This is a genomic window from Heyndrickxia shackletonii, assembly GCF_001420715.1.
Lineage (GTDB): Bacteria > Bacillota > Bacilli > Bacillales > Bacillaceae_C > Margalitia > Margalitia shackletonii.
In genome coordinates this window covers 1-47,500 of sequence record NZ_LJJC01000006.1, presented here as the reverse complement: position 1 = coordinate 47,500, position 47,500 = coordinate 1, and the positions used below count along the sequence as shown (strand labels likewise).

Genomic DNA, 47,500 nt, shown 5'->3' with positions numbered 1-47,500 from the left:
GATTTTATGGCAATGGAGGAATAAACTTATGCTTCATATAAGGGATGCCGCTGTAACAGATTTAGCAGCAATGCTAGAAATTTACAATGAAGCAATACGAAATCTTTCTGCAACGTTTGACCTAGTTGAACAAACAATAGAACAACGGATGGTTTGGTATAAGGAGCATAGCGGAAAATACCCGTTCATTGTTGCTGAAATGGATGGGAAAGTTGTAGGCTATAGTTGTTTAAGTAAATTTAGGGATAAAGAAGCGTACTCCCAAACAACAGAACTATCCATATACCTTTCATCTGATTGCAGAGGAAAAGGTGTCGGAAGCGTGTTAATGCAAGAAATTCTGATTCGGGCCGCAAAAGATGGATATCATACTATCATTAGCGGGATTACTGGCGGTAATGAGGCAAGTGTAAAGCTCCATGAAAAGTTTGGATTTGAATTTGTGGGCTGTTTTAAAGAAGTGGGATATAAATTTAATGAATGGCAGGATGTTCATTTTTATCAACTTATTCTTTAAGATATGTGTACGACTGTTGGGACCCCAGCAGTTTTTCTTTTGAATTATGGTTAAAAGTTAAAAAGACTTGTACGCTTTGCTCATTTATTGGTATTGAGGTAAACTAGCAGTATAATGATTTCCTTAGGACGTATAATCCTAAGGCTTTTTAATAAGTCTTTTATTATTTTATATAAATTTTTTAGCTAAAACGCTACTTTTTAGAGGAGATCGGTATGCAGGTTTATGAATGGATTTCAAATGGACCAGAAGAAACGTTTGTATTTGCTAAGAAATTAGCATCAATGCTTCAAGAAAATGATTTGATATTATTAGAAGGTGACTTAGGGGCAGGAAAAACGACTTTTACCAAAGGAATTGCTGCTGGTTTGGGAATACGCAGAACTGTAAATAGTCCTACCTTTACCATCATAAAGGAATATCACGGCAGACTTCCTCTGTTTCATATGGATGTATATCGTATACAGGATTCCTATGAGGATCTGGGGTTTGATGAATATTTTGAAGGTGGAGGAGTGACCATAGTTGAATGGTCCAAGATGATTCAGGAGCAACTGCCGCCTGATTATTTGGAAGTCACCATCACACATCAAGGTGATCAAATAAGAAAATTGGAATTTAATCCAAAGGGACAGCGATATGAGTCTTTGTGTAAGGAGTTATTTAAATGAAGGTACTAGCAATTGATACATCGAACCAAGTACTGGGGATTGCCCTTCTAGAGGAAGGAAAGGTTATTGGTGAGTATATAACAAATTTGAAAAAAAATCATAGTATTAGAGTAATGCCGGCTATTCAACATTTGCTTCAGGATTGTGATACATTGCCGAAGGAGTTGGAGAAAATTGTTGTGGCAAAAGGACCGGGTTCCTATACGGGGGTAAGGATTGGTGTAACGATTGCGAAATCATTGGCATGGAGCTTAAAGATACCGCTTGTAGGCGTGTCTAGCTTAGCATTAATGACCGGTGTCGGTCGTTATTTCGATGGATATTTATCGCCGTTGTTTGATGCAAGAAGGGGACAGCTATACACAGGCTTGTATAGATATCATGAAAATAAACTGGAAACAGTGAAGAATGATTGCAATATATTAGCGGTTAATTGGGCGGAAGAACTAAAGAGATTAAACAAAAAAATATTATTTATTGGTCAGGATGCTGCACTTCATCAATCAGTGTTAAGAGATGTACTAGGAAACTATGCGGTATTTGCGGAAATAACAGAAAACAATCCTCGTCCTAGCGAATTAGGTCTTTTAGGGATGGATATGCCAGGTGAAGATATCCATACCTTTGTACCAAATTATATAAGGTTAGTGGAAGCTGAGGCAAAGTGGTTAGAGGCACATAAAAATGATGATGTTGGGTCAGGGGATTAACATGTCACATATTACATTTCGCAAAGCAACTCTGGATGATTTAGATGGAATTATCAAGGTGGAGTTGGAATCATTCACCCTTCCATGGTCCCGGGAAGCTTTTTACAATGAGTTCGTGAATAACCAATTTGCACATTATTTTATCTTAGAACATAATGGCAACATAATTGGCTATTGTGGGGTATGGATTGTCGTGGATGAGGCACATATCACAAATATCGCTATATCGCCGGAATATCGCGGTTTAAAATTGGGTAAAAGTTTGATGAAAAAAATGATGGAATTTGCAAGACTTCATCGTGCCCACTCTATGACCTTAGAGGTTCGGGTTACCAATCATATAGCACAATCATTATACCGAAAGCTTGGCTTCCAGGATGGAGGCATTCGAAAAGGCTATTATACGGATAATCATGAAGATGCTTTAGTAATGTGGGTGAAATTATAATGGAAAAAGATCTTATCGTACTAGGGATAGAAACAAGCTGTGATGAAACGGCAGCATCCGTTATCAAAAATGGGACGATTATTTTATCAAATGTTGTTGCTTCTCAAATTGAAAGCCACAAACGGTTTGGCGGTGTTGTGCCGGAACTGGCATCCAGGCATCATGTTGAACAAATAACAATTGTGATAGAAGAGGCATTAAAGGAAGCTGGGATTACACTAGCAGAATTAGATGCAATTGCTGTAACGGAGGGGCCAGGATTAGTTGGAGCATTATTAGTTGGGGTCAATGCTGCAAAGGCAATAGCTTTCGCTAACAATATCCCATTGGTAAGTGTTCACCATATAGCTGGTCATATTTATGCAAATAGACTAATAAAGGAAATGACTTTTCCATTATTGTCACTTGTTGTTTCGGGAGGTCATACCGAAATAGTCTATATGGAGGAGCATGGAGAGTTTAAGGTAATAGGGGAAACAAGGGACGATGCTGCTGGGGAAGCCTATGACAAAGTAGCCAGAACATTGAACTTGCCATATCCAGGTGGTCCGCATATTGACCGCCTTGCTCATGAGGGGACACCAACTATTGATTTGCCGCGTGCATGGTTGGAAGAAGACTCCTATGATTTTAGTTTTAGCGGCTTAAAATCTGCGGTTATAAACACTTTGCACAATGCCGCCCAAAAAGGGATATCGATTGATTCAAAGGATTTGGCAGCAAGCTTTCAAGATAGCGTTATTGATGTACTTGTTACAAAAACTGTACGTGCTGCAAAAGAATATAACGTAAAGCAAGTTCTATTATCAGGTGGTGTCGCCGCGAATAAGGGCCTGCGAAAAGCTTTGGAAGAGGCATTTAAGCAATTGCCATCTATAGAACTAGTAATCCCGCCATTAAACTTATGCACAGATAATGCTGCCATGATTGCTGCTGCTGGAAGTGTGTTATTTGAAAAAGGGAAAAGAAGCAGCCTTGCTTTAAATGCGAATCCGGGATTAGATATTGAGAGTTTTTAATCAACAAAAAAAGCATTCAGTGATAACTGAATGCTTTTTTTGTGAAGAGATAACGGAGAATTTTATACAAAAATCGTCCTTATTATAACTTATTCATAAGTCTGTGGATAACATATTTAATGAAAAAATCCACAAACTTATGTCAGATAAGAAATGGTTAAAAAGGGACGAACAGATGTTGTTGTGCACAGGTTGTGGATAAGTTGTTAATAACTTTAAGATGATGTGTATAAACAGTAACTATTACTCTCTGCTTTCTGTGTATAAAGTGGATAACTTTGTTGATAAATGTGTATAATGTGGAAAACTTGAAAATAACTTAAAAGATCAGGCATTGTATTGTGAATAAAATTGTGGGAAAGTGAAAAGCGAAATCGCCTTGCTTATTGGCGTACGAATTTCGTAGTCTTCGATGCAAAATATAGAGAACACGGCACAGGGATTAGTAGATTCCTTACCCTCTTGGAGATGATGTAGAAATAGCTAGACAAGGACCAAACTCGTGGAATAAAATCTGCGATACAAAACTTATAATGGTTATATAATAAAAAAATAGCTGGGGTCATTCCCCAGCTATTAAAGGAGTTCGGCAATTTCCGACCATTCTTCCATTAAATCATTAATAAAAGATTTTTTCTTCTCAATCTCCTCATGTAAATTGGCAAGACGGACATGATCTTGATAAATTTCCGGATCACTTAATAAAGCTTCTTTTTCTTGAACCTCTGACTCTAATGCTTCTACGGTTTCTTCTATCTCTTGAATCCGTCTTTTTCGCTGTCGTTCCACTTTCTTTGCTTCTTTATCCATTTGATAAGCTTGCTTGGAAGTGGTTTCAGGTATTGCCTTTGTTATTTTAGTTTGTTCTTCAAGTTTTTGAAGCTCTTCTAATTCTTGCTTTTTTTCCACATAATAATCATAATCACCAAGAAATTCCTTTGTTCCTCGTTTCGAAAGCTCTATGACCTTCGTTGCAATCCTGTTGATAAAATAGCGGTCATGGGAAACAAACAGAATGGTACCTGGATAATCAATTAATGCATTTTCTAAAACTTCCTTACTATCAATATCTAGATGGTTTGTTGGCTCATCTAAAATGAGAAAGTTCGCATTTTGAAGCATGAGCTTTGAAAGGGCAAGCCTTGCCTTTTCTCCACCGCTTAAGGTAGAAACAATTTTAGATACATCATCGCCGGAAAAGAGGAAGTTGCCTAGTACAGTCCGAATTTCCTTCTCGCTTTTTAAAGGATAGTCATCCCATAATTCTTGGAGTACCGTTTTATTGGATGATAATTCGGCTTGTTCCTGATCATAATAACCTATCATTACATTCGAACCATATTCTATCGTCCCGTTAAATAATGAAAGCTTTTTAATAATTGTTTTTAAGAGGGTAGATTTTCCTATACCATTCGGGCCGACTAAAGCAATGCTGTCTCCCTTTTTGATGGAAATATCAATGTTTTCGGCAATAACTTGGTTGTTATAGCCAATAGCAGCATTACGTATATTCATAACATCATTTCCGCTTTGACGTTCAATGTCAAAGGAGAAATTAGCGGATTTCTCATCTCCATTAGGCCGGTCCATTAATGTCATTTTTTCCAGTTTTTTTCGACGACTTTGTGCTCTTTTCGTTGTCGATGCCCTTGCAAGATTACGCTGAATAAAGTCTTGAAGCTTTGCTACTTCCTCTTGTTGCTTTTCATATAGCTTCATATCTTGCTCATACTGTTCGGCCTTTTTTACTAAATAGTCACTATAATTCCCTATATATTTTTGAATCATATGACGGGAAATTTCATACACTTGGTTAACCACTTTATCGAGAAAATATCGATCATGAGAAACAATAAGAATAGCACCTTCATATCCTTGTAAATATTGTTCTAACCAGGATAATGTATCAATGTCCAAGTGGTTAGTAGGCTCATCCAAAATTAAAATATCAGGTTTTGTGAGCAAAAGCTTAGCCAGAGCAAGTCTTGTTTTTTGTCCTCCGCTTAATGTTTTAATCAGTGTATTATAATCATAATCACCAAACCGTAAGCCGTGAAGAACGGAGCGAATATCGGCTTCGTATTGATAACCTCCGGAATCTTTGAACCGTATTTGCAGTTCATCGTACTCTTTTAGGAGTCTCTCATATTGATCGGCTTTATCATAAATAGATGGGTCTGACATTTGATGTTCGAGTGAACGAAGTTTCTTTTCCATTTCCTTTAAATCATGGAACACTGTAAGCATTTCATCCCAAATGGATAATTCTGATTCTAATCCGGTATTTTGAGCTAAATATCCAATAGACACATCTTTTGGTTTGATGATTTCACCAGTATCGTGAGACATCTGCCCAGATATGATTTTTAACAAAGTAGATTTCCCGGCACCGTTTCGGCCAACTAGAGCAATTCTATTTTTTGTTTGGATTTCTAATTTTATATTCGATAAAATAAGTTCAGCACCAAAATATTTTGATAGTTGTTGAACTTGCAATAATATCATTTTTATCACCTCAGATTATTAATGTTAGTGTAACGTATATCGGCATAGTTCGGCAATAATCCTGAATAGGATAGAATAAATGATAGGGATATAAATTTTTCCCATTTCATTGAGGCGATGACATTGACAATGAAAAGGTGTATGATGGAAAAAAGAGGTGAATGCAGGTTGTCGGATTTCACTCATTTTAATGAACAAGGACGGGCAAAAATGGTAGATGTAAGCGCTAAACCGGAAACTATTCGTACCGCAATAGCTGAATCTAGCATCGAACTTAATGCCCAGGTGTATGAACATATTAGTGAGAATAAAATCAAAAAAGGCGATGTATTGGCAGTCGCTCAAATCGCCGGGATAATGGCAGCCAAAAAAACATGGGATATTATTCCGATGTGCCACCCGATTCCTTTAAACGGTATTAATATCGAATTCACTTGGAAAAAGAATGAAGATCAATTTGTGCTTTGTATACGGACAACAGTTAAAACAAAAGGAAGCACCGGTGTGGAAATGGAAGCATTGACTGCCAGCTCTATAGCAGCGCTAACGGTGTATGATATGTGCAAAGCTGTTGATAAAGGAATGGTGATCGGTCCTACTTACTTAGTAGAAAAGACCGGCGGAGTATCTAGTAAGGATTTTAAAAGGGAAGCATAGTATATTTGGGGGAAAGCAAATGAATGAAGACACGCTAAAAATACCTCAGGCAACAGCAAAAAGATTGCCTCTTTACTATCGTTTTTTGCAAAACTTGCATAATGCAGGCAAGCAGAGAGTATCATCAGCGGAACTTAGTGAAGCGGTAAAAGTAGATTCTGCAACAATCAGAAGAGATTTTTCCTATTTTGGAGCCCTAGGTAAAAAAGGGTATGGATATAATGTTAACTATCTTTTAAGCTTTTTTCGAAAAACACTGGACCAGGACGAAGTAACAAAAGTAGCATTAATCGGTGTTGGAAATTTAGGTACCGCCTTTTTAAATTATAATTTTTTAAAAAACAATAATACTAAGATTGAAATTGCTTTTGATATAGATAAAAATAAAATTGGGAAAAAAATCGGACAAGTACATGTCTATGAATTTTCAGAACTGCAAAGCCGTTTAGTAGAAGAAAATATTTCTATTGCTATTTTAACTGTTCCTGCTGAAGTGGCTCAATCTATTACAGATAGCATCTTAGAGACGAATGTTAAAGGTATATTAAATTTTACACCGGCTAGACTAAATGTACCGAGTTCTATTAGAGTGCATCATATCGATTTAGCTGTTGAGCTGCAAGCACTTGTGTATTTTTTGAAGCATTATCCAAATGACACGGAAAATTCACAAGAGGAAACAAATTCATAATAAAAGAATAGTTGATTTCTGCTATCATATCATTATAAGGAGGTGGGCACTGATGAGACCAGGTATTGGAAGTCTTATTATTATTGTAATTGTAGCTTTATTAGTGTTTGGTCCGAAAAAGTTGCCTCAATTAGGGAAAGCTGCTGGTAGTACATTACGTGAATTCAAGAATGCTACAAAAGGTTTGGCAGACGATGATGACGATGAACAAGCGAAAAACACAAAAGTTGATATAACAAAAGACGAAACAGCAAAGGATACAAAAGTTAACATAACAAAAGAGGACGTTAAATAAGGCTTTTTTATCATGCTATGCTGCTTTGAAATGAAATTATTTATTTTGAAGAAGAATATTTCTAATAAAAATACCCGGACTAATTGTTTTGGAGTTTTCATACAGTACGAATAGTGAAATTTACAGTAAAACAGTATACATGTAAATGATAGGATGAAAATAAATGAGTCAAAAAGATATGACGATATTTGAACATTTATCCGAGCTAAGAAAACGACTGTTCGTAATAGTCGTTTTCTTTATCTTGGCTTGTATTGTAAGTATGTTTATTTCCCAGCCGATCATTCGGTATTTGCAAAATGCGGAGATAGCGAAAGATTTGACGATGAATGCTTTTCGTTTGACCGATCCTTTCAAAGTGTATTGGGAGGTTACCGTATATTTAGCCTTAATCATGATACTGCCAGTTATTTTATATCAATTATGGGCATTTATAAGCCCTGGTTTATATGAAAAAGAGCGCAGAGTCACATTAAGCTACATTCCGGTTACACTACTATTATTTATCGGTGGACTTGCCTTTTCTTACTTCATCCTGTTCCCGATAATTATAAACTTCATGCTGAAGTTATCGAATCAACTGGATATTCATGCGGTAATTGGGATAAATGAATACTTCCAATTCTTATTTCAAATTACGCTTCCATTTGGCTTCTTGTTTGAATTGCCGGTAGTGGTATTATTCTTAACGAGATTGGGAATCATTACTCCAATGTTTTTAGGGAAAATCCGTAAATATGCTTACTTTGTCATAACAGTTGTTTCGGCTTTTATTACCCCGCCGGATGTTATGTCACAAATTGCGGTAGGAATTCCACTTATCATTTTATATGAGGTCAGTATTTGGATTTCCAAAATTGGCTATCGAAAAGTAAAAGCTGCGGAAGCGCAGCTCGAATTGGAAAGCCAAAATCAAATGGAATAAGAAAAGCGGAAGCCTTTCTCATCCGCTAGCCGATAGGCGCAATTGAAATTGAAGTGCAAATTTCACCTGTAGCTAGACAAAGTCTAACAGAAAAAAACCTTCCTCAATAAAGGAAGGTTTATTTATTATTACGGCTTGATATTTTAAAATACAGTAAAATCAATCGAATACCTGCACCAAAATCTAATGTGGCTAAAAGAATGAGTACGTATGTAAAAGCTCCCCATCCGCTAATAGCCACTCTTTGTATAGCCATATATGTAAACATTACTCCTAAAAGGCAATAAACAATGCCAGAAAAAATAGCTCTCATCCAAAAAATCCTCCAATAAAGCTATGTACTTTGTCATAATTTTCTATGATCTTTTGTATATTTTCGCGATTTAAGATCTGTACGGTGACAACAATTGTATTCATCATTACATGAGCAATAATGGAGACCATAATTCTTTTTGTTTTATAATAAAGAAACGCGAAGGTAAACCCCATAGCAGAATACAAAATAAGATGGACGGGCTCAAGATGAGCTAATCCAAAAATAATTGAACTAATAACAGCTGAAAAAAAGAAAGAAAAACGCTTATTCAGTGTTCCAAAGATGATTTTCCGAAATACAATTTCCTCTAAAATTGGTCCGACAATGGAACTCACAATTACTACTAACGGGAAGTTTTCGATCAAATCAATGATTCTTTGCGTATTCTCAGAACCCGCTTTAACCCCAAGTAAATGTTCAATAATTGCTGCAATATATTGTGCAAAAAAAGCGAGGAAAATTCCTCCAATAGCCCATCCTATCGATTTTCCTAATGGAAGCGGGATTGTCCGGTCGTCCCGTCGATTATATTCTGCCTTTTTCAAAATCAATAGCACGATGATAAGGGCAGCAATGAAGCTTATGATAATCCAGTACGGAGAGGCAAGCAATTTCATTTGATTATATGGGATATGAAACGCCTTGATTCCTAACATAAGGACAAGTGGAACACCAATTATTCCAGAAAGCTGCATTACAATATAGGTAATTAATATATAGCCATATTCTTTTTTCAATGTAATAAATTCCTTCCTCACCTATAATAGCATATGTTCATTCTACTATTGATAATGGTGGTATTCAACAGAGAACCCTTTCTTATAACGGTAAAATCCTTATACTCCAAAATTTATATTGGAAAATTGCCGAAAACTTTGGCGTATCCTCTACAATTATTTTATGTATGAAAGATAGATAATTATGAATACAATGAACAGGATTGGAAATGATTATTACAGTGTGTATTTTTCCCTTTTTAAAAAAATAATGTACAATACTTGCAAAATTGAAATGAATTATTTATTATAATAATTGTGTTAGCACTCGAGAGTGATGAGTGCTAATAATAAAAAATTTACATATTCAATTTCAAGGAGGTCGTTTCACTTGTTAAAACCACTAGGTGATCGAGTCGTAATTGAGCTAGTAGAAACTGAAGAAAAAACTGCGAGCGGTATCGTGTTACCTGACTCTGCTAAAGAAAAGCCACAAGAAGGCAAGGTTGTCGCTGTAGGTACTGGACGTGTTTTAGATAGCGGTGAGCGTGTTGCACTTGAGGTATCTGAGGGCGATCGTATCATCTTTTCAAAATATGCTGGTACAGAAGTGAAATACCAAGGTAATGAATATTTAATTCTTCGTGAGAGTGACATCTTAGCTGTTATCGGTTAATGATTAACAAAGTATGATAGATTTAGTGAAATTTTGAAGAATGACGAGGAGGTCGTAAAGGAATGGCAAAAGAAATTAAATTCAGTGAAGAAGCACGTCGTGCAATGCTTCGCGGTGTTGATAAATTAGCAGATGCTGTAAAAGTTACATTAGGACCAAAAGGCCGTAACGTAGTTCTTGAGAAAAAATTCGGTTCTCCACTTATCACAAATGATGGTGTAACAATTGCTAAGGAAATCGAATTAGAAGATGCTTTCGAAAACATGGGTGCAAAACTAGTATCTGAAGTTGCAAGCAAAACAAACGATGTTGCTGGTGACGGTACTACTACTGCAACAGTACTTGCTCAAGCAATGATTCGTGAAGGTTTGAAAAACGTAACAGCTGGTGCTAACCCTGTAGGTATCCGTAAAGGTATGGAAAAAGCTGTTCAAGTTGCTATTGAAGAACTTCATGCTATTTCTAAGCCAATCGAAGGAAAAGAATCTATCGCACAAGTTGCTGCTATTTCTTCTGCTGATGAAGAAGTTGGCCGTTTGATTGCAGAAGCAATGGAACGTGTTGGTAACGATGGCGTTATTACAATCGAAGAATCTAAAGGATTCTCTACTGAATTAGATGTAGTAGAAGGTATGCAATTTGATCGTGGATATGCTTCTCCTTATATGGTAACAGACTCTGATAAAATGGAAGCTGTCCTTGAAAATCCATATATCTTAATTACAGATAAGAAAGTTTCTAGCATTCAAGAAATCTTACCTGTTCTTGAACAAGTGGTACAACAAGGCAAGCCATTATTATTAATTTCTGAAGATGTTGAAGGTGAAGTTCTTCCAACATTAGTATTAAATAAACTTCGTGGAACATTCAATGCAGTAGCAGTTAAAGCTCCTGGCTTCGGTGACCGCCGTAAAGCAATGTTAGAAGATATCGCTGCACTAACTGGCGGCCAAGTAATCACGGAAGATCTTGGTCTTGAATTGAAATCTGCTACAATTGAACATTTAGGCCGTGCTGCAAAAGTTGTTGTAACAAAAGAAAATACAACAATTGTAGAGGGTGCTGGAGAACCAGCTACTATCTCAGCTCGTGTAAATCAAATCCGCGTTCAATTAGAAGAAACAACTTCTGAATTTGACCGTGAAAAATTACAAGAACGCCTTGCTAAGCTTGCAGGTGGAGTTGCCGTTATCAAAGTTGGTGCTGCAACAGAAACAGAATTGAAAGAACGCAAACTTCGCATTGAAGATGCTTTGAACTCAACTCGTGCAGCAGTTGAAGAAGGTCTTGTATCCGGTGGTGGTACAGCACTTGTAAATGTATATAATAAAGTAGCGGAAATTTCAGCTGAAGGTGATGTTGCAACTGGTATTAACATCGTACTTCGTGCATTAGAAGAGCCAGTTCGTCAAATTGCTCACAATGCAGGCCTTGAAGGATCTGTTGTTGTAGATCGCTTGAAAAAAGAACAAATTGGCGTTGGCTTCAATGCAGCTACAGGTGAATGGGTAAATATGTTTGATGCAGGTATCGTGGATCCAACTAAAGTTACACGCTCTGCTCTTCAAAATGCAGCATCTGTTGCAGCTATGTTATTAACTACTGAAGCAGTAGTTGCAGATAAGCCAGAACCAGCTGGTGCAGCTGGTGCCGGAATGCCAGATATGGGTGGCATGGGCGGCATGGGAATGATGTAATCCCAAGCAACTAATGCTTGAAAATCCCCTTGGACTATTAGTCTGAGGGGATTTTTTTTGAATTAGTAACGGTCCCTTGTCCCGAAGGTGTTCTCAAGTAATGCTAAAAAACACCTATAAATGAAATATCGATCCACAAAACAGTGCTAATTAGTATTGAAAATTTCCCCTTTTGTCGAAAAGCTAGTTCTATTGTTTACGTAACTAGGACTTTTAAAAAAGGTTAAAAAGTCCTATTAATTGTAATATTTGAAATATAATAATGATTATTTTACAAATAACGACAAAATTCCCCATCTCTTTACTAATAAAAATTTCCCACAGAAAGACTATTTACCTAGAAAATTATTTTGGTTTCAAAATAAATGCAGGAAAAAGGTACCATACATAATTCGACAATTTTTACACATTGTTGACCAAATTGTTAACGGATGGTATTTATCAATATAGGGATATTTTTGTATAAATTATGCTATTAATCTCATAAATTGGTATTTAAAGTATAAAAGTTAAATGCGAGAAATATATTGTACTTATCCAACCAGTTGTACTTTAGTCACGGAAATGAGGTAGTAGAATGTTAGAGTCGAAGAGACGAGCAATGATATTTTTGCTCTTGGCATTTATATTGGCAGCTATTGCTGGGTATTTGGTGTTTGATAAGGTTAAAACACTAAATTCGCAATTAGGGGGGATGACAAAAATATATGTGGCTGCGGGTGATATTCCCTCCCGCACACTGATTACAGAAAACCAGATTAAAACGATAGAGATGCCTAATCGATATGTATCCAAGTCATATGTTACGAATAAAAATAAGCTTGTTAATCAGGTGGTTGTTGTCCCTTTAAATAAAGACGATATTATCACAAACAATATGCTTAAGCCTGCAACAGAACTTAGGAAAGCAAACGACCGGTTAGTTGCGATGTATCGTTCTGACAAAATTCAATTTGACCAGGTGGTAGCCACAAATGATCGGGTAGATATTATCGTTTCAACCGAGGAAAATGGCCAAAAGAAAACAGAGATCTTTATGAGAGATGTTCCTGTTGCATGGGCCCAAGGTGAAGGCAGTAAATTTGTCGGTGCCGCATTAGAAGTAAGCCTGGAGAATGCCCCGAAATTGATTAATATGGAGAATTATGCAGATCATATCAGGGTGTTGAAAGCAAATGTAGGTAAGGAAGAGGATAATCCAGCAAAAGAGACACAAGTAGTAACAGAGCAGCAAACAAATCAAAATGCGGCTAATACCTCTGATAATAAAAATCAAGCTACGGATACAAATAATAAGGAAAACAATAAGCAAAAATCGGAAGGAAAAAGCGAACAAAAAAAAGGTAATACATCAAATAAAAAGTAAGCTTTTTAAGGTGGAGAGGAATGTAACGTGGAAACGAATTTAAAGCTCTTATTAGTAAGTGATGATGAAGTACTACATAATCAATTACTGAATGTCATTGAAGATAATATCCATGTCCAAGTTGTAAATCCAATGGATGTGGTGCGTGAAATTAATCGGGATGTACCGGACATCGTCTTATACATTCAGCCAGCAAGTGATATAGCGGTTGAGAATATCCAATACATAAAGTCAGCTAACCCTGCTACGCTTGTAATCTTTATAGCAAAAAGCTCCGACTTTACCTTATTGAGGAATATTACGAAAGCAGGGGCAACAGAATTCTTTGTATTTCCAGAGGAGCAAGGAACATTTGCCGCCAGACTTCCTACAATTATTAAAAACTATGAACTAAATAAAGAAACTAATAATACTTCGTTTTCTACTTTTGTAAGGGGGAGAGGGCAAATCGTTTCCTTCTTTAGCGGCAGCGGTGGATCAGGTAAAACGATTTTAGCTTCTACCTTTGCACAAACATTGAAATTGGAATCAACCGCTGAGGTGATTCTAATTGATCTGAATTTACAATTCGGAGGAATAGAAACCATTGTCTCTATTAACTCTAATCGCTCTATTGCAGACCTTACACCAGTTATAAGGGAATTAAATGAAAGTCATATTCGAAATGTTTCACAAACTGAAAACTATTCAAAAATGGATGTTTTAATCAGTCCTTGTGATGCAGAAGTAGCAGAGACATTGTCAGAGGAGTTCATTGCAAAGCTACTTAGGACCTGTAGACGGAGCTTTGATTTTGTGATTATTGATCTTCCTTCTTTTATCAACAACCAAGTAGTGACAGCTTTAGAGGAATCTGACCAAATATACTATGTATTATCTCCTGATACACCATCGTTAAAGGTTTTAAAGCAATTCGAAGAACTATCCGCAAGGCTCGGCATTGAATTGAAGTCTAGAATGAAGATCATTTTAAATCATGTGGGAAAAGAAAATGAAGTGCAGGAAAAGGATTTGAAGGACATTGTTCGTTTCCCTATTGAGGCAAGAATTCGTAGAGATTTAAAAGGGTTGCAGCCTTTTATTAATAAGGGTGAACCGGTACGTAAAACATTGAAAGAGAGAAGACTTATTCCTTTTGCAAAGGATGTTAGAAAATGGGCGCATTCGGTATTGAAATAGGGGGTTAAAGGAATGTCATCTTTATTTGAAAAGCGTAAGCAGAAGCTGAATGCCAAACCCAGTATCGGGTCGTACCAATATGAAAATCGTTTCGTGGATGAACTAGTTGAACATTATAAGGCAAGACTACTAAGGGACACGAATCTTGAATCACTTACCCAGCTTTCACAAGGCGAGATGCGACTCCGAATTGAACAAATCGTCAGCCAGTTCATGTCGGAAGAGAAAGTCATCATTTCAAGACAGGATAAAGAAATACTGATCACTCGGATTTTAGACGAATCAGTTGGATTTGGCCCATTAGAGCCTCTAATAAATGATTCGACTATAACGGAAATACTTATCAACGGTTTTAATGAAGTGTATGTAGAACGCTTAGGAAAGCTTGAACAGACAGAAGTGAAGTTTCGAAATGACGAACATGTCCGTCATATTGTCGATAGAATTGTCTCCCCTTTAGGAAGAAGGATTGATGAGAGCTCACCAATGGTTGATGCGCGTTTACCAGATGGAAGCCGCGTGAATGCAGTTATATCACCAATTAGTTTAAACGGCACATTAGTTTCAATTCGAAAGTTTAGAAAAGAACCGTTTAAAATGGATGATCTATTAAACTTCCATACTCTTAATTCAGCAATGGCGCAATTTTTAGATGGAGTCGTCAGGGCAAAGATGAATACTCTTATATCTGGAGGGACGGGTAGTGGAAAGACAACACTATTAAATGTTATTGCTGATTCTATCCCGCACGGAGAAAGGGTCATTACAATTGAAGACTCCGCTGAGCTTAGGTTAGACCGTCCAAATGTAGTCGGTATGGAAGCGCGTCCTGCCAATGTGGAGGGCCGCGGGGAGATTACCATTAGGCAACTTGTAAAAAACGCACTAAGGATGCGCCCCGACCGCATTATCGTCGGTGAGGTTCGAAGTGGCGAAGCATTTGATATGCTTCAGGCAATGAACACAGGTCATGAAGGGTCTATCACAACGGTCCACGCCAATTCCCCTGATGATGCATTGCGAAGGGTGGAAGCAATGGTGGTAATGGCAGGAATGGAGCTTCCAAGCCACATTATTAGGGAGTATATTGTAGGTGCTCTCGATATTATTATCCAAGCATCCAGATTAACAGACGGAACAAGGAAAATTGTCTCCATTTCCGAAGTAATGAAGAAAGCGGATGGGTCTCATTCTGTAAAGGAAATTTATCATTTTAAAAGAATCGGAATGCGCCGGGATGGAAGTATTGAAGGCTATTTTACACCAACAGGATATGTTCCCCAGTGTTTAGAACGACTTAAAGTCTTCGGTATAGACATTCCAAAGGCAGCATTCACACCAATCGAAAGGGAGGTGTTAACTTGAATTACGGTCTCGTCACTACACTAGCAGTATTTGTATTCATCATTGCCTTTTACTTTTATTTGGATTATCGAAAAGAGAAAAGAGAATGGAAGAAAAATGTAGATCACTTTTATAATGACGGGGTTAAAAGAAAAAGCTTTATTGTGTTATTGGGAGATCGTTTTGATAAAACGGAAACAGCAAAACCAATACGCGAAAGATTGGAAGCATCCAATATTCCATTTACGCCATCGGAATATATTGGTGCATTAATAGTAGCATATTTGGGTATTAATATTTTTCTTCATAATATTTTTAGTATTAAATTTCCGATGGCCTTGTTCATATCAGCTCTAGTTCTTGAGGGGTCAAGAAGATTAATCTTTTTAATGAGGAAAGGGAAGCTTAAGCAAAAAATAGTTCAGCAGCTACCGGAAATATGCAGAACATTAGCTAATGCAACCCGCTCAGGAATGACTCTCAATCAAGGGATCCAGCTTGTAGCACAAGAAATTAGTATGCCTGCTAAAGCAGAGTTTAAGAGATTAGCATACGAATTATCGCTTGGAGTTGATTTTAATGCTGCATTAAGACAAATGGAAAAAAGACTTGATATACGGGAGTTTCAACTTTTTGTTGCTACCCTGCTTATTCAAAAAAGAGCAGGTGGAAATTTATATGCGGTATTAGATGAAATGAGTCAAACGTTGGAAGAAAGAAATCTTCTCCAACAGGAAATTAAAACGATGACCGCAGAACAGCGATATGTTGCATACATTGTTCCTATCATTCCTATTTTTCTCGTTCTGATGATGAACAATGTTGTAGATGGATTTTTAGACCCATTATTCTCAGGGATTGGTGTAATCTTACTTGTTTTGTTTTTAGCAGGAACCATTGGGACCTTTCTTCTCGTTAGAAAGATTACCAATATAAAGGTGTGAAAATATGGATGGATTAATTGTTATTTTTATCATTATGGCATTAGGATTTTTCGCCCTTTGTTTAAGAAGCTTTTATATATATTTAGTAGAAAAGCAGAAGCTAAAAGAGGAAATAAAGGAAAAAACCTTTATCCAGCATTCATATGAAAGAAAGCTAACTAGAAAAGAAAAAGTAATCTCAAGAATGTTTAAGTTTGCGGATGACTTTTCAGACCTAGGTCAAAGAATTAATTTTTTCAGTGAGAATGAGGATGTAAAAAAGCTATTAACACAAGCGGGTTTCCCTTATCAATTGACCATTGAGAGATTTCAAGGATTGAAAATATTTCTGCTAATAATAGGGTTTTTCATTGGCGCAATCTTACTTTTGTTAAGATTTCCTTTTTCACAGTTTATGGTTATCCTACTACCTGTTATCGGATATATGGGAACAATTTTATGGTTGAAAAGTAAGGCAAAGAGCAGACAAGAAGAACTATCCTACCAGCTACCCGATTTTTTAGACACAATGAGCGTTACATTACAAGCGGGTGTTGGCTTAGATCACGCTTTAAGAGAAATTGTACCCTACTTCGAAGGTCCGATAAAAGAGGAATTTGGGAGATTTATACAAGAAATTGACGTTGGTGTTCCAAGGCCAGAAGCATACAAGTCGTTGCTAGAACGAAACGAAAGCAAGGATTTTCAACTGCTTATTCGATCCTTAATTCAAGGAGAGAAGCTAGGGGTGCCAATCTCGAACACCTTTAAGCAAATATCAGAGGAAATGCGAAAAATTAAAAAAGAAAAAATCAAAGAAAAAGCTGCAAAAGCGTCACCGAAGATTACTCTAGTTACAACATTTTTGGTTATGCCATCAGCCCTCATTCTTATCGGAGGATTGATGATTATGAATATGTTTTCACAAAACAAAAATTTATTTATGTTTTTCAAGTAAAAAAAATAAGGAGAGATGCAAAAATGAAGAAAAAATTATTGGGATTGTATGTAAGATTTATGAATCCGGTGAAAAACGAAAGAGGAGCTCAGTCTTTGGAATGGTTGGGATTGGCTGCATTGTTGATTTTGATCATTGCGATTATATCTAAGGCGCTTGATACACAAAAAGAGTCAATAGGAGGCATTATATCAAAAATTATTGATAAGATTTCTAAAATGGTAGGGGATTGAACGTTTGGCTTTCTAGGATAGAATATATGTATGAATAAAGGATGGAAAAAAATTGAAGTTAATATTAAAGAATGTATTCTTTATATCTATGATATTTTTATTATTATGCTCTTGTAGTAGCAATAATAAAAATGAAGGTGTCGTAAAAGAGAATAATACTGCGAATAAACAAGTAAAACATAATGATCATAAAGCGTCTAGCCAAAACAATAATAACAATAACAATGATGACTTTAATCTAGATCCATTACCCACTACTTATGAAGAATTGGCAAAGTTACCAATGGGCAAACATGATGATATAGATATTTTAGGAAGTGAAGCTGATAAAGAGATTTTGAGGATTTTTGGAAGTTTGCCTCATATTTCTGACAATCCAAGTAAGAAAGAGTTGGATTTATATTATAGTGATTTGTTAAAAAATTTACAACAAAATTATGAAGGTCCAGAGAATATTATTAGAAGGCTCAAATTTAGCTTATTAGGAAGTCCTCTATCCGATAATGATCGATATCAGTTTAAGGAGCATTTAAATGTTGAATTTATAATAGATGCATCGGGAAGTATGGCACAATTGATAGATGGTAAGTCGAAAATGCAAGCTGCTAAAGAATCTATCATAAAGTTTGTAAGTAAGCTCCCAAAAGATGCAAAAGTAGGTATAAGGATATATGGACATAAAGGAAGTGGCTCCGATTCTGATAAAATTCTTTCCTGCAAAAGTAGTGAAATTGTCTATTCTATTTCAAATTACGATGAGGGAAAGTTTAAATCAGCTTTAAATAAATTTTCCCCAAAAGGTTGGACACCTATTGGATTAGCACTCGCTGAGGCAAAGAAAGATTTATCTATTTATGATGGAAAAAACAATACGAATATTGTTTATTTAGTAAGCGATGGTGTAGACACTTGTAACGATGATCCTATTAATAAAGCAAAGGAACTATACTCATCTAATATTTCACCTATTATTAATGTAATTGGTTTTGATGTTGACAATGAGGGACAAAATCAATTAAAAGAAATTGCTGATGCGACCAAAGGGATATATGAAAATGTTAATGATGAAGGGGAATTACAAAGTGAGTTAGATAAAATCAATGATTTAGCAAATCAGTGGAAAACATGGAAAGAGAATGGTATGAAACAACTTGAAATAAATAAAATCAATAACAACCTAGACATATTTTCTTATATTGCAAGGGAAGAATCAAAAGCGGTTAAAGAAAGAACGAAAATTGAACATATATTGTATGTATTGTACCAGGCGAAAATGTTTGATAAGGATTCTTTTGACTATTTGGATAAGAAGGATTCAGAATATCATAAGTGGATTCAGGAAGAAATAAATAAATTTAACCAAGAATTAAAAGCATTAAATGAGAATAACTACCAAGAAGCTATTAAACAATTAGAAGAAAAATATAATGAAAATACCCAATAGATTGGGGTGATTTTATTTGAGGGGAAGGAAAAATCAAAGATTTATAAGTTTCTTGCTAGTTACCATCCTTACCTTCTGGATGGTTTTCCCGGTTGTTGGTTATGCAGCGTTTATTACACCGGGGACACCGATTACACCGGGAAAAGCTATTACTCCTGGTACTCCTATTAAGGGAGGGAGCTTTATAATACCCGGAAAAGTCTATGATCCTGGTAATCCTATTAAGGGTGGTAGTGTAAGCGGTACTGGAAGCTTGATTTCTGGTCAGCCGATTATCTCAGGGAATGGCTTAACGTTAGGAGCCTTCATTATTCCAAACGCTCCTCCAGTAATAGGAAATCCGCTAAATGGAATTGGCAATTTAAATGGAGGAACAGCAATCCAAGGAGGTCAAGGCCCGAATGGCGGAAACGCAGCCCAAGGAGGTCAAGGCCCGAATGGCGGAACTGCAGCCCAAGGAGGTCAAGGTCCGAATGGAGGAACAGCAGTTCAAGGAGGTCAAGGCCCGAATGGAGGAACAGCAGTTCAAGGAGGTCAAGGCCCGAATGGTGGAACTGCAGCCCAAGGAGGCCAAGGTCCGAATGGTGGAACTGCAGCCCAAGGAGGCCAAGGTCCGAATGGTGGAACTACAGCCCAAGGAGGCCAAGGTCCGAATGGTGGAACTACAGCTCAAGGTGGCCATGGCCCAAATGGATGGAATGTATCACAAGGCAGCGGTGGACAGTCTGGCTCAGGGGTATCCAGTGGTGATAGCGAAAATCCATCCTTTGTTAACCTGTTATTCAAATCAACAGATACTAAGAGAGGGATTTTTGGACAAATAATTGGAGCGGTAAGAGATTACAAGACATATATATTAGGATTTGCAGATAAAGTTGCCCAAGCAGGAGCAGCTGGATATGCTGGCTTTGGTTTCAATGATAAAGGGAATTCCAAATATGGAGTTACAGGGAAAAATAAATTAGATAATAAAGTAGCCAACTGGTTTTATGAAAGATACAAGGGTTATAAGCATAATGGTGAAGAAACCAATTTTGGCCCCAAGTCAAGACATATAGGACAGCAAAGGGTAGACTCATTTTTTAAATCCAAAAAAATCGGAAATGTATGGTCAAGTATAAAGGGTTCTGTTAAGGAATCATGGAATATATTTTCCAAAGATGCTTATAAGATGAAGAATTTAGTTAAGTTAAATGGACCAGTGAATGTCCTATTGTCTTCTGCAAATAATTTAATCGATTATTCGAAGTGGGGAAGCAAAAGTAAACTAGGGTATGCTTCAACAGACTTTGCCGCGGATATGACGGTTGACACAGCTATTGGTGTTGGATCAACAGCTCTTGGAAGTTTAGCATCAAGTGCACTTGCAGGCGCAGTAGCGGGTTCTACTGTTCCGGTTGTTGGAACAATTGTTGGGGCTGCAGCAGGATTAGCAACAGGAATTGTAGTGACTTATTTGATTAACGGTACTGCTACAGGAAGAAAAATAAAAGGCGCAATTAGAGATGGTGTGAAGTTTGCTTACGATGGTATAGCTACTGGTTTGAAGAAGGGCTATGAAAAAGCAAAACAAATTGGTAATAAAATAAGCAAAGGTTTTTCCTCAACATTTAAAAAGTTAGGTGGTCTATTTGGCGGCTAATCAACAAATTGTCAGTTTCAAAAAGAGCAGAATCATCCAATCTTATATTTTACTAGCATTCTTTGGGTTTATAATAAGTTTCGTTCCTTTTGAATTTTGGTCTTTAGCGTTATTTAATGAAATTCTTGCTTTATTGGCAGTGCCATTGTTTTTCCTCTTTTTGAGGAAAAATAGGCACACCAGTAAGCGTTATTTTTCATTATTATCTTTTGTCTTAATGATGGAGATGGCAATTTTTTTTGTGGAACCTATTCTAAGGATATTCTATGGAAGCATCCTCTTTTGGTTTGAGCTATTGGTTCTAATCTTCTTAGGAATATTATCTTACCGTATTGCTGAAAACACTGCTCAAGGTTTTTTAAAGCCTGGTTCCAAATTTGGACTTATTATATACGCAGTATGTGGCGTCATTATCGGTTTAGGAACAATTGTTTATCGAGTTACATTGGCAGCCGAAATTCCGGATGCATTTCCAATAGCGATTATTTTGTATATATTTTCACTAATGTTTTTATTTATATGCCCAATTATGTTAATTCGACCAGAAAGAGTGGAAGATCTGAAAAAAGGTAGATATACGGCTTCCCGAAAATAATGGAGGAACTGATACATGTTTAGCTTAAAAGGGTTATTAAGCACGCTAGGAATCGCACTAATATGTACTGTAGTAGTGTCCTTTTTGATAGGATTACTCAATATAAAATATGAATTTTTAGGTGTTTCTATTATCTTCCTTATTTCGTATGTTGTAACAGGAATAACCGCACCGCTATGGAATCCTAAGACACCTTACTTTTCCAGTTATTTATCCAGCCTGTTTTTAACTATTTTAAACTTTTTTGCAGCTCTTTATGTTTTAGATGTAAATGTGCTCTTTAATCCTGATGGTGTTAATAATAGTTTAGTTTTGAGCTCGATGACATCATTAATTACAACCTTTATAGTTGTGCAGATTATGAAACGAAAACAGGTGAACAAATATGATTAGGGATACCATTGATATTTATAATCGAAACATTATAAATATCTTAATCGCTTCGATACTTCTTGTCATACCCGTAACGTTTTTTTTATTACTTGCTAGTGAGTATGTATATCAACTCGATATTGATCATCCGAACATTCCGATATTTTTCTTTGTTATTTTGAATTTTACCGTTCTTTTTCCACCCTTTTTTATCGTTGCCTGGAAAGACCAAAACGATCAAGCATACAGATGGGTTGATATGCTAAAGGCTTTCTTAAAACAATTCGGATATGTCCTAGTATTTACTTTAATATTTTATATCATCGCCGTTTATGGCGCTGTTCTACTATTGATTCCTACGTTTATCGGTCTTTCTATGATACTGTTATTGCCTTTATTTGTTAATAAAGCAACTATTCGGGATTCCTTATCTTCTGCATGGAATATCTTAAAAGAAGAAAACATATTTATTTTGATTGATTTGTTAATTATTATCTCACTAAACCTATTCGTTTGGTCTGGAGCGCTCTACATTGTAAAAGGGTTTGAAAATAATATGTTTTTCTTCATTATTTTACGATGCATTATCAATGCATTAGTATTTCCAGTTATCTATATCTACTTAACAATTAAATATCAACGCAATGATACAAATGCATTGAAGGGGCAGTGATATGGGGCTTAAATCTGCAAATTCAGAGGATAAAGTGTTTAAAAAGGTAAATATTATTTTAGTCATTTTCCTATCCATCATAACTGTTGGGATATATATTGGCTACTGGTTCTTAAACAGAAAAAAAGATATTAAACAGTTGCGTGAACAAAATTATATCCCTTTTAAATGGTGGTACGTATTCACAATCTTTCTTAGTGTCTCCTTACTTTATCAAATTTTTGGAGGGGTATTTTTAACAGAATTAGGTTTGAGTTTTTTCGATTCACTGGATGTTATCTTTTCATTCTTCTTTTTAGCTATACTCTATTATTCTGTTTTTAGATTGAGAGATTTGCTGGAAGATGAATTTGATGAAGAAAACTTCAATTTTATTTTGTTAGTACTGTTTCATATTTGGTATATGCAATATAAAATCAATCGTTTAGATAAAGCTGGGAGAGCTTTGTTATGAAAATGAAAAAACTATTGAAAAATGAAGATGGTGCTTTAAGTTTTGAATTTTTAGGGATTCTTCCGTTTTATTTTATACTGTTTTTGTTACTTTGGCAGGTTGTTGCTTCTGGGTATGCATTAATGACAGCAAAGGCCGCAGCAAATGAAGCGGCAAAGGTATATGCATTAGAGGAAGATTCCGTTAAAGCGAAAGATAAGGCATTGGAAGTGATCGGGAAAAGCTCAATACTATCTTTGGCAGATTTCCAAGTGGTTTCAGTCGACAGCAGTGGTGTTGAAAATCCTTCCATGCCGATTAATACAGATTTTGAAGTAAAGCTGGATTTAAAGCATCAACTCGTTTTTGTCCCTGATAAATGGAAAAAGGCAACATCCATCGATTTTAATGAAAAAACGAGCAGCCGGGTGATGAGATGAAAAAATATTTAGACCAGACTGGAAATGCTACATTCTATTTGATTTGGATTATTTTTATCATGGGACTCATGATGGTTCTTATTTTAAATATCAGTGGAGTTTTTGCTGCAAAACAACAGGCTTCAAATGCGGCTGACCAGGCAAGTATTGCGGCAACAGATGTGTTATATGATGGCATTAGAGGTGCTGTAAGTGATTATGACCAGTATCAAATCAAGAAATTTGAAGGGGAAACATTCCTTGAAAAGGATATGCTTTCTTTTAGGATTTCTGAGGAAGAAAAAAAATTATTGGCACGGGGCTATTCACGTAACGAGGCAAAGATTCAAGCTATTGATAATATAGTAGAATCCACATTACCAGGAACAGATGAAAAGTTGGAAAAATTCGTATCTGATGCAATAGGTGCAAAATTGGTGGAAATGAAAAAGGCAGCTACAGATGTCATCCAAAGAAATGAAGGGGACCCAAGTAAATCGGTAATGACTGTTTTTAAAAATGAACGTGTTCAAGTAAAAGCGGTAGTGCATTTTAAGGGCCAAGAACGAGAGAAGTTCTTGGAGAAAATAGAGAAAGATATTCCTCAAAAGGGAAGCGGACCAAAGATAGACTTTATTCATCGATTAGGTTGGGGAGAAGAGACATATTCATTGGAGTAAGTAAGGAGGGGAAATATGAGGAAATACTTTAGAAAAGCATTAATTATTTTTGTTATTTTCTATGCATTGTTTTTTTCGATGTCCTATTATGTATTGGCAATTACACCAGGAAAAGCAATGACCCCAGGAACTCCTCTTACACCAGGCACCCCTATTAATCCAGGAACTCCAATCGTTCCAGGAAGTCCCATGTATCCTGGTGATTCAATAACATCAGGAGATCAAAGTGGTGGTGGAAACAAAAATGGTGTTCAAACAAATGGACCTGCCAATCCTACACAGATGCCTGACGGTACCGTTATTATTCCCAATGGAGATGGAACATTTACCATATATAAGCCCAATAAAGACGGAACCTACACATCCATCCAACCCAACTCACAACAATATGAATCCATCATAGATACATATAAAAATAGTCAAAACTCATCCCATTCAGACGGAAAAGCGCCTAACCAAATTTCTGGTGATAACGGGGCAAACAAAAATAATCAGAGTGGGAATGATAAGAACAATGCCAATAAAGATAATGAAGCAAAAATTGATCCGTGGGAACTAGGTAAATTTGCAATAAAAGATGTTGGAGTTAATACAGCGAAATACGTGAATAATTTAATTAAATTAGAGCAAACAAACGAATCAATATCAACAAGAGATTTTTTGAAGGAAAATGGAAAGTATAAGTGGAATTTAACTTCCGCCACCTATAAACTAGCAACTAAGGGAACCTTCTTTGAGGATATTAATAAAGAATATGACAAATATAAAGGCATCTATGATAATGGTAAATTAGGTGTTGATACAACTAAGAAATCTTTCAAGCTATTAAATTATTACAAAATCTCCAAAAACGCAAGCTTGCAAGGCGGGATTGTAGACGCTCGATCAGTACTTAATCTTGGCCCTGTCTCAAAGTTTAATGCGGGTGTAGCTGCGGTAGGAGTTGTAACATCTGGTATTGATATGGGAATTAATATCAATAAAGCCATTCATGCTAAACCTGGTGAAGAAAGGAAAAATGCTATTGCCGATAGTGTAGGCAGTCTTGGAGATATGCTTATGAGCGGTGGAACCATAGTTACTGCATCTGGAGCTGGAGCGGCTGTTGGGATCGGTATGATTGTGATTGGAGGAGCATTAAAATTAGGAAGTGTAGTATACAAAAACAGGAAAAAGATTGCAGAGTTTTTCAAAAATCCAAAGAAAACTATCAGTAATGCAGTAAAAACAACAGTTGATAAAGTAAAGACATTTGGCAGTAAGCTTAAAAAATTCTTTTCGTGGGGATAAAAAATGCAAACAATACTATCTCAAAAAGTAGAACAACAAATAAAAAAACACAAAAAAATGTTTGAGAAATATCAGTGTTTTAACTATATTTTTCGTTATAGAAATAACGATTATCACTATGTGGCATATTATACCTCGCAAAATAGTGTAAAGGGTATTCTAATCGTCACAAAGGATGGAATAATTGTTGAGCGGAATGAAGCAATCAAAATATGTAGAAAGATTAATAATTACAATAATGTAATTGTATCTGCATCACGTAAAATAAAGGATGAAATAAATCGGCCAACCGAAGTTATGCATCATATTAAAGGATGGTTAGATCTTTATTTAAAAGAAGTCCGATTCGATATTGATCCTATAAAGCAAGATATTGAAAAAATATATTCTATGGCAGATACGTTTATAGAAGGTCAAAAGGAATTGATAGATATTGAAGATTTTTTAATTAAATCTGATACAGATGTCCGACTAACCAATCATATTTTAACGGAAGAACATGCGAAGGAAGCTGAACAGATACTTTCAAAATATTCATTAGTTATTCACAAACAGGGGATAACACAATGGGAAACGTTCGACTCCATTCAAAAGGTACTTCAATATTTGGAGGAGCATGAAAATAACCCAAAGAAAAAAGAGTACCAGAGTTTAAGAAAACAATTATCCAATTATACGAATCCAAGAAATGTAAAAAGATTGCAAAAGTCTCTAGATAATTATATCGATAAAAGGGTTGGAAGTGTTTTTGATCTACCGAAAGGAGAAGCAGGGATTGAAGCTTTCAAAGAATTGGATCAAAAGGAAACGGAATACTGTTTCCAACACGATATATTACCGCTTTTAAGAAACTAATTTTTATTGGAGTGAATGATGAAAACTATTATTGAAGGATTTTCAATATACAATAGAAATTTTTACTCTATCCTCATACTGTCCTTAACCATAACACTACCTTTTCTAGTTATTCACAATATTATTTCGGGAGCTGTGTATCAAATCGCTTCGATTACTGGCGCTGATTTTGTAGCAGACTTTACGAATCTATTTTTTATGTTATTTTTACTAATTATTGTTCAAGTGCCATTTATTCAATTAGTCAAAAGTGATATAGAGGGAGAGGAAAAGCCGTTAAGTAAGGCATATGTATCATTTCTAAAATATGGATCAGCTGTTTTTCTTTTTAGTATTATTTTTTCGATAGCTGTTGTGTTTGGCCTTTTATTGTTAATCATTCCTGGAATTTTGTTGATGGTTTGGTTCTACTTAACACCACAAATCATGATATTTGAGGAAAAAACAATGTCAAGAAGCTTAAAAAAAGCGGGGAAAATAGGGAAAAAGTACTTTTTCCCCTTAATAGCTATCATTATTTTTGCAAGTTTCATTGATGCATGCGCCGGATACTTAGGATTATTCGCAATATCTGCCGTAACAAATAGTTATTTCCCCATTGTCTTATTCCAGATGCTAATAAATATGATTGTTTTCCCGTTTAATGTAATACTTGTAAGTTTATTTACATCCAAATGGAATCAGGAATTAGAAACAGATCCGTCGGCCGTTACATGCAAAAAATATTTAGCGTAAATGATCCTATTTTGTTTTTTCTTTAGGTTAAAAATTAACCAAAGTAAATGAGTAATAAGAGAGTGCCAATGTTGAAAAGAGAGAAAAGATGGAGAAAATTTTACCTCATTTTGTTCCAGTTTCAGTGTTGGAGCGGCTTATTGTAGACGGGAAATTTCCTCTTACCGCTATTGTGGTTTGTCTCTGGTGTACCTTATTATTTTTTTGTTTTTTTAAAAGATCAAAGATGCATACTTGGGAATATTGGGATTAATCTACGAGATTTAGATTTTCCAAGAAGGATGTGAAGGGATTGAAGGTCAGAACATTTTTGATTCTAGTAATTATTGCAGTAGTTTTAATAGGTTGTGAGAATACAAAGAGTAAAGTGGAGGTTCAAGATTCCCACGAAAATACAACAACCGAAACAAATGCTAGTAAAGAAGTATCTTCAAGCAATCCGGAGAATGAGGAACATAGTAAAATCGGGGTTCCCCCTCTGCCATCCACCTATCAAGAATTATCCAATCTGCCAGCAGGGGAATTGGCAGGATTTAAACATGAATTAGATAATGATGAAGAGCTTTTAAATCAGTTGAAAGATTTGCCGAATATTTCTTCGAAACCAACACATGATGAATTGGATCTATTTTATACCAAATTACTGGAAAAAGTACAGCAAGGATTTCAAGGACCTGAAGAAGCTATCAATCAATTAAAGTTTCAATCTATAGGTGACCCGAATATAAAAGACCCAAGGTATCAATTTAAAGACAACCTAAATGTTGAAATTTTATTGGATGCTTCCGGCAGCATGGCAGAAATTATTGATGGGAAATCAAAAATGGATATCGCTAAAGAGTCGATTCTTTCTTTTGTCAGTGAACTCCCTAAGCAAGCTAGAGTTGGGCTGAGAGTTTATGGCCATAAAGGCAGCGGTGCGGACTCGGATAAAAGTCTGTCCTGTGGCAGCAGTGAGATTGTCTATTCAATGTCTAATTATAGTGATCAACCTTTTAAACAGGCTTTAAATAAATTTTCACCAAAGGGTTGGACACCAACAGGTTTAGCGTTAAATGAGGCCAAAAAGGACTTAGAAAAATTCAATGGGGAAAATAATACGAATATTGTCTATTTGGTGAGTGACGGAATATCAACCTGTAATGATGACCCAATTGGGGCGGCAAAGGATTTATATGATTCAAATGTGTCCCCTATTATCAATGTGATTGGTTTTGATGTTGATAGTAAAGGACAAAACGAATTAAAGCAAATTGCAAATGCCACAAAAGGAATTTATGAAACGGTGAAAAATCAGGGTGAACTTCAAAAGCAGCTAGATAATATTAAAAATGTAGCAGAACAGTGGAAGGAATGGAAAGCGCACGGAGAACAAGAACTTAGAATAAAAAAGGTGAAAAATGAGTTATCCATTTTCGGATATGTTACGGAAGAAGAAAGAAAAGAAGTAGACGAAAAAACGGATATTAGCTTCCTATTAAGTAAGTTTTATCAAAACAAGCTAATGGATAATGAAGCATTCGATTATTTAAATAACAAAAATAATGAGTATCATCAATGGATTAAAACGGAAATTGATCAGTTTAATCAGGAGTTAAAGGCATTAAATGAGAAGAGCTATGGAGAGGCATTAAAAGTACTAGAAGACAAATACAATGTGAATACCCAATAGATTGGGGTGATTTTATTTGAGGGGAAGGAAAATTGAAAGATTTATAGGTTTACTGCTAGTTTTTGTCCTTACATTTTGGATAGTCTCCCCTGCTGTCAGTTTTGCAGCATTTATTTCACCGGGAACGCCGATTACACCCGGAAAGGCTATCAATCCAGGTGCTCCAATTAAAGGAGGAAACTAGCTCAAAGAGGTCAAAGTCCGAATGGTGGCAATGCCGCGCAAGGGAGCCAAGGTCAGACAGGCACGGGTTCATCTGGTGAAGGAAATGAAAATCCATCTTTCCTTAATCTATTATTTAAGTCATCGGATCCAAGCATGGGATGCTTGGGCACATAATCGGAGGTATTCGGGATTATAAAACATATAAATTAGGATTTGCAGATAAAGTAGCACAAGCGGGAGCTGCAGGATATGCCGGCTTCGGGTTTAATTATAAAGGTAATTCCAGATATGGAGTTACAGGGAAAAATAGTAACCTATTTAATAAGTGGTACCGCTACAGGAAGAAAAATAAAAGGAGCGGTCAGAGACGGAGTAAAATATGGATATGATGGGATTGCCTCTGGTGCGAAGAAAGGCTATGAAAAGGCAAAACAAATTGGCAGTAAAATAAGCAAAGGATTTTCATCAACATTTAAAAAGTTAGGTGGTCTATTTGGCGGCTTATCAACAAATTGTTAATTTCAAAAAGAGCAGGGTTATCCAAACTTATATATTGTTGGCCTTTCTTGGGTTTATAACAAGCTTTGTTCCAAAAGAGTCATGCCCATTAGCGATAGTGAATGAAATCCTTGCATTGCTGGCAGTGCCTATGTTTCTCGTCTTTTTAGGGAGACATAAGCACGCTAGCAAGCGTTACTTTTCTTTATTATCATTTGTCATGATGATAGAGATGGCGATCTTTTTTGTAGAACCCATTCTAAGGATATTTTATGGAAGCATCTTCTTTTGGATAGAGATAGTGGTTCTAATCTTTTTAGGAATAGTATCTTATCGTATTGCTGAAAATGTTGCGCTAGGTTTTATAAAGCCTGGATCAAAATTTGGACTGATTATATATGCAGTATGCGGCGCCATTATTGGTTTAGGGGCTATTGTATATCGCATTACATTAGGAGCCGAAGTACCGGATGCATTTCCGATTGCGATTATTTTGTATCTATTTTCATTAATGTTTTTATTTATATGCCCGATCATGTTAATCCGCCCGGCAAGAGTCGAGGAATTGAGTCAAGGAGATAATAAACATAAGGGAGTTAATTGAATTTAGATTGGTGAAGGTATTAAAATTTAAACTGATTCTTGTAATATACGCTTATATTTTAATACTTTTATTCTGTTCAAAATGGGAACCTCCATACTTTGCTCTTTTTTCGAAGAATTTAAAGATAATCCCGCCAATTTCCTCAACAATCCCGCGAAAATTTGAATTAATTCGGCCAAATTCTCGGTTAATCCCGCGAGAATCCTTAATAATCCCGCCAATTTAAAAATAATGAAAAAACCGGCACACGGCCGGCACAATAAAGGAGGTACTAGACATCTTTTTTGGGGGGAAGAGTCTAGTTAGTATTTTGCTGCTGCTTGTCTGTAAGACTAAATACATCATAATACGTGAATCCTAAAGTTTCATGAAAGGAAAATGATAATTTAATGAGAAACAAAATGTTCACAAATACAAAAAGCGAAAGCACCTGTCCATCGACGTACAAACTGTAGGGCTTCGACTGAGATAAAGGAAACACAGCGAGGTAGTTCAGGAGCTGATGTTAACTTATCGTAGGGATGAGACCGGAAGTTTGCTAGTCGATAGGCGCTGTAGCTAGACAATACGAAAAGCGAAAAATGCCTTGATCACATAAAAAAGAAGAGCAAGCCCATGCTCTTCTCTAATAACTACTTGTTTATCTCAAATTCACATTTCTCCAAAGGAACGACCTTTGTTTTCTTTATAAATTTATAGCCGAACCACATTACTAAAAATAATGGAATACCAAGATAAGCTGCAACGGCACCCATCCAATCGATTTTATTACCTAAAAATGCTTGGTAGTCTTGGGCTAGAACGACAATTAAACACACAATAAAAGCAAAAATTGGTCCGAATGGGTAGAGCTTCGCACGATATGGCAGCTCATCTAATGAATGGCCTTGTGCTACGAAAGCCTTCCTAAATCGATAATGACTGACGGCAATTCCTAGCCAGAAAATAAATCCTGTTACACCTGCTGCATTCAGGAGCCACATATAAATGGCGCCGTCACCATAAATCGAAGCAAGAAAAGCGAGCATTCCCACGATTGTTGTAATGATAAGTGCCGGAACGGGAATTCCTCGTTTATTTAACTTACCTAAGAAGCGAGGGGCTTGACCTTCGCGAGCCATTGCATACAAAATTCGGGTAGATGCATAAAGGCTGGAGTTTCCAGCTGATAAAACGGCTGTTAAAATGACCGCATTCATAACAGAGGCTGCAAATGCTAGGCCTGCTTTTTTAAATACTAAAGTAAATGGACTTACCATGATATTATCACTTTGCAAACTTGCTGTAGTGTAAGGAATAATAAGCCCGATAACAAATATAGCTAGTACATAAAATAATAGAATGCGCCAGAAAATACTGCGCGTAGCCTTTGGAACACTTACGCTAGGATTTTCACTTTCCCCAGCCGCAACTCCAATGATTTCCGTACCTTGGAAGGAGAATCCTGCTGTTAGGAAAACTCCCAGTACTGCTAAAAATCCACCATGGAATGGTGCGTCCTTTACTGTAAAGTTCTTAAATCCAATAGCATGTCCACCATTCATAATGCCGAAAATCATCAAAAGACCTACAACAATAAAGATAATTATCGTTGCTACTTTAATAAAAGAGAACCAGTATTCTCCTTCTCCATAACCTTTTACGGATAAAATATTTAACCCAAAAATGATAATAATGAAAATTCCGCTCCATAACCATGAGGGGCTATTTGGAAACCAGAATTTCATTACAAGTGTGGAAGCCGATAATTCAGCAGCAAGAGTAATTGCCCAGCTATACCAGTAATTCCATCCTAATGCAAATCCTAATGCTGGATCGATAAATTTGGTAGCGTAAGTGCTGAATGCTCCGCTTGTCGGCATGAATGCTGCAAGTTCTGCGAGACCAGTCATAATAAAATAAACCATGACACCGATAATAATATATGCTAACAATGCGCCACCGGGTCCAGCGGAGTAAATGGCGGATCCACTTCCTAAAAATAATCCTGTCCCGATGGAACCACCAAGAGAAATCATCGTTAAATGCCTTGTTTTTAGGCCACGTTTTAATTCATTTTGTTTAGCACCAGATTTTTGATTGGTGGGTTGATAACTCAACATCCACACCCCCTGAGATGATTAAATAATATAAGTGCTGAATATTTATGCAAACAATCATTTTCTATCATAAACCCAAATGTAACTATTGAAAAGGGGAAATTCCTTACAGTTAAGAGAAAGTATTAAGTTTTTGCCATATACATTATTTAACAAGATTTAACACTGTCTAGCTCCAGCGCCTATCGGCTAGCGGATTTCTCCGTCTCCTCCCTACGATAAGTCAACATCAGTTCGTGAACTACCTCACTGTGTTTCCTTTATCTCAGTCGAAGACTACGAAATCCGTACGCCGATGAGCAAGGCACTTCCGCTTTTCTTATGTTGTCAGTAATTTCGGATATTATTAACATTTTTATAGGCTTGGTTAATGACTCTTTCCTAAAGTTTATTAGGTTATAAAGCTTCGCTGTGGGCAGCTTTGAAAAACTTCTAGCTCCAGCGCCTCAAATGCCTCACTGTGTCTCCTCAATCTAGCCTGTAACTACAAAATCTGTAAGCAGTTGGACAAAGCACTTTCACATTTGTTCTTTTCATCATATAGTGTAAAATGGTAGTGCAAGTTCTTATTAATCCGTTTGGGGGTCGGGAGAATATGTTCAAAAGGGCGCTTATCAATATTGACTATACATATGATTTTGTTGCAGATGCAGGGAAACTTACATGCGGAAAACCAGGACAGGATATAGAAAAAGAAATTGTGAAATTGACGCAGGAGTTTCTTGAGCAGAATGAATATGTTGTGTTTGCTGTTGATTGCCATAAGGAAGGGGATACCCTTCACCCGGAGACAAAACTTTTTCCACCGCATAATATAGAGGGAACAAGTGGCCGTGATTTTTATGGGTCCTTACAAACTATATACAATCAACATAAAAATAATGAGAATGTGCACTATATGGATAAAACGAGATATAGTGCTTTTGCTGGAACGGATTTAGAAATAAAATTACGAGAACGTGGCATAGAAGAACTGCATTTATGCGGGGTATGTACGGATATTTGTATCCTTCACACAGCTGTAGATGCTTACAATAAAGGCTTCCGGCTAGTAATCCATTCAGGTGCTGTAGCAAGCTTTAACGCAATCGGCCATGAATGGGCACTTGAACATTTTAAAAACACATTAGGAGCTAAAGTCCTTTAAATAAATAAGAAAAGTGCATTCGCTAGACAAAGATTAATCTTATGAAATAATTTATATGATAAAAAACATAGATTTTCTTATTATATTCAAAAGGCGCCTTAGCAAAATAAGGAGTGGGGTTTGATGGTTCGGCTCTATAATGATGATAGCTTAAACCTTCATACAGATTTATATCAAATTAATATGGCCAAAACCTATTGGCAGGATGGAATACATGAAAGAAAGGCAGTTTTCGAAGTATTTTTTCGAAAGCTTCCATTTGATAATGGGTATGCCATTTTTGCAGGGCTGGAAAGAATTACGGAATATTTAAGAGATTTTCGATTTTCCAAAGAAGATATTCAATATTTGCGCAATGAGTTAGGGTACGAAGAGGAATTTTTACAATACTTAAGCGATCTTCGTTTTACGGGGACCGTGCGTGCTATGCATGAAGGTGAGATAGTATTTGGAAATGAGCCGATGATTCAGGTGGAAGCACCCCTTGCTCAGGCGCAGATTGTGGAAACTGCTTTGCTTAACATTGTGAATTTCCAAACATTAATTGCCACGAAAGCATCCAGAATTAAGCATGTCGTTGGTGATGAAACAGTCATGGAATTCGGTTCAAGACGTGCACACGAACTGGATGCTGCTATTTGGGGGACAAGGGCAGCATTTATTGGAGGCTTTGATGCTACCAGTAATGTGAGGGCAGGAAAGCGGTTTGGAATTCCTGTCTCGGGGACACATGCACATGCCATGGTCCAAGCATACCGTGACGATTATACGGCTTTTAAAAAATACGCAGAAAGTCACCGTGACTGTGTATTTCTTGTGGATACGTATGATACGTTGAAATCTGGTGTTCCTAGTGCCATTAAAGTGGCAAAGGAATTCGGAAATAAAATTAATTTCATTGGTATTCGTTTAGACAGTGGAGATATGGCATTTTTATCAAAGGCAGCTAGAAAAATGCTGGATAAAGCTGGCTTCCCAAATGCAAAAATTGTGGCTTCTAGTGACCTGGACGAATATACAATTTTACATTTAAAATCACAAGGGGCAAAAATAGATGTTTGGGGAGTTGGAACCAAACTAATTACTGCCTATGACCAGCCGGCATTAGGGGCTGTCTATAAAATGGTCTCAATTGAAGACGAAAATGGGAATATGCAGGATACCATTAAGATTTCGAGTAACGCCCATAAGGTAACCACTCCTGGGTTAAAAAACGTGTACAGGATTATTAATATGGAAACTAATAAGTCTGAAGGCGATTATATTGCGATGCGGGACGAGGATGTTCAGTCACAAAAAGAATTAAAAATGTTTCATCCTGTTCATACGTATATCAGCAAAGTAGTTACACATTTTGAGGCTAGGAATTTACTTCATGACATATTTGTTAATGGAGAATTCGTGTATAAATTGCCATCCCTTCACGAAATCCAAGGGTATTCACGAGAAAGCTTGGCATTTCTTTGGGAAGAATATAAACGATCTTTAAATCCTCATGAATATCCGGTGGACTTGAGTCAGAAATGCTGGGATAATAAAATTAAAAATATTGAAGAAGTTAAGCAGCATGTAAAAAGCTTATCGGAATAAATTCGAAGCACCGGGAGGTTTTTTTTAATGAAAGATCTGCGAAACCAAATCTTAGAGGAAATGAAAGTAAAGCCAACTATTAATCCACAAGAGGAAATACGCATCAGCGTCGACTTTTTGAAAGATTATTTAAAAAAATATCCGTTTATTAAGGGCTTTGTACTTGGCCAGTCGGGTGGGCAAGACTCAACATTGACAGGAAAACTTGCCCAGCTTGCAATTAACGAGCTGAAAGAAGAGACAGGCAATCAAGAGTATAAATTTATTGCTGTACGTCTTCCTTACGGGGTACAAAAAGATGCAAGTGATGTAGAAGATGCCATTCAATTTATTCAGCCGGACAAGGATGTTACGGTGAATATTAAACCAGCAGTGGATGCCATGGCAGCATCGTTAAAAGAAGCAGGAATCGTGCTTTCGGATTTTGAAAAAGGAAATGTAAAAGCTCGCGAGCGGATGGTCGTGCAGTACGGCATTGCTGCGATGGAAAACTGCGTGGTGCTTGGAACCGATCATTCAGCAGAATCGATTACTGGTTTTTATACAAAATACGGTGATGGCGGAGCAGATCTTATACCGATCTTCCGTCTAAATAAGCGCCAGGGAAAAATGTTATTAAAAGAATTAGGCTGTCCGGAGCATTTATACTTAAAAACTCCGACTGCAGACCTTGAAGATGAACGCCCGCAATTACCGGATGAAAGTGCACTCGGTGTTTCCTATGATGATATTGATGATTATTTAGAAGGAAAAGAGGTTTCCAAACAAACACAGGAAACGATTGAAGCTCTTTATAAAAAATCGGAGCATAAACGCCATTTACCGATAACGGTATATGATGACTTTTGGAGGTAAGATGACGGAGGGAGTTCTCATGAACTCTCTCTTTTGTTTTACTAGGGTAGTCTCTGTCTAGCTCCAAGTGAAATTTGAAGTGCAATTTCAATAGCTCGTGAACTACCTCTCTGTGTTTCCTATATCTCAGTCGAAGACTACGAAACCCGTACGCCGATGAGCAAGGCGCTTCCACTTTTCTTAATAGAATTCCATTTTACCGCTTTTTCTCCTAGGCATTTCATAGTATGCTATAAGTAGAACGTAAATATTAGGAATTTTCCAAAGTATTTCACATTTCTCACAGACCCAGGAGGTAAAAAATGACTGCAAATCATATACATCCTAAGCTTAAACAAGTGTTGAGCAATATTGAAAAAGTAATGATAGGAAAAACAAATGTTGCAGAGCTCAGCCTAGTTGCTTTGCTGGCAGAAGGGCATGTTCTTCTGGAAGATGTTCCGGGAGTCGGAAAAACAATGATGGTTCGTGCCTTAGCAAAATCAGTAAATGCGTCCTTTAAGAGAATTCAATTTACACCAGATTTATTACCGTCCGATGTAATCGGTGTTTCCATATTTAATCCGAAAGATTTAGAGTTTCAATTTAGACCGGGACCAATTATGGGAAATATTATTCTGGCAGATGAGATTAATCGTACATCTCCTAAGACACAATCTGCTCTTTTAGAGGGGATGGAAGAAAGCAGTGTTACTGTGGATGGTGTTACACGCTATCTGGATAAGCCGTTTTTTGTTATGGCTACACAAAATCCTATTGAATATGAGGGTACTTACCCCTTGCCTGAAGCACAGCTGGATCGCTTTTTATTAAAAATGAAAATGGGTTATCCGGAAGTAGCTGAAGAGGTTGAGATATTAAGTAGAGCGGAAAAACAAGCACCAATTGAAAGCCTGGAATCGGTTATTACCCTTCATGAATTACGAGAATTGCAAAATGAAGTAAAGGAAGTTTATGTAGATCATAGTTTAAAACAATATATTGTTAGTATTGCACATCAAACCAGGATTCATGGAAATGTGTATCTAGGGGTAAGCCCGCGTGGTTCGATTGCATTAATGAAAGCGGCACAGGCCTATGCCTTTTTACATGGAAGGGATTTTGTCATACCTGATGATGTTCAATATTTAGCGCCGTATGTATTTTCGCACCGCATTATATTGAAATCTGAAGTGAAATATGGAGGTCAGTCACCAGAGGATATTGTGCATGAAGTAATCCGATATATCCGTGTACCCGTGCAAAAGGTAGTGAAGTAAATGAAAAAGAAATGGAAAATGAAAACATGGATGAAAATAGTACTCCTTTTTTTAACGCTGGGAATTGTCTTTTCTTATGCAATGTTCCAGGGGGGCTTTGTAAGCTGGTTTTTATTCTATAGCTTTACACCGTTTGCTTTATACGCATTGCTCGTAGCATTTTATCCATTGAGTGACTTTAAGGTAGAAAGAACCTTTAATGGCGATAGTTATAGTGTTGGTGATGAGTTAAAAATTACGATTTCGCTTGAAAGAAAGTTTCCGTTTCCACTATTCTTTCTTATTATTCGAAATGATACTAGTTTCGCAGATAAAGGAGAGGAATTAATCCTTTATCCATGGTTTAAGAGAAGAATTAGTGTGGTTTATACGGTTGCTAACTTGCAAAGAGGTGAACACTTTTTTAGGGATATTACGTTAAAAAGCGGGGATTTTCTAGGACTTTTCTTGAAAGACCAAGTTATATCCGATTCCAAAACTATTCTTGTTTATCCATCTTACATAGATATGATTTATAGATCTATTGAAAGTCGCTATGAACAAGGTGCTTCTGCATCTCAGATTAGACTTCAAAATGATTCAACAATGGTAACAGGTGTGAGAGAATATCAGCCCGGTGATCGCTTTACTTGGATTGACTGGAAATCCACTGCCAAAAAGAATGAAATGCAAACGAAGGAATTTGAGGAACGCCAGTCCCATGACATTTCCGTTATTTTAGATCGGATACCGTCAAAGGGCTTCGAATCAATGGTTAAGTTTTCGGCTTCTCTTATTAGGACCATCATTAGGCATGGAGGACAAATCGGCCTTTATTCTGTCGGTAAGGACCATTCCATTTTTCCTATTCGGGGTGGGGAGGAACATCAGCACCAGCTTTTTTACCATTTAGCAAAGGTACAGCCTGATAGTGGAGTACCTGTTCATGCTATTCTTTCCGGTGATAAGGTATTCTATCAACAAGCAGCATCCATCATGATTGTTACTTCCGCGCTTTCCCAGCCATTAGTTGATAGTGCACACATGTTTACAAGAAACACAGGTGCAGTTGTTATTTTTGTTATTAAAGAGACGGGAGACAGAATTACAAATGAAGAAAATGCATTAAATGAGCAGGCCTTAAGAAACGGGACATATGTTCGTTTTCTATATGAAGAAGGTTTTCGCTCTGCCTTATTGGGGGTGAAGCAAAGATGAGACAAACGAAACGAGATAATAAAAGTTTTATCATCATTTTATACATCTTTAGTTTCTTTCTCTTATGGGAGTGGATCAGACCTTTAGAGAGCATAACGGATACCGGTAATTCCTATTTATTCGTTCTGTTTATTCTAATGTCCTTTGCATTGTATATTATTAATATAAGAAAAGGCATTGATATTGTTCTTAAGGTTATCTTTATCTTATTTTCTCTTCACCATTTGTTTTATCACCAGCATTTGCTTGAATTAACCTGGATATTCGATTTCTTTGGAAACCTATTTCATAATCTTAAAAGATTATTTGCCGGCCATTGGGATCTTTTATCAGGAGAGTTCCGCAGTCTTTTATTTTTTATTTTGCTTTGGCTTATTACCTACCTTTTAAAATATTGGCTTACGGTTAGAAGAAATGTCTTTATTTTCTTTTTAATGACCGTTATGTATATCACCGTATTAGATACATTTACACCTTACCACGGAGAGTGGCCAATCGTACGTACGATATTTATTGGCTTTGCTTTACTCGGGGTTCTTTCCTTTAAAAGGCTAGCCGAGCAAAACCGACTGGCAATTTCAAAAAACAATTGGATAAGGTGGACAGTACCACTGGCCATCATCATTTGCGGATGTACTCTTTTTGCGTTGGTAGCTCCGAAAGCAAATGCTATTTGGCCGGACCCGGTGCCTTATATTAAGGCGCATGTAGGAAAGGATAAACAAAATGGCAGAGGTTCTGGTGGAAGGGGGACGGTAGGATATCGTTCGGATGATTCCCATTTAGGCGGACCATTTAAGGGGGATAACACGGTTGTTTTTAGAGTAAAGGCTCCATCAAGACAATATTGGCGAGTGGAGACAAGGGATACGTATACAGGAAAGGGATGGATTAATACTGAGAATGTTTCTACCAATGTTTTTTCTTCGGGATCCCTTGCAAGTACTTCTGTCACTAACAACATGGTAGAAGGTGTAAAAGAGGAAAAGGCTGTTATCCATTTTAATAGGAATAATTATACTGTAGTATATCCATACGGACTTTTAAAGATAGTTGGGAAGAGTGGACTGGAGAAATTTATCGCTAATATTGCAACTGATAAGGTGGAGGTTTTTAGTGAGAGTCCTAATAAGGAGCTAAATGATTATACAACTGTATATATTGCCCCACAGTATAGCGTTAAAGAATTAAAAAAACCGCCGCAACATGGATTTGCGTACCCAAGTGATTCTTTACAGCTGCCAGATACATTACCGCAGCGAGTACGAGATTTGGCAGAAAAAATTACAGCGGGTAAAACGAATGAATATGATAAGGCAAAGGCAATTGAACAATATTTCCAAATGAATGGCTTCGTCTACGACCAAAAAAATGTTGCTGTTCCAAAGAAGAACCAGGATTACGTAGACCAATTTTTATTTGAAACCAAAAGAGGTTATTGCGATAATTTTTCTACTTCGATGGTTGCCTTATTAAGGTCGGTAGGGATTCCTTCACGATGGGTAAAAGGATATTCTGGCGGAAACTATGTGGATACAGTAGATGATACGTATAAATTGTACGATATCACGAATAATAATGCGCATTCATGGGTAGAGGTTCTGTTTCCAAATGTGGGTTGGGTACCTTTTGAACCAACAATTGGCTTCTCCAATAATGCTATTTTCAAGGATGATGAAAGTAACAAAGCTGTAAATTCTACATCTCCTGATGATGAAATGAAAAAGAACCAGCCGCAGAAGAAACCAACTGAGCAAGCTACACAGCAAAATACATCGACAACGGAAAAGTTTTCACTTAAAGCGGAGTGGAACAAAGTTTGGAATTATATGAAGCTGCATTGGTTGCGATTTGTAATCATTCTATTGGTAATTCTTTTAGCGGTTTGGTATATCTATTGGAAACGGGGGAAATGGATGCCATTTTATTTGGTGTATCATTATCGTAGAAAGACCGATCCGGATACTTTTTCTAAGGCATACCTATCGCTATTGAAACAATTAGAACGATACGGAATTCGAAAACAAAACGGTCAAACATTAAGGGAGTTTGCCAAGTACGTAGATACTTTCTTTGAAACAAATGCAATGAAACAACTAACGGAGCATTATGAAAGAATTATTTATAGAGGACGAAAGACAGGTGTCAAGTGGGAAGAGACGCGCGAATTATGGGAAAATTTAATTAAAAAAACAAGCGGTTGACCCAAACCACAATCAAGTATACAATGGTACAAAATATAGGTTGCACTTCATATAATTTTGAAAATATGGTTCAAAAGTCTCTACAAATCACCGTAAATGATTTACTATGAAGGCAGTTTTATTCTACCGTTTTTGTGTTAAGGGAGTTGCAATTTGCATACAGCCTTAGTGTTTTTTTGCTATTTTACAAAAACTAGAATTCTGCCTTCTATTGTTGTTTAAGGCGGGAATTCTAGTTTTTTTTATTTTCTAATAATGGAGGATGTCCAATGACAGAAAATGTAAGCATGCAAAATCAAGAAATGATCGTTGTATTAGATTTTGGTAGTCAATACAATCAATTAATCACAAGAAGAATTCGTGAGTTCGGTGTATATAGTGAGCTTCATCCTCATACATTAACTGCAGAGCAAATTAAAGCAATGAATCCAAAAGGGATTATTTTTTCTGGTGGTCCTAACAGTGTTTATGATGAAAATGCATTCCACTGTGATGATGCTATTTTCGATTTAGGCATTCCGGTTTTAGGTATTTGTTACGGGATGCAATTGATGACCCAACATTTTGGTGGAAAAGTAGAGCCTGCGCAGCACCGTGAATACGGAAAAGCTAAAATTGAGGTCAAATCACCATCGAAGCTTTTTGAAAATCTGCCAGATGAGCAAGTAGTATGGATGAGCCATGGTGATTTAGTAACAGCAACACCTGAAGGGTTTGCTATAAATGCAACTAGTTCTTCATGTCCCATTGCATCGATGAGTGATCCATCCAGAAACCTATATGCGGTTCAATTCCATCCAGAAGTGCAGCATTCTGTTTATGGAAACGACATGCTAAAGAATTTCGTATTCCATGTGTGTGAATGCGAAGCAAATTGGTCTATGGAGAATTTCATAGAGCTAGAAATGCAAAAAATCCGTGAAACGGTAGGGAACAAAAAAGTTCTTTGTGCTTTAAGCGGCGGTGTTGATTCCTCTGTTGTAGCTGTGTTAATTCACAAAGCAATTGGGGATCAATTAACATGTATCTTTGTTGATCACGGATTGCTTCGTAAAGGAGAAGCAGAAAGTGTCATGAAGACATTTGCGGAAGGTTTCCATATGAATGTCATCAAAGTAGATGCGAAAGATCGGTTCTTAAACAAGCTTGAGGGAGTTTCAGATCCTGAGAAAAAACGTAAAATTATCGGAAATGAATTCATCTATGTATTTGATGACGAGGCTACAAAGCTTGAAGGCATTGATTTTCTAGCTCAGGGTACTCTTTATACAGACATTATTGAAAGCGGTACTGCAACTGCACAAACAATTAAGTCACATCATAATGTCGGTGGATTACCAGAAGACATGCAATTCACATTAATTGAGCCGTTAAATACTTTGTTCAAGGATGAAGTAAGAGCTTTAGGTACGGAACTTGGAATTCCAGATGAAATTGTGTGGAGACAGCCATTCCCTGGACCGGGATTAGGTATTCGTGTTCTTGGTGCCATCTCTGAAGATAAATTAGAGATCGTTCGGGAATCAGATTATATTTTGCGAGAAGAGATTAAAAAAGCTGGACTTGATCGTGAAATCTGGCAATACTTCACCGTGCTTCCTGATATTAGAAGTGTTGGTGTAATGGGAGATGCCCGTACCTATGATTACACAGTAGGTATACGTGCCGTAACATCTATTGATGGTATGACATCTGATTGGGCAAGAATTCCGTGGGATGTTCTAGAAGTTATCTCTACTAGAATTGTCAACGAAGTAGCACATGTCAACCGTGTCGTGTATGACATTACAAGCAAGCCACCAGCAACTATTGAGTGGGAATAAATCAAATTCCTTGAATGGGATGGGGGACTGGTCCCCCATCCCATTATTATTTGTTGATCAACAAACAGCGTTAATAAAGACAAATAAAAACGTAATTTAACAAAAATAGCATAAATACGAACGTAAGTATAAAAAAATATAAAAACGTTCGTATTTTTTATTGACAGAATGAATAGCCGTTGGTATGATACAAATGTACTAATTAATCATTAATATTGTGTCGTATAATGTTGGGAATATGGCCCAAGAGTTTCTACCGAGCTACCGTAAATGGCTTGACTACGAGGCAATTGTGATAGGGGATTTTTTCTTTCTATCTATACATATGCCTATAGTCAAACGCTTCGGTGGATACCGAAGCGTTTTTTTAGTTCAGCATAGTTAAATGAAAAATTATAGGGGGAAATACACATGCAAAAGTATTTTCAGTTCAGGGAACTGGGAACAAGTTATCGTCAAGAATTTTTGGGCGGTTTAACAACTTTTTTAGCAATGGCATATATTCTAGTCATCAATCCATTAACATTATCTCTTTCTAGTATTAAAGATTTGCCGGATGCGATGCGAATGGATCAAGGTTCTGTATTCGTAGCAACAGCCATTGCATCAGCTGTCGGTTCTATTATTATGGGACTTTTAGCGAAATATCCTTTAGCTTTAGCGCCTGGAATGGGATTAAATGCATTTTTCGCTTACAGTGTTGTGTTAGGAAGCCATATTCCATGGCAGCATGCACTTGGAGCAGTTCTTATTTCCGGAGTTTTCTTCTTCCTATTAACACTTACAGGATTACGTGAAAAAATTATCAACGCGATTCCTGTTCAATTAAAGCATGCGGTTGGTGCAGGTATTGGTTTGTTTATAACTTTCCTCGGATTGCAAAATGCTAAAATTATTGTAAATAATGATGCAACCCTTGTTGGATTAGGGGACCTAACCAATGGTGATACATTACTTGCGATTTTCGGGATTTTTATTACCGTCATTCTCATGACAAGAAATATAAAAGGCGCAGTCTTTTATGGAATGATTATTACAGCTATAGTAGGAATGATTTTTGGCTTAATCGATGTACCTCATAAAGTAGTAGATAAGGTTCCAAGTGTGAGCCCTACGTTTGGTGCGGTGTTCTCCTCCTTTGGAGATAGTTCGTTTTGGTCAACAAGCATGATCGGCGTGGTTTTAACGTTTTTATTTGTTGATTTCTTTGATAACGCCGGAACACTCGTTGCGGTTGCGAACCAAGCTGGTTTAATGAAGGATAATAAGCTTCCGAACGCAGGAAAAGCTTTAGTATCTGATTCCATTGCAACGATGGTGGGAGCGGTTCTAGGAACATCCACTACAACATCTTTTGTTGAGTCAACATCTGGAGTAGCTGCCGGTGCAAGAACAGGATTTGCTTCATTGGTAACAGCGGCATTCTTTATACTTGCTTTATTCTTCTTTCCGTTATTATCGGTAGTAACAGCACCAGTAACGGCACCTGCTCTTATCATTGTTGGAGTACTAATGGTTTCTTCCTTAAGACATATTGAATGGGATAAATTTGAAATTGCAGTACCTGCTTTCTTGACAATGATAGCAATGCCATTATCTTATAGTATCGCAACCGGAATTGCGATTGGCTTTATTTTTTACCCAATTACGATGATTGTAAAAGGAAGAATCAAAGAAATTCATCCTATTATGTACTTCTTCTTTGTTATCTTCTTGCTCTACTTTATTTTCTTGAAATAATAATAGAAAAGGGAGTCGCGGATCATTCCGCGGCTCTATTTTGTCTCTGAATGAAGTAATCAAAATTGATTACAGTGAAATTTTTCGATACACTTAGGCTACTATTGTAGTTTTCGGTAAAACTGCTGGGGAGATAAGAAGAATGGAAGCATTTACTATAAAAAAGGCATTAAATAATAACGTATTGATTGTAACGCATCCAATATATGATGAGGTTGTGCTTATTGGCAAGGGAATTGGTTTTAACCGTAAAAAGGGCGACCATATTTCTAAAGAGTCAGTAGAAAAGATGTTTGTTTTAACAAATGAAAAGGAACAGGAACAATATAAGAAACTGTTGCCTTATATTGACGAAGATATGCTCGGCGTAATTATTTCAGCCATTGAGTTAATACGAAAACGAACAGCTTCTATTTTAAATGAACATATCCATGTCGCCTTAACCGATCATATCCTATTTTCTATTAATCGTTTAATGAGTGGGTTATCGATTAAAAACCCGTTTCTAGCAGAAACGAAAGTGATGTATCCTGCAGAGTATGCAATTGCGGAAGAAGTAATTGATTTTATCAATGACGCCGTAAATATTACACTGCCTGAAGGAGAAATAGGTTTTATTGCCTTGCATATTCATAGTGCAGTAACGAATAAGGACTTATCGGAAGTGAATCAATACTCTCAGTTAGTGGCGAAATTGATTCAAATTATTGAAGAGCAATTTCAAATGAAGTTAAATAAGGAAGATATTCACTATATGAGACTTGTTCGTCATCTACGTTATGCCATAGAAAGGGTTATTAAGGGTGAAAAAATTAATGAACCGGATAAAATCACACTATTCTTGAAACAAGAATATCCCTTAAGCTATAATCTTGCTTGGAAGATAATCAAGATCATGCAACAAACGCTGAAAAAGCCAGTGTATGATGCAGAAGCAGTATATTTAACAATGCATCTACAAAGGATTCAAAATAAGTTGAAGTAGTTATGCTGTAAAATGTAACCACTTCCAAGAACTAATCTAATATAATACGTGTTACTGATTCAATCAGGCATGAGAAAAGAACTAATGAAATTGGGATACAGGCGTAATCTAACTCTATTTTCACTCTTCTTTTTTCATGCGTTTTTTGCTTTCTTATATAATTTTCAATAAATAATGGAGATTTCACTTATGTTTAAGAAGATCTTTGGTGTTTTGCAAAAAGTCGGTAAAGCATTAATGCTACCAGTAGCGATTTTGCCGGCTGCCGGTATTTTGTTAGCTGTTGGTACAGCATTAACAAACCCGACTCTTTTAAATGTAGCTCCCTTATTAGATGTAGCATGGGTAAAGCATATTGCAGATGTAATGGCCAATGCTGGGAATATAATCTTCAGTAACTTAGCGTTGCTATTTGCAGTTGGGGTTGCCATTGGATTATCCGGTGGAGAAGGTGTAGCTGGATTAGCAGCAATCGTAGGATATTTAATTATGAATGTTACGATGGGTGTAGCAAAGGGGCTTTCTCTTGGAGATGTTACCGGTGACCACGTGAATCCTGCAAATGCATTAGTACTAGGTATTCCCACACTTCAAACAGGTGTGTTTGGAGGGATTATTGTTGGTCTAATTGCTGCCTATATGTATAGTAAGTTCTTTGAAATTGAATTGCCATCTTATTTAGGATTCTTTGCAGGTAAACGGTTTGTGCCAATTGCTACGGCAGGTTCTGCTGTTGTTTTAGGATTAATCATGTTAGTTGTTTGGCCGCCTATCCAAGTAGGGCTTAACCATTTCTCTAACTTTATGTTAAATTCACAGCCAACTTTGGCGGCGTTTATCTTCGGATTAATTGAACGCTCATTGGTTCCATTTGGTTTACATCATATTTGGTATTCGCCCTTCTGGTTTGAGTTTGGTTCCTATACACCACATGGTGCATCAACTCCTGTACATGGTGATCAAGCTATCTTTATGGCAGAAATTAAAGATAGGGTTCAACATTTAACAGCTGGTACGTTCCAAACAGGAAAATATCCATTCATGATGTTTGGTCTTCCTGCAGCTGCATTAGCGATCTATCACGAAGCACGTCCAGAACATAAAAAATTTATAGCAGGAATTATGGGTTCTGCAGCCTTAACTTCCTTTTTAACAGGTATTACAGAACCTATTGAGTTTTCCTTCTTGTTTGTTGCACCTGTATTATTTGGTATCCACGCGGTATTCGCTGGTTTATCCTTTATGGTGATGCAATTATTAAATGTAAAAATTGGGATGACTTTCTCTGGAGGATTAATTGACTTTGTTTTATTTGGAGTCTTGAATAAACAAACACACTGGTGGTGGGTTATTCCAGTAGGTTTAGTGTTTGCAGTCATATATTACTTTGGTTTCCGTTTCGCAATACGCAAGTTCAATCTAAAAACACCTGGACGTGAAGATGAAGAAGAGGATACAGAAGAAACTACAATTGGGACAACGTCTGACTTACCATACGATATATTACAAGCAATGGGTGGGAAAGAAAATATTATAAACCTAGATGCTTGTATTACAAGATTGCGTGTTCAAGTAGTGAATGTAAAAAAAGTAAATAAGAATCGATTAAAAAGATTAGGTGCAGCTGGTGTTCTTGAGGTAGGAAATAATATTCAAACTATTTTTGGCCCGCAATCAGATACCCTAAAATCGCAAATGAAGGATATTATTTCTGGCAAAAGACCTCGTAAAATAGAAACAAACCCTGATTCAGTTGTAAAACAGCAAATGGAAGAGGTGCAACCGAGAGTTCTTCGATTTGAGGGTAAACAGATTCATGAATCATTTATATCTCCAGCTAAAGGTGAAATCAAGCCTATTACTGAGGTACCCGATCAACTGTTCTCAGAAAAAACGATGGGTGATGGATTTGCTGTTCTTCTGGAAGAAGGTGTTATCACTTCACCGGTAGACGGAAAAATTGTCATTGTCTTCCCGACTAAGCATGCAATTGGATTAATGTCAGATGCCGGAAGAGAGATTTTAATTCATGTAGGTATTGATACTGTTAACTTAAAAGGTGAGGGCTTTGAGATACTAGTGAGTGAAGGTGAGCGAGTAGAAGCTGGACAACAACTAATGAAAGTAGACCTCGATTTCTTGAAAGAAAGAGTACCGTCAATCATAACTCCGATTGTCTTTACTAATTTAAAAGAAGGCGAAACGGTAGTAATTGAAAAAGAAGGTCTTGTTGAATTGAAAGAAGCTAATATTATTTCTATTAAATAAGTGATGTTTTTCCGATCCTATTATGGGGATCGGATTTTTTATTTAAAGTGGATGAATGGATTTATTTACCATGTATATTTTGTTGACCGAATGTTAGATAGGTGTTATTATATAAAAACCGGCAAGAGAAACGGCCGGAGAAAAATAAAAGTTAAAAAGCTGTTGACAATATGTTTCTGAAGTGATAAGATATTAAATGTCGCTTCTGATGAAATGAAAAAAGTTGTTGACACGAAAGATTTAAAATGATATTATATAAAAGTTGCTTCTTAAAAAAAGTAACTGAGAATTGATCTTTGAAAACTGAACAGAACGAAACGTCAATGTTTTAATTAATGAGCTATATCAAACACTTTTTTGGAGAGTTTGATCCTGGCTCAGGACGAACGCTGGCGGCGTGCCTAATACAT

At 36.6% G+C, this 47,500-nt stretch carries 47 protein-coding genes and 2 riboswitches; of the genes, 43 read left to right on the top strand and 4 right to left on the bottom strand.

All coding sequences use genetic code 11. The features are described 5' to 3' along the window. Positions 1-28: 28 nt before the first annotated feature. The 5 genes from AN964_RS18605 to tsaD all read left to right on the top strand — a co-directional run bounded on the left by AN964_RS18605 (position 29) and on the right by tsaD (position 3,365). Positions 29-517 (top strand): GNAT family N-acetyltransferase, encoded by a 489-nt coding sequence (locus AN964_RS18605; protein ID WP_055741334.1) that lies wholly within the window; start codon positions 29-31, stop codon positions 515-517. Positions 518-732: 215 nt separating this feature from the next. Then, complete coding sequence (gene tsaE, locus AN964_RS18600) at positions 733-1,188, top strand: tRNA (adenosine(37)-N6)-threonylcarbamoyltransferase complex ATPase subunit type 1 TsaE (RefSeq protein WP_055741333.1); 456 nt, start codon at positions 733-735, stop codon at positions 1,186-1,188. Continuing rightward, positions 1,185-1,898, top strand: coding sequence for a tRNA (adenosine(37)-N6)-threonylcarbamoyltransferase complex dimerization subunit type 1 TsaB (gene tsaB, locus AN964_RS18595; protein ID WP_055741332.1), 714 nt, complete (start codon positions 1,185-1,187; stop codon positions 1,896-1,898). Before tsaE ends, tsaB begins: the two co-directional genes overlap by 4 nt. 1 nt (position 1,899) lies before the next feature. Further along, a complete protein-coding gene (gene rimI, locus AN964_RS18590) occupies positions 1,900-2,346 on the top strand; it encodes a ribosomal protein S18-alanine N-acetyltransferase (RefSeq protein ID WP_083489471.1) in 447 nt (148 codons plus the stop codon). Further along, complete coding sequence (gene tsaD, locus AN964_RS18585; protein ID WP_055741331.1) at positions 2,346-3,365, top strand: tRNA (adenosine(37)-N6)-threonylcarbamoyltransferase complex transferase subunit TsaD; 1,020 nt, start codon at positions 2,346-2,348, stop codon at positions 3,363-3,365. Before rimI ends, tsaD begins: the two co-directional genes overlap by 1 nt. Before the next feature lie 576 nt (positions 3,366-3,941). Here tsaD and AN964_RS18580 read toward each other — a convergent pair. After that, on the bottom strand, positions 3,942-5,870 hold the full coding sequence (locus AN964_RS18580) for an ABC-F family ATP-binding cassette domain-containing protein (protein ID WP_055741330.1): 1,929 nt from the start codon (positions 5,868-5,870) through the stop codon (positions 3,942-3,944). Positions 5,871-6,038: 168 nt separating this feature from the next. On the opposite strand from AN964_RS18580, the gene moaC reads away from it, so the two are divergent. From moaC to tatC, 4 genes are all read left to right on the top strand, one after another. Then, positions 6,039-6,527, top strand: a complete 489-nt coding sequence (gene moaC, locus AN964_RS18575) for a cyclic pyranopterin monophosphate synthase MoaC (RefSeq protein ID WP_055741329.1) — start codon at positions 6,039-6,041, stop codon at positions 6,525-6,527. A gap of 19 nt (positions 6,528-6,546) precedes the next feature. Next, complete coding sequence (locus AN964_RS18570; RefSeq protein ID WP_055741328.1) at positions 6,547-7,218, top strand: redox-sensing transcriptional repressor Rex; 672 nt, start codon at positions 6,547-6,549, stop codon at positions 7,216-7,218. A gap of 52 nt (positions 7,219-7,270) precedes the next feature. Then, positions 7,271-7,513: a twin-arginine translocase TatA/TatE family subunit gene (locus AN964_RS18565; protein WP_055741327.1), complete on the top strand. Its 243-nt coding sequence runs from the start codon at positions 7,271-7,273 to the stop codon at positions 7,511-7,513. Between the two features lie 163 nt (positions 7,514-7,676). Then, complete coding sequence (gene tatC, locus AN964_RS18560; protein WP_055741326.1) at positions 7,677-8,438, top strand: twin-arginine translocase subunit TatC; 762 nt, start codon at positions 7,677-7,679, stop codon at positions 8,436-8,438. 118 nt (positions 8,439-8,556) lie between these two features. Here tatC and AN964_RS18555 read toward each other — a convergent pair whose 3' ends face one another. Continuing rightward, the gene (locus AN964_RS18555; RefSeq protein ID WP_055741325.1) at positions 8,557-8,751 is read right to left on the bottom strand and encodes a YdiK family protein; all 195 of its coding nucleotides are present in this window, start codon (positions 8,749-8,751) and stop codon (positions 8,557-8,559) included. Further along, positions 8,748-9,491 (bottom strand): CPBP family intramembrane glutamic endopeptidase, encoded by a 744-nt coding sequence (locus AN964_RS18550; protein ID WP_055741324.1) that lies wholly within the window; start codon positions 9,489-9,491, stop codon positions 8,748-8,750. The genes AN964_RS18555 and AN964_RS18550 overlap by 4 nt, the downstream gene beginning before the upstream one ends. 370 nt (positions 9,492-9,861) lie before the next feature. Between AN964_RS18550 and groES the strand changes: the two genes are divergently transcribed. The 24 genes from groES (at position 9,862) to AN964_RS18440 (ending at position 29,923) form a co-directional block, all read left to right on the top strand. Then, a complete protein-coding gene (groES, locus tag AN964_RS18545) occupies positions 9,862-10,146 on the top strand; it encodes a co-chaperone GroES (protein ID WP_055741323.1) in 285 nt (94 codons plus the stop codon). Positions 10,147-10,208: 62 nt separating this feature from the next. After that, positions 10,209-11,843 (top strand): chaperonin GroEL, encoded by a 1,635-nt coding sequence (gene groL / locus AN964_RS18540; protein ID WP_055741322.1) that lies wholly within the window; start codon positions 10,209-10,211, stop codon positions 11,841-11,843. A 577-nt stretch (positions 11,844-12,420) separates the two neighbouring features. After that, positions 12,421-13,209: a Flp pilus assembly protein CpaB gene (gene cpaB / locus AN964_RS18535; protein ID WP_083489469.1), complete on the top strand. Its 789-nt coding sequence runs from the start codon at positions 12,421-12,423 to the stop codon at positions 13,207-13,209. 27 nt (positions 13,210-13,236) lie between these two features. Further along, the gene (locus AN964_RS18530; protein WP_055741321.1) at positions 13,237-14,388 is read left to right on the top strand and encodes a CpaE/TadZ family protein; all 1,152 of its coding nucleotides are present in this window, start codon (positions 13,237-13,239) and stop codon (positions 14,386-14,388) included. A 12-nt stretch (positions 14,389-14,400) separates the two neighbouring features. Then, positions 14,401-15,753, top strand: coding sequence for a TadA family conjugal transfer-associated ATPase (locus AN964_RS18525; RefSeq protein WP_055741320.1), 1,353 nt, complete (start codon positions 14,401-14,403; stop codon positions 15,751-15,753). Further along, complete coding sequence (locus AN964_RS18520) at positions 15,750-16,676, top strand: type II secretion system F family protein (protein WP_055741319.1); 927 nt, start codon at positions 15,750-15,752, stop codon at positions 16,674-16,676. The genes AN964_RS18525 and AN964_RS18520 overlap by 4 nt, the downstream gene beginning before the upstream one ends. A gap of 4 nt (positions 16,677-16,680) precedes the next feature. Next, a complete protein-coding gene (locus AN964_RS18515; RefSeq protein WP_055741318.1) occupies positions 16,681-17,613 on the top strand; it encodes a type II secretion system F family protein in 933 nt (310 codons plus the stop codon). 23 nt (positions 17,614-17,636) lie between these two features. Then, on the top strand, positions 17,637-17,846 hold the full coding sequence (locus tag AN964_RS18510) for a hypothetical protein (RefSeq protein ID WP_055741317.1): 210 nt from the start codon (positions 17,637-17,639) through the stop codon (positions 17,844-17,846). Between the two features lie 52 nt (positions 17,847-17,898). Then, positions 17,899-19,290 carry a vWA domain-containing protein gene (locus AN964_RS18505; RefSeq protein ID WP_055741316.1) on the top strand — a complete coding sequence of 464 codons (1,392 nt, stop codon included), beginning with the start codon at positions 17,899-17,901 and terminating at the stop codon, positions 19,288-19,290. A 16-nt stretch (positions 19,291-19,306) separates the two neighbouring features. After that, on the top strand, positions 19,307-20,932 hold the full coding sequence (locus AN964_RS18500) for a YtxH domain-containing protein (RefSeq protein ID WP_055741315.1): 1,626 nt from the start codon (positions 19,307-19,309) through the stop codon (positions 20,930-20,932). Beyond that, entirely contained in the window at positions 20,922-21,527 is a 606-nt protein-coding gene (locus tag AN964_RS18495; protein WP_055741314.1) for a hypothetical protein, read from the top strand. Before AN964_RS18500 ends, AN964_RS18495 begins: the two co-directional genes overlap by 11 nt. Before the next feature lie 15 nt (positions 21,528-21,542). Beyond that, positions 21,543-21,920, top strand: a complete 378-nt coding sequence (locus AN964_RS18490; RefSeq protein WP_055741313.1) for a hypothetical protein — start codon at positions 21,543-21,545, stop codon at positions 21,918-21,920. Then, on the top strand, positions 21,913-22,572 hold the full coding sequence (locus AN964_RS18485; RefSeq protein WP_055741312.1) for a hypothetical protein: 660 nt from the start codon (positions 21,913-21,915) through the stop codon (positions 22,570-22,572). The genes AN964_RS18490 and AN964_RS18485 overlap by 8 nt, the downstream gene beginning before the upstream one ends. Before the next feature lies 1 nt (position 22,573). Beyond that, a complete protein-coding gene (locus AN964_RS18480) occupies positions 22,574-23,026 on the top strand; it encodes a DUF4234 domain-containing protein (RefSeq protein ID WP_055741311.1) in 453 nt (150 codons plus the stop codon). Then, positions 23,023-23,445: a hypothetical protein gene (locus tag AN964_RS18475; RefSeq protein WP_055741310.1), complete on the top strand. Its 423-nt coding sequence runs from the start codon at positions 23,023-23,025 to the stop codon at positions 23,443-23,445. The genes AN964_RS18480 and AN964_RS18475 overlap by 4 nt, the downstream gene beginning before the upstream one ends. Beyond that, positions 23,442-24,104: a Tad domain-containing protein gene (locus AN964_RS18470; protein WP_055741309.1), complete on the top strand. Its 663-nt coding sequence runs from the start codon at positions 23,442-23,444 to the stop codon at positions 24,102-24,104. The genes AN964_RS18475 and AN964_RS18470 overlap by 4 nt, the downstream gene beginning before the upstream one ends. A 15-nt stretch (positions 24,105-24,119) precedes the next feature. Then, positions 24,120-25,394, top strand: coding sequence for a hypothetical protein (locus AN964_RS26780; RefSeq protein WP_055741308.1), 1,275 nt, complete (start codon positions 24,120-24,122; stop codon positions 25,392-25,394). Between the two features lie 3 nt (positions 25,395-25,397). Next, positions 25,398-26,249 (top strand): hypothetical protein, encoded by an 852-nt coding sequence (locus tag AN964_RS18460; protein ID WP_055741307.1) that lies wholly within the window; start codon positions 25,398-25,400, stop codon positions 26,247-26,249. 18 nt (positions 26,250-26,267) lie between these two features. Then, positions 26,268-26,984, top strand: a complete 717-nt coding sequence (locus AN964_RS18455; protein ID WP_055741306.1) for a hypothetical protein — start codon at positions 26,268-26,270, stop codon at positions 26,982-26,984. Between the two features lie 283 nt (positions 26,985-27,267). Next, positions 27,268-28,656, top strand: a complete 1,389-nt coding sequence (locus AN964_RS18450; RefSeq protein ID WP_055741305.1) for a VWA domain-containing protein — start codon at positions 27,268-27,270, stop codon at positions 28,654-28,656. A 16-nt stretch (positions 28,657-28,672) separates the two neighbouring features. Next, positions 28,673-28,840 carry a hypothetical protein gene (locus AN964_RS26500; protein ID WP_161809288.1) on the top strand — a complete coding sequence of 56 codons (168 nt, stop codon included), beginning with the start codon at positions 28,673-28,675 and terminating at the stop codon, positions 28,838-28,840. A 21-nt stretch (positions 28,841-28,861) separates the two neighbouring features. Further along, positions 28,862-29,017: a hypothetical protein gene (locus AN964_RS26495; RefSeq protein ID WP_161809287.1), complete on the top strand. Its 156-nt coding sequence runs from the start codon at positions 28,862-28,864 to the stop codon at positions 29,015-29,017. A 53-nt stretch (positions 29,018-29,070) separates the two neighbouring features. Further along, positions 29,071-29,340: a hypothetical protein gene (locus tag AN964_RS18445; RefSeq protein ID WP_055741304.1), complete on the top strand. Its 270-nt coding sequence runs from the start codon at positions 29,071-29,073 to the stop codon at positions 29,338-29,340. Beyond that, a complete protein-coding gene (locus tag AN964_RS18440) occupies positions 29,315-29,923 on the top strand; it encodes a hypothetical protein (protein WP_055741303.1) in 609 nt (202 codons plus the stop codon). The genes AN964_RS18445 and AN964_RS18440 overlap by 26 nt, the downstream gene beginning before the upstream one ends. Positions 29,924-30,555: 632 nt before the next feature. Here the strand turns inward: AN964_RS18440 and AN964_RS18435 are convergent. After that, entirely contained in the window at positions 30,556-32,022 is a 1,467-nt protein-coding gene (locus AN964_RS18435) for an amino acid permease (RefSeq protein ID WP_437177120.1), read from the bottom strand. Positions 32,023-32,617: 595 nt separating this feature from the next. Here AN964_RS18435 and AN964_RS18430 point away from each other — a divergent pair. From AN964_RS18430 to ptsG, 10 genes are all read left to right on the top strand, one after another. Further along, positions 32,618-33,169, top strand: coding sequence for a cysteine hydrolase family protein (locus tag AN964_RS18430; protein WP_055741301.1), 552 nt, complete (start codon positions 32,618-32,620; stop codon positions 33,167-33,169). Between the two features lie 123 nt (positions 33,170-33,292). Beyond that, positions 33,293-34,759, top strand: coding sequence for a nicotinate phosphoribosyltransferase (locus AN964_RS18425; protein WP_055741300.1), 1,467 nt, complete (start codon positions 33,293-33,295; stop codon positions 34,757-34,759). Positions 34,760-34,786: 27 nt separating this feature from the next. Continuing rightward, positions 34,787-35,614: an NAD(+) synthase gene (nadE, locus tag AN964_RS18420; protein ID WP_055741299.1), complete on the top strand. Its 828-nt coding sequence runs from the start codon at positions 34,787-34,789 to the stop codon at positions 35,612-35,614. Positions 35,615-35,916: 302 nt separating this feature from the next. Beyond that, on the top strand, positions 35,917-36,873 hold the full coding sequence (locus tag AN964_RS18415) for an AAA family ATPase (protein WP_055741298.1): 957 nt from the start codon (positions 35,917-35,919) through the stop codon (positions 36,871-36,873). Beyond that, complete coding sequence (locus tag AN964_RS18410; RefSeq protein WP_055741297.1) at positions 36,874-38,070, top strand: DUF58 domain-containing protein; 1,197 nt, start codon at positions 36,874-36,876, stop codon at positions 38,068-38,070. Beyond that, positions 38,067-40,274: a transglutaminase TgpA family protein gene (locus AN964_RS18405; protein WP_055741296.1), complete on the top strand. Its 2,208-nt coding sequence runs from the start codon at positions 38,067-38,069 to the stop codon at positions 40,272-40,274. The genes AN964_RS18410 and AN964_RS18405 overlap by 4 nt, the downstream gene beginning before the upstream one ends. A gap of 27 nt (positions 40,275-40,301) precedes the next feature. Next, a riboswitch (purine riboswitch) is annotated at positions 40,302-40,401 on the top strand. A 142-nt stretch (positions 40,402-40,543) separates the two neighbouring features. Beyond that, entirely contained in the window at positions 40,544-42,097 is a 1,554-nt protein-coding gene (gene guaA, locus AN964_RS18400; RefSeq protein WP_055741295.1) for a glutamine-hydrolyzing GMP synthase, read from the top strand. Between the two features lie 200 nt (positions 42,098-42,297). Beyond that, positions 42,298-42,399, top strand: a riboswitch (purine riboswitch). Between the two features lie 109 nt (positions 42,400-42,508). Next, the gene (locus tag AN964_RS18395; protein ID WP_055741294.1) at positions 42,509-43,837 is read left to right on the top strand and encodes an NCS2 family permease; all 1,329 of its coding nucleotides are present in this window, start codon (positions 42,509-42,511) and stop codon (positions 43,835-43,837) included. 142 nt (positions 43,838-43,979) lie between these two features. After that, positions 43,980-44,822, top strand: coding sequence for a glucose PTS transporter transcription antiterminator GlcT (glcT, locus tag AN964_RS18390; RefSeq protein WP_055741293.1), 843 nt, complete (start codon positions 43,980-43,982; stop codon positions 44,820-44,822). Positions 44,823-45,011: 189 nt separating this feature from the next. Continuing rightward, the gene (ptsG, locus tag AN964_RS18385) at positions 45,012-47,090 is read left to right on the top strand and encodes a glucose-specific PTS transporter subunit IIBC (RefSeq protein WP_055741292.1); all 2,079 of its coding nucleotides are present in this window, start codon (positions 45,012-45,014) and stop codon (positions 47,088-47,090) included. Positions 47,091-47,500 lie beyond the last annotated feature (410 nt).

What these genes read in the sequence shown, in the direction of transcription:
- AN964_RS18470 (WP_055741309.1), top strand. Translation starts at nt 23,442, where the DNA reads ATGAAAAAATATTTAGACCAGACTGGAAATGCTACATTCTATTTGATT.
- tsaE (WP_055741333.1), top strand. Translation starts at nt 733, where the DNA reads ATGCAGGTTTATGAATGGATTTCAAATGGACCAGAAGAAACGTTTGTA.
- AN964_RS18565 (WP_055741327.1), top strand. Translation starts at nt 7,271, where the DNA reads ATGAGACCAGGTATTGGAAGTCTTATTATTATTGTAATTGTAGCTTTA.
- AN964_RS18455 (WP_055741306.1), top strand. Translation starts at nt 26,268, where the DNA reads ATGAAAACTATTATTGAAGGATTTTCAATATACAATAGAAATTTTTAC.
- AN964_RS18555 (WP_055741325.1), bottom strand. Translation starts at nt 8,751, where the DNA reads ATGAGAGCTATTTTTTCTGGCATTGTTTATTGCCTTTTAGGAGTAATG.
- AN964_RS18605 (WP_055741334.1), top strand. Translation starts at nt 29, where the DNA reads ATGCTTCATATAAGGGATGCCGCTGTAACAGATTTAGCAGCAATGCTA.
- rimI (WP_083489471.1), top strand. Translation starts at nt 1,900, where the DNA reads ATGTCACATATTACATTTCGCAAAGCAACTCTGGATGATTTAGATGGA.
- nadE (WP_055741299.1), top strand. Translation starts at nt 34,787, where the DNA reads ATGAAAGATCTGCGAAACCAAATCTTAGAGGAAATGAAAGTAAAGCCA.
- AN964_RS18485 (WP_055741312.1), top strand. Translation starts at nt 21,913, where the DNA reads ATGATTAGGGATACCATTGATATTTATAATCGAAACATTATAAATATC.
- AN964_RS18490 (WP_055741313.1), top strand. Translation starts at nt 21,543, where the DNA reads ATGTTTAGCTTAAAAGGGTTATTAAGCACGCTAGGAATCGCACTAATA.
- AN964_RS18415 (WP_055741298.1), top strand. Translation starts at nt 35,917, where the DNA reads ATGACTGCAAATCATATACATCCTAAGCTTAAACAAGTGTTGAGCAAT.
- AN964_RS26495 (WP_161809287.1), top strand. Translation starts at nt 28,862, where the DNA reads ATGGTGGCAATGCCGCGCAAGGGAGCCAAGGTCAGACAGGCACGGGTT.
- guaA (WP_055741295.1), top strand. Translation starts at nt 40,544, where the DNA reads ATGACAGAAAATGTAAGCATGCAAAATCAAGAAATGATCGTTGTATTA.
- AN964_RS18425 (WP_055741300.1), top strand. Translation starts at nt 33,293, where the DNA reads ATGGTTCGGCTCTATAATGATGATAGCTTAAACCTTCATACAGATTTA.
- AN964_RS26780 (WP_055741308.1), top strand. Translation starts at nt 24,120, where the DNA reads ATGAGGAAATACTTTAGAAAAGCATTAATTATTTTTGTTATTTTCTAT.
- AN964_RS18410 (WP_055741297.1), top strand. Translation starts at nt 36,874, where the DNA reads ATGAAAAAGAAATGGAAAATGAAAACATGGATGAAAATAGTACTCCTT.
- AN964_RS18510 (WP_055741317.1), top strand. Translation starts at nt 17,637, where the DNA reads ATGAAGAAAAAATTATTGGGATTGTATGTAAGATTTATGAATCCGGTG.
- tatC (WP_055741326.1), top strand. Translation starts at nt 7,677, where the DNA reads ATGAGTCAAAAAGATATGACGATATTTGAACATTTATCCGAGCTAAGA.
- cpaB (WP_083489469.1), top strand. Translation starts at nt 12,421, where the DNA reads ATGTTAGAGTCGAAGAGACGAGCAATGATATTTTTGCTCTTGGCATTT.
- AN964_RS18480 (WP_055741311.1), top strand. Translation starts at nt 22,574, where the DNA reads ATGGGGCTTAAATCTGCAAATTCAGAGGATAAAGTGTTTAAAAAGGTA.
- AN964_RS18525 (WP_055741320.1), top strand. Translation starts at nt 14,401, where the DNA reads ATGTCATCTTTATTTGAAAAGCGTAAGCAGAAGCTGAATGCCAAACCC.
- AN964_RS18515 (WP_055741318.1), top strand. Translation starts at nt 16,681, where the DNA reads ATGGATGGATTAATTGTTATTTTTATCATTATGGCATTAGGATTTTTC.
- tsaD (WP_055741331.1), top strand. Translation starts at nt 2,346, where the DNA reads ATGGAAAAAGATCTTATCGTACTAGGGATAGAAACAAGCTGTGATGAA.
- AN964_RS18445 (WP_055741304.1), top strand. Translation starts at nt 29,071, where the DNA reads ATGCCGGCTTCGGGTTTAATTATAAAGGTAATTCCAGATATGGAGTTA.
- AN964_RS18460 (WP_055741307.1), top strand. Translation starts at nt 25,398, where the DNA reads ATGCAAACAATACTATCTCAAAAAGTAGAACAACAAATAAAAAAACAC.
- AN964_RS18405 (WP_055741296.1), top strand. Translation starts at nt 38,067, where the DNA reads ATGAGACAAACGAAACGAGATAATAAAAGTTTTATCATCATTTTATAC.
- glcT (WP_055741293.1), top strand. Translation starts at nt 43,980, where the DNA reads ATGGAAGCATTTACTATAAAAAAGGCATTAAATAATAACGTATTGATT.
- AN964_RS18430 (WP_055741301.1), top strand. Translation starts at nt 32,618, where the DNA reads ATGTTCAAAAGGGCGCTTATCAATATTGACTATACATATGATTTTGTT.
- tsaB (WP_055741332.1), top strand. Translation starts at nt 1,185, where the DNA reads ATGAAGGTACTAGCAATTGATACATCGAACCAAGTACTGGGGATTGCC.
- AN964_RS18475 (WP_055741310.1), top strand. Translation starts at nt 23,023, where the DNA reads ATGAAAATGAAAAAACTATTGAAAAATGAAGATGGTGCTTTAAGTTTT.
- groL (WP_055741322.1), top strand. Translation starts at nt 10,209, where the DNA reads ATGGCAAAAGAAATTAAATTCAGTGAAGAAGCACGTCGTGCAATGCTT.
- AN964_RS18570 (WP_055741328.1), top strand. Translation starts at nt 6,547, where the DNA reads ATGAATGAAGACACGCTAAAAATACCTCAGGCAACAGCAAAAAGATTG.
- ptsG (WP_055741292.1), top strand. Translation starts at nt 45,012, where the DNA reads ATGTTTAAGAAGATCTTTGGTGTTTTGCAAAAAGTCGGTAAAGCATTA.
- AN964_RS18395 (WP_055741294.1), top strand. Translation starts at nt 42,509, where the DNA reads ATGCAAAAGTATTTTCAGTTCAGGGAACTGGGAACAAGTTATCGTCAA.
- AN964_RS18580 (WP_055741330.1), bottom strand. Translation starts at nt 5,870, where the DNA reads ATGATATTATTGCAAGTTCAACAACTATCAAAATATTTTGGTGCTGAA.